The organism is Rhodocytophaga aerolata, assembly GCF_030503435.1.
GTDB lineage: Bacteria > Bacteroidota > Bacteroidia > Cytophagales > 172606-1 > Rhodocytophaga > Rhodocytophaga aerolata.
The window spans coordinates 1-57,671 of the sequence record NZ_JAUKPO010000035.1 but is presented as its reverse complement, the minus strand read 5'-3'; the positions used below and the strand labels follow the sequence as shown (position 1 = coordinate 57,671).

Genomic DNA, 57,671 nt, shown 5'->3' with positions numbered 1-57,671 from the left:
GTAATTGAAGGCAATTCTATTCTGGCTACTAACGATAATATTGCTGCTTTCAAAAATATGCTCCTTTTCCCTAATGTGGTAGAAAACATCCGGTTGACAAACGAGCTTGAGCAAACAATAAAAATGCTTGAAGAGAAAAAAGGACAGGTGGTAACACTGCCGGCAGATACCGTCCGGCAAAACAGCCTTTGTCCCAATCCAGCTAAGGTAGCTATTATCACCAATGAAAACACTGCAAGTGCAGCTGAGCTTTTTGTTCTGCAAGCTCGACAGAGCAAAAAAGTCACAATTTTTGGTGATAAGACTGCCGGAGCAGCAGATTATCTGGATATGACAGAAATGCCAATGCCATGCGGAAGCTTTGTCTTTGCTTATCCATTATCCAGGAACGACAGAATTCTAGTCAAGCCAGCACCTGCTGCTAGAATTTCCCCTGATATAAAAATCCCTGGTCAAACAAAAGATTGGATTGCCTTTGTACTTAAGAAGTTATAGGGATTTTCTATTTTATCCGCTTATAAAAGCAACCATAGCTATAAAAGAGAAAACAAAGATTGAGTAGGGGAGTAGACACGAAAAATTTAATATATTATCTGATAAACCTATAAAATAGCCGTTAAATTTAGTAGATAATTTCGCATCAATTATTAGCAACTTTTTTGAATTGATAAAATAACCGCTCCAACATCCTCACCTCTTCTGTAATGATTTGGGCTGTTGCTGTCATTCCGGATTTGTAAGGTATCTGCTTTCCATAGTTTGTTTGCAAGCCATTAGGTAAAGCTACTTTGGCCAGGAAATTTTTGTCTTTACCTGGAATCTGTGAAATGTCTTCTAATCTACCTTCCAATACTCCAAATTCCTCAAAGGGGTATCCATTCAACTTTATTAGTACTTTCTGTCCTTTTTTTACTTTTCCAAAATTATATTGCGGAATATGGATTTCCCCGAAGTAATTTTCATTACTGGCTGATATATAAAACAACTCTTCATTAATGGTAAGATTTTGTTTCTCTTCTTTCAGTGTAGAAAAGAACACATTTCCCTCCATAGGGGCAACCAGCACATATTTTAGCTTCCAGGCTTTAATAGCACTTTGTAGGGAATATATACTTTGAACAAAATTTTTCTGATGAAATGCTATCAATTTGTTTAATTCTATAATCTCTTTTGTTTTACTATTCTGATCCGTACGGTTTTGTATAACCATGGCCTGTGCTTGCTTTACAGGGATTTTCTTTGATAAAAGTTTGCTTTCTTCTTTGGTTAACTCCATTTTAGCTATTACTCCTTGTGCTGCCAAGTTCTTTTGTGCCTGATATTCTTGGAAGGCCAAATCAAAATCCTGCTGATAAAGCTGTGTCTGTTCTTGTAAAATCTTCTCAAGTTGCTTTAACTCATCCAGCTCTTTCTGCAATATATTTTTTTTATCTCTATAGAAGCCATTAGACAATGCAGCTAGCAATTCTACATAGGCTTGATCAAAAACCTGATAGGATTGTTGCAAATCACCCAGCTGATTGTAATTCTTACGCTCTCTCTTTTCAAGCATATCTATTCCGGAATTATCTATCAGTACAAGAATCGAATCTAAGTCTTTTGCAAGAGATAAGACTTGACCATGATCACAGGAGCTTTCTACATAACCCAATATATCATCTCTATTAACCCAGTCATTCTCCTTCACAAATAAGCGTACAAGCTTTCCTTCTGTCCGGGCATTGACAGATTTAGGAGCATTTAAAGTAGTAAGCCTTAATGGGACCTCTACGAGTTGTGGAAAGCGAATCATCCATCCCATCAAAAGAAAAACTACTAGGATGAAAAAGAATAGGGTAATTCCCCAGCGTACCAGCCAGTGAGGTACATGGCTTATAATTTCTTTTACTTCTTCACTTTTAAGCTCTACTGATATTGGGAGTTGGTCATTTTCAAATTGATTTGTCACTGACTGTAGATTTTTATAGAAAATGTTGTTCATTTGTTACAGAAAACAGTTTTTTACACTCCAAGTTCAAGTTGGTTCCTGACAAGCTTGTAGTAGGCTCCTTTTGTACCTATCAATTCGGCATGGGTTCCTACTTCTGCAATTTCTCCTTTATGCATTACAACTATCTGGTCCGCATACTGTACTGTGCTAAGCCGGTGTGCAACAACTACCACAGTCCGCCCATGAAAAAACTCTTGCAAATGTTCTATGATCAAACTTTCATTATTGGCATCTAAAGCATTAGTAGCCTCATCAAAGAATATGAAAGACGGATCTTTATAGACGGCTCTGGCAATCAGAATACGTTGTTTTTGTCCCTGACTTAAACCATTGCCCTCAGCGCCTATTTTAGTGTTAAAACCCATAGCCAATGATTCTATAAAACTTCCAATATTGGCTATCTTTACCGCATGAAGTAGCTTTTGAATGTCTGGGTATTCATCAGCCATGGTGATGTTGCGTGCAATGGTATCAGAGAATATAAACCCATCCTGCATTACTACTCCGCATTGGCCGCGCCATATCTGTTGACTTATGTTTTTCAAATTAATATTTCCCAGCCTGATCTCACCTCGGGTAGGTTCATAAAACTTGAGCAGGAGCTTCAACAAAGTGGTTTTTCCGCTTCCACTCATGCCTACAATAGCTGTTGTTTTACCTTCAGGAATGTATAATTCTATGTTTTTGAGTACAGGTTCGCTCCCTGTACCAGGGTACTGGAAGTCTATATTTTTTAAGAAAAAACTTCTGTTTTCCGGTAATGTATGAAAAGCGATTAGGCTTACAGATTCTTCATCTTTTTCCTGATGAATCTCATTCAACCGTTCCAGGCTGATACTAGCATCTTGCATGGTCTGCAAAAGCCCCGAAAGCTGCTCTATTGGACTATTCAGCTGTCCTGCTATATATTGCACCGCCAGCATAGCGCCTAAGGTTAACTGCCCTTCAATTACAGCTTTTGCCGCTATAAAAGTTATCAGAATGTTTTTCCCCTCATTTATGAAGAAAGCACCTGCCTGCTGGTATTGACTTAAGCTTAATGCCTTGATACTTAACTTAATTGACTTTGCTTGAAGGCTTTCCCATTCCCAGCGTTTCTGCACTTGGCTATTTGCCAGCTTTATCTCCTGCATACCTTGAATCAATTCAAACAGATTACTCTGGTTTTTAGCTTCTAAATCAAACCTTTTATGATCAAGGTTACGCCGCCTTTTCAGAAAAAGCATGATCCATAAGATATACAATATGCTTCCAGATAAAAAAATAGTAAAAATAGTAAGATGATAGATAGACAGTACTACACCAAAAATTACAATACTGAACAAAGAGAATGCAGTGTGAAGGGTTGTATAGGTAAGGAACTCTTCTATACGGTGCCGGTCATTGATCCGCTGTATGATATCACCAAAGAGTTTGGTGTCAAAAAATGATAGGGGCAGTTTCATCAACTTCACCAGAAAGTCAGAAAGGATAGAGAGATTGATACGAGCACCCATATGCAGTATAATCCAGCTACGAATAAATTCTACTGAGGTACGTCCGGCAAACAGCATAAGCTGTGCAAAAAGGATAAGGTAGATAAAATTCAGGTTCTGTGTATTTATACCTATATCCACAATAGACTGTGTCAGAAAAGGAAAGATTAGTTGTAGAATGCTTCCTATAAATACACCCAAAAATAGTTGTATAAGAAGCTTTTTATAGGAAAAGATATAGGGTACGAGTTGTTGTAATCCACTTACTGTTTGCTTTTCATCTTCTTGTAGATGGAACTGAGGCGTGGTTTCTAAAAACAAAGCAATTCCTTCTTGCTGTCCATTATTCTGGTTGATTAACCAGTTAGCTCGGAACTCTTCTGCTGAATATACCATTATACCTTTTTGGGGATCAGCCACATAGAATTTGTGCTTGGGTTTTGTAAAAGCGTGCTTCCTAGTTTTCTTTACTTTATAAACTACCACAAAATGATTTTGCTGCCAGTGAACAATGCAGGGTAGGGGAGCATCATTCAGTAAAGTTTGATATGATATTTTAGCTCCCATAGTTCGAAATCCAAGCTTCTCGGCTGCTTCACTCATCCCTAACAAGGAAACTCCCTCCCGGCCGATACCTGTTTTTTCTCTGATGAGCTGCAAACTATACGCTTTTCCATAATGCTTTGCAATCATCCGCAAACAGGTAGGCCCGCAATCTTTTGAATCTAGTTGCTGGTAAAATGGAAATGCTGACATTGATTAAATAGGTGATGGTACAGTTATTCTTAATTCTTGATCTATGATAATGAAAATACGGCTATAGCTATGCCATTACTATATTTTTCCTGGCCAGTTGTGAAGTATAATACCGGAACATAAAGTCATAAATTATTGCCTCATGCATCCTTTGTTTATTTCTAAGTATCCGGTTCAGAAACATATGTATATAACTTGCTAACAGATCATCCAGACTTACTGATAACTTTGTGTGTCTGTCTTTTTCAATGATTCTATCAACTGTATAGCGCCAGTTTTGAGTGCGACATTTTATAGGTTGCAGCAACTTGAGAAGATTCTCAGATATAAATTTTCCTTCTAAAACTGATTCTAAAGCTGTTTTTTCCTCCCGGTATTTTCTACCCAAAGATTGCCTGGCTTCTACCTCTAACAGATTAAATTCCTCTTTAAACTGTGTCTGTAACTTATCCATCAATGCCTTTCTCTGAACTGTATTCATCCCAAAATCATTTAAAAGCTCATCTACACCAATAATAGCTATTTGCCATCGTAGTTTATCGCCTTCATCTCCTGTGAGAGATTCTACCATATTGACTACAGCTACACTATCATGGAAAAACAATTCTTCACTATCATGTATGTTCTCATCACCATACCTTTCCAACTCCCGTTTGTAAGTATCTGTCTGGAATTTATAGATGAGATTCGCTTTATAAAACCTCTCTAAGTACTTGTTTAACAGGCTGATCACTTCAGTATAAAAAACACCCTCCCCATGGAAGCGTACACGCAAATGATGCTCAGGGTCTTCATATCTGATAAAGAACCATTTGTCAATAACACCCTTACTTAGTAATGCTTCAGACACGGGTTTAATGACTTCTGTTAATATTTTATCGGCTGTCTTTACGCCACAATAAATCTTTATATACAGCCATTGAGAGCCAATAGAAAATTGCCTTGTTGATGGAGGAATTGATAATCCAGTTGATTCTAAAGATTTTTCTGGTGAAGTCTTATAAGAAAAATGTAAGGGTACAATTAATTCATTGGTAAATCGTCCTTCCGGCCCCTGTACCCAGAGGTTATCAACTTCGAACAGGCATTCTTTCAGAAAGATATGTTCAACAGATTTTATTAGGTTTTGCAGCACATTCAGGCAAAGTTGATTTTCTAAATCCATCGGTAAAATATTATCGCCTTGGGCTATGGTTACCCACTGAGGTATACCTTTTTCTATCCGAAGCCTATGTGTTACATTCAATAGTTCTGTCTGTTTTGCTTGTGTAATAACCTGCAGATCCTCTTTTTGAAGTAGCCATTGAGCTTCAGTTAAAATAATCTTACCTAATTGCACACGAGGCAGGAATTGGGCTTTGCTTAAGGCGCCCCAGCTCCAGCTTACTACACTTTGTAAATTCTGGTACTGTAAATCACACAGAAAATGATAGGAGGGAAGGGATTGTAGTGAATAATTATGTGCAGTACTCAACCTGGGAACTACTTCTTTACCCAGTTTTTTTGACCGCAACACAATCCTGTTATTTCTGACAGAAACCAATAAATCTTCTAACAAGATGGTATGGTTTTCATCTACAGACGACCTGGTAACAATAGGAACCTCGTATTCACGTAATACAGGTCGCTGTGAAATGTTTCCAATCCGTGCTTGATTAATATGCACAATCTCAGCAAAAACAGCCCCCGGGTACATTTGTTCTTCCTTTCTTAAAGCTTCTTTTACATGGTCTGCTAGAGCTTTGTCCAGATGGCAAAAGCGACCCAGCAAACTTGCAGCGGAAGGCCCACCCGTATATTGATGAATGAGCCTGAATTTACCTGCATCTATATCTGCCGGAGATTGTGCCAGTATACTGATAACCGAATAAAGGGAGTGGGCAAGATGTATTTCCTTTTTGTAAAAAAAAGGTTCAAGTTCCTCTGTTTTAAGGTCAATAATGGGGTCTTGGTTTTTTAGAGCTGCACTGTATTTATCCAGCAAGAATTGCTGCCATTCCGACCACTCAAAAGATATATTATCTATTTTTTGAGAGTTAAAACTTATTCCTTCAAGTAGAGGATTGAAATCTGAAGGCACAGCATTAATCAGTGGATACCCGATTCCCATTTCGCTATCCAGTGCTTCAAGCAAAGCAACCTCCTGTTCCTCATAGCGCAGATAGAAGGCTTCCCGGAACTTGGTGAGGTTATCCTTTTCTTCTGTACTAGTCTGTATACTTGCTAACAGCAGCACGGCTTTTTGCAATTCATCCACTACCTGATTATGCAAAGCTTTGGATATAGCAGGCTTACACATATCTACCTGGAAGAGCTGCCCTATATCAAAAGGTATACCCAATGCCTTAACTTGTCGAGCAATTTGCTGATAGGCTCCGATAGCACTACCTGGAGGACAGTTATCAATTTCTTGCAGATTTCCTGTTATATTTTCTAAGATTTGGGCAAGATATTTACTTTCTGGCTTGCGCAAGCTTTCAATAATCACATTAGTATATGATTTTCCTGTCACTACTGGTTCTAATTCACTTAATAAGACCTGGCTGGAAATAAGCTCATTCACAAAATCAGTAGCAATTTCCAGATTGATTTCTGTATCTACTAATGATAAGGCCAATTCTGTAGGAGTAGCTCCTTTGATTGCACGCTCAATTACCTTGTGAACATACTCCGAATAGTCAATATTCACCAGGTGATGAGCACGCAGCTTCTGATGGAGGCGGTATTCTATATATCTCAATTGACTGCCCACCCGATATAAGGTATTGTTTGGATAATACCTTAGAGAATTGCTGATAGCAGAAGATCCATTGACTTGATAAGCTAAAGCACTTAAATAATCCATATCTAACCTGCTGTGACGCCTATAGCAGGTAGTTGCAGGCAGCTTTACATCTGTAGCTTTCCTCCATTCACCTATAGAAATGCCTGCAAATAATCCGAAAGGAGTACAGCGGTAACACATACGGAGCAAATATTTGGTAAGCGTCAGTTCCATTTTCTGCTTGTCCTTAACTGTCTGCATATCACCTTTTATCCATACTTGAAAGGCCTCATATAAATCTGGAGAGGCAATAAATAGAGCTTCTTGCAAGAGGACGTTTTCGAAAAGCAATTTTAATTTATTGGTAGAGAGATTATAACATTCCAAGAAGGGTAGGAGAGGAGTCCGGATCACAAAAAAGCCATGATCCTGCATTTTGTCTTTCATAGGGGATTTAATGAACTAAAATACTTGTTGGCACTTACCATTTACCAGTTGGCGTATGTGCATTTTTCAAAGATAATTCTTTGATTCAACTTTAGGTAGTTTAAATTTTTTTTCAATTCTTACCCACTCATTATTAACCGATTAATTTTATGAAAAGCAATTTTTTTTTCAACCTGCGTGCTAAAAACATAGCTTCCAACCTATCAAACTATGGTATCTGCTTGATGACTTCACTTGCAGCAATCCTAATTACTTCTCCGCTTTTTGCACAGGCCAGCAAAGGCGTTGCCGCATTAAATGATGCCCGCCAGTCGCTTAATCAATATTATGAAGCTGGGGTAAATGTAGCTTATGGGGCCGCTGCATTAATTGGTTTGATAGGTGGAGTAAAAGCTTATCAGAAATGGACAGCCGGAGATCCGGATACAGGAAAAGTAGCAGGTGCCTGGCTAGGAGGAGCCGTGTTTCTGGCAGGTGTAACCACTTTCATCCGCGTAGTCTTCATTCAGTAAAGTAATTGAATATAGTAACATGCCCAAGTTTGAGGTTAATAAAGGGGTAGGCAAACCTGTTGAATTTATGGGTTTACAGGCTCAATATATCGGCTATTTGTTTGGAGGAGCATTTGGTAATTTTATACTATTTGCCATTATCTACCTGTTAGGTACTCCTCCATTCATTTCCCTGTTGTATCTCATCGTATCATCCGGATTTTTGGCCTATTATATCTTTTCTACGGGAAAAAAACATGGAGCACATGGCCTTCGACTGCTAAGTGCCAAAAAAGCCCAACCTCGCTATATGGTATGTAGAAATCCTCTTCTATTCAAAAACCTTAAATCCGGAAATCAAAACCATCTATACTGAACAGCTTATATGTCTTTACTACCATCTGCTAACATCGAGAACAAACAGCCCATCTACAAAGTAGAGCTAGTCGATAATGCCTATCATTGCATTGTTTCCAAACAGGCAGATATTACGCTGGGCTTTGAAGTAGAATTGCCTGAAGTACTCACCCTATCTAAGGAAAACTATGACAGTATCCATACAGCTTTTGTAAAAGCTATTAGGTTGTTGCCTCAATACTGCGTTTTGCATAAACAAGACTGGTTCTTTGAAGATATTTACACACCTTCTTTCGGGCAATCAATGAGCATGCTTTCAAGGGCATTTGAACGCAATTTTAATGAACGTCCTTTTCTCAATCATAAGTGTTACATTTTTCTGACAAAAACCTCTTCGGACCGCAGCAGGCATAATAGCCTGCATTCTGCTTTAACCCGCCGCCATATTGTTCCTAAAGATATGCTCGATGCCAAAACAAGCTCCGACTTTTTTGACAGGGTAGGGCAGTTTGTTAAGATTCTTTCAGATTCTTCTTTCTTTAAATTCAGGCAACTCACTATAAATGAAATAGCAGGACAAGGTATAGAATCCGGATTGATAGAGAAGTACCTTACACTATCTTCAGATGGCTTAGCCTTGCAGGATATAGATTTTTCCAAAGGCCTGAAAATCGGAAATAAGTTTTGCAGCCTGTTTACGCTTGCCCGAACTGACGACCTTTCTTCTCAGGTGGAAACTGAAATCAAATACGAAAAGCTATCCACTGACCGTACCAGATTCAGCCTGGGTTTTGCTTCTCATATTGGGCTGAATCTGCCCTGTAATCATATGTACAACCAGTACATTTTTATTGATGATCATACCCGGACCTTAAAAATGCTGGAAGGTAAAAAGCAGAATCTCCGCTCACTTTCCAGGTATTCCAGGGAAAACATCGTAAATATGGAACTTACGGAAGAATATTTGAATGAAGCTCTTGTAGAAGGCAGGTTATCTGTACGGGCACACTATAATGTGTTAGTATGGAGTGAAGAAGGGGAGGAGCTTAAAAAGTTGCGCAACCTTACTAGTTCAGCCATCACGCAGATGGATTGCCGGCCAAGAGAGGCAACTATTGATACTGGCACCATATTTTGGAGCGGCATACCTGGCAATGCAGGTGATTTCCCGAGCGAGGAGACCTTCCATACTTTCTCGGAACAAGCCTGTTGCTTTTTAAACCTGGAGACTAACTACCGCGATTCTCCTTCACCTTTTGGCATCAAACTCATTGACCGCATCTCGGGCAAACCTGTCCATGTAGACTTATCTGACCTTCCTATAAAGGAGGGTATTATTACCAACCGTAATAAGTTTATTCTGGGGCCTTCTGGAAGCGGAAAATCCTTTTTCACTAATCACATGGTAAGGCAATATCATGAACAGGGCACCCATATTCTGTTGGTAGACGTTGGCCATAGTTACCGGGGACTATGCGATTTAGTAGGTGGCGTGTACTTTATGTATGATGAAAAAAAGCCCATCAGTTTCAACCCCTTTTTTGTAGACGGCAGTATTGATGTAGAGAAAAAAGAAAGCATCAAAACGCTTCTACTGGCATTATGGAAAAGGGAAGGGGAGAAGGTAACACAAGCCGAGTATTCCACTATCTCCGATGCAGTCAGTTTATATTATGAAAACATCTGGGCAGCTTCTGATACTTTTCCTTGTTTCAACAGCTTTTACGAATTCTTTGATGGTCCCTTCAGAGTATTGCTGGAAAGGGATGAACATTTCAAAGAAAGGCATTTTGACGTACACAATTTTCTCTATATCCTAAAAAGATATTATAAAGGAGGAGAATTTGATTATCTGCTCAATGCAACTGATAACCTGAACCTACTGCACCAATCCTTTATCGTTTTTGAACTGGATAATATTAAAGACCATCCTGTTCTGTTTCCTGTAGTGACACTGATTATCATGGAGACTTTTATCAGTAAAATGCGGAAGCTCAACGGCATTCGGAAGATGATCCTAATTGAAGAAGCCTGGAAAGCTATAGCAAAAGAAGGCACAGCTGAATTCATCAAGTACCTGTTTAAAACTGTCCGAAAATTTTTCGGTGAAGCCATTGTAGTTACTCAGGAAGTAGATGATATTATTGGAAATGCGGTAGTGAAAGATGCCATCATCAATAATTCCGACACCAAAATCCTTCTAGATCAGCGTAAGTTCATGAACCGGTTTGACGGAATACAGGCATTACTCGGGCTTACTGAAAAGGAAAAAGCACAAGTACTTTCTATCAATCAGGATTTGAAAGAAGGCAGAAAATACAAAGAAGTATTTATAAGCCTAGGTGGCCAGGCTTCCAAAGTATATGCTGTGGAAGTATCCGCAGAAGAGTACATTACTTATTCCACAGAGCAAAAGGAAAAAATTAAGCTATTTCAGAAAAAAGCAAAATATGGCAGTATAGAAACTGCTATTAAAGAAGCAGCTCAGGAAATCCGTGAAGGTGTTTTTTGACGCTTTATCCAAAAATTCAATTATCTATCACCCAACTTCCTCAAGTATGCAAAAAATATATTTTAAAATAATTTTCTGGTTACTAGTGTCAGCAGTAACGGCAGCATGTTCTGGTAAAGAGCCGCGACATGCTAATGCTGATAAAATCTATTCTGCCCATGCAGAAAAAGAATCAACTACATTGAGCAGTCCAGTTTCACCAAGAATGGATAGCCTGCTTGTTAGCCCTAAGTACTTATTGCAAAGGTTAGATAGCTTACAGAATGCAGGTGTTATAGGCGTAGATACATTGTATTCATCCATATTGTTCTACAGTGAATTTATTTCCTGCTGGTATAAAAGTGAACTAGAAATTGAGATGATAATGTGTCCTGATATTAGAAGAATATTTACGAATGCTAACCGCTTTCATACCTTTTACATAAATAATTATGTGGATTTATTAAAACGAATTGAGCATAACTCGAAACCAGACAAAAAGGCTTTATACCAGAAGAAGTTAGCGCAGGATATTTCTACCTTTATTGGTGATATAAATATTCAAACCCGGGTAATCACTCCGCAAACTATCCAGAAAAACAATGTTTTTTGCCCTGCTACTTTCAGTTCTGAAAGTGAAAAATTATTTACTGGTAGTGGAAATGAAAAAGAGATAATGAATGCAGCTTTAATTTATGGCGCTAATCCAATAGTGAAAGTGTATGATGATTTCAAAAAAGCAGAAACAACCTTGGTTAGAGACATGCATGGATTAAACCGTAAATATCTGGATGTGTTCTAATTAATCCGCTTTACTATTTTTAAATCTCCATCCCGCTCACCCACTGATTCATGGAAAAGTTTCGTAGCTCTTTTGCAAGGCGATTTTTGCTGCTGTATGGCATTCTTACAATTTTAACTTCAGGGTATCATCAGGTGAATGCTCAGTTTATTGTTGCTGATGTAATACAAGATATCAATACAGTTATTCAAACCGGCCATCAGATTATTATTGACATTCAGACAGTGGCCAATACCATTCAGCACAGCAAATTCTATCAATATCTGAAGGCTGTCTCTAATGGAGTAAAAACTTATAATAAAGTAAAAAGCATAATTGATAGTGAGAAGTGGATGGTAGAATCTGCCATCAATAACCTCAACTATCTAAAAAGCAGTAAGTACCTGAATCCTTCTCAAATCTCAGGCATGGTTAAAATGTATAAATATTTTATCGACCAGAGCGTGGAAAATGCAAAAGAGCTGACTAACATTTTAAGTCCTTCATTTTTCCAGATGTCTGATGCAGAAAGAATAGATTATATAGACAGGCTTGAAGCAAGGACGCTGAAAACCGGGGAACTGCTGAGCTATTACAACACCCGTAACCTGACCTTGGAAACAGGACAAATGAGGCAGGTAGAAGAATTAAACCGGCTGGCTGCTCATTACACGCCAATGATAAACAATATGCCGGGTGAAACTCCTGTTGCCGCTTCTCAAAAAATAGGTGGTTTTTATGGCTCTATAGTAGATGTACTGTATGCTATTTCTGCGTTGGTTGCTCTTATCGGCGCTGTGCGTGTATATAGCCAGTTTACGTCTGGCAGTTATCAGCTCTATCAGACGGCTGCTGGCTGGTTTGGCAGTGTATTGCTGGCTGTACTAATTACCACCTTTATCAAACTTATCTTTTTCAGTTAGCTACAGTTTTATGACACTTCTACAGGTAAGTTCCACCTATAACAATTTACAAAGCCTAATTGCTGGATTATATGAGGATATGATTCCACTTGCCTCTGGGCTTATATCGGTAGGGCAGGGGCTGGCAGGGATTGCAGGTGTAATCTTTGTTTTTTATAAACTATGGCCGGTAATGGCTGGCCGTGAACCCTTAGATGTGTATCCCTTATTACGGCCTTTTTCCATTTTTTTCCTGCTGATCTTTTTTATGGGTTTTGTGGACTTGATGAACGCTGTACTGCGCCCGGTAGTCAATGCTACAAACAATATAGTCAGCTATCAAAATCAGACAGTATTTGCACTTATCAAACGCAAACAGGAACTCATTAAGCAAAAGCAGATAACGCCACCTCATCAGTCTGACGCAGAGAAAGAAAGCCAGCTGGAAGCAATCTGGAATAAGGTAAGCGGTGCTGTAAACAATGCGCAGGAGTTCTTCTCCTCCCTACCAGAAACTCTGGAATCTTCTATCCGCAGGGTGATGGCCAATTTACTTGAAATCTTCTTCTATGCAGTAGGGATTGTTATTAATGCCATTCGCACCTTTTATCTCATTATTCTTATCATTATTGGCCCTTTGGTACTGGGCTTTTCTGTGTTTCCCGGTTTTGAAGGCACTTTTAATGGATGGATTGCCCGCTATGTACAGGTTTATATGTGGCTTCCAATATCCAACATTCTGGGAGCCATCATTGCAAAGTTCCAAACGTTGATGGTAGAAAAAGACATAGAGCGGCTATTATCCAATGGGGACTATGATGGAGCAGACTTAGGCTACCTGATCTTTCTGCTATTTGGTATTTGCAGTTACTTGACTGTGCCCACAGTATCGTCCTGGATTATTCATTCTACCGGAGCAGGAAGGGCATTAGGAAAACTGGAAAGAAGCATGACTTCAGGCGGGAAAGTGGCCAGTGCCGGTGCCGGTAACATTTCCGGAGGTATTGTAGGAAAAGTTAAATCAAAATTACAAACATAATATCAGTTACATCAATCACCTAAACCTTATGCCTTTACACTCACTTAAGAATATTGATACCGCTTTCCGTCAATCAAGATTTTTACTTTTTGGATTTCTTTCTTTTGCTAGCTGTCTTTCCATGTACAGTATCTATGCCTCCAGGCAAGCCATAAACAAACACCTCGAAACGATTTATGTGTTTGACCAAGGGAGCATCTTACAGGCAAAAGCACGAAATGTGGCAGAAAACCGGCCTGTAGAAGCCAGAGAACATATCAGGCGTTTTCATGAGTACTTCTTCACTCTATCGCCTGATGAAAAAGCCATTGGGGCTACTATGGAAAAAGCTTTGTTTTTATCAGATGAAAGCGTAAAAAAACAATATGATAATCTGAAAGAAAAAGGCTTTTATAATGAGATTATCGCCGGCAATATCTCTCAGAACATCCAGATTGACAGTGTATGGCTGGATGTGTCTGTATACCCTTATTATGCCAGATGTATGGGCAGGATAGAAATCATCCGGACATCTTCTGTTACCTTCCGGAATTTAATTGCTGAGTGTTATTTAAGGGATGTACTGCGATCTGATAACAACCCGCACGGTTTTCTGATAGAAAGATGGCGTGTTCTTAAGAATGACGACATAAAAACCATTTCCAGATAATAGCTGCTTCTCTAGAGCCTACTTTCTAATTTATCTGTAAACTTTAAATTCATGCATCATCCACTCTCTCCTTCTTTTTTGCGGCAGCGCAAAATGGCTTTGTTTCTGCCCCTTCTTTTCGTGCCTTTTTTATCCATCCTGTTCTTCCTATCCGGTGGTGGCAAGGGATTAGTTGCAGCGGATCATTCTCTCCAATTGTCTTCTGGACTCAATGCTAATGTACCCACGGCGGCCGAAGATTCCAGGGTTTCGCAGATTTATTCAAGTAAACTTAAAGCTTATGAGAATGTATCCGAAGATAGCCTGACAAGAAAAAAGCGCAACATTTTCTCTTTCCTTCAAAGCGACAAAATTTCAGATTTACTCGAAGACAAAAGTGAGAATATGGGATTTAATTATGATATACACCGTACCCATGAACAACAACTCCATGCTCCTGAACAAGCGGCCTATAAAGAAGCGCAAAAGGAAATAGAAAAAGTAAATACGATAGCATCTGCAAATGTGCTAAGCTCAGCAGGTTCCAGGCAAAGCTATAGGAGAAGTTACAGCAGCAAAGCAAGTGCAATAAGCAGCGAAGAGTACCTGCAACAAAAAATGGTAGATGACTATGAGAAAGCACAAAAGCAACAACAGGAGCTTTATGAGATTATGAAAGACTATTACAAAAACGGAAATATGGGAGCCGGCCATAATCCTTTCGCTGCAAATCAGGTTACTGCACACTCACCAGAATTTACTCAGACAAACACCGCTCAAAAATCAACAGAAACAGTGAAAAGAAAAGCATTAAAAGTTAAAATAGAAGACCCCATTCAACCCGTAGTATCCAGCTTGCAACAAAAGGACACCCATACTGAAATAAGTGAAACAAATAATTCTTTAAGTATCAACCCTGCAAATACGAGTGAATTTTTTACAGCAGGTAAAACCTCCAAAGCAGTAAATGAAGCCAATGTAATCATGGCTGCCATTCATGAAGAACAAAGCATACTTTCAGGTTCTACAGTAAAGATGCGCTTATTAAATAGCATCATGATTGGTGATATAGTTATTCCCAAAAATCATTTTATCTATGGCGTTTGCGCTATTTCTGACGAACGCCTGCAGATAAAGATAACCTCACTTAAGTACATGGAAATGGTTTTTACTATTCAATTAACTGTGTATGATGCTGATGGTTTAGAGGGAATCTATATGCCTGGGTCTATCTCCCGGACAGCTATAAAACAGGGGGTAGGGCAGGGGGTGGGTAATGTAAACCTTTTGGGCTTCAGTCCCACAGTTGGAGCACAGCTTACTCAGACAGCTATAGATGCAGGGAAAAGTATTCTGGCTAAAAAAGCTGCACTTATCCGGGTAACACTCAAAGCAAATTATCAGGTGTTTCTCAAGCCCTCCCAAAGCGAATAATTAATCTATTCTTCAATCAATTTAAATTTTCTGAGCGCATGACTACCTTAAGAATATTTACATTTTTTTCACTGCTTACTTTTCTCATAAATATATCCGCCCTTGGCCAAAAACAAATTCCACTGAATGAGACAAATTTTATAGGTAGCTACTCCATCACCATAAGTTTCCATAAAACCACTCACCTGATTTTTCCTTTTAATATTATCTATGTAGATCTGGGCAGTGGCAATATCCTGGCAGAAAAAGTAGGGAAGGTAGAAAATATTTTGAAAGTAAAGGCTGGATCTGCTAATTTTCCCCAGACCAATCTAACAGTGCTGACTAGTGAAGGGAAGTATTTCTCCTTCCTGGTTTCCTATGTTGAAAATCCACAGCAACTTTCTTACATATTCAATGATGAGTTATTTTCAAAAAAATCCATATCAGCAGAAGCTACTCATCTTGAAAAGCATTCGCCACTTAACACTTCTGATGCCAACTTTTCAATAGCAAATTTTGAAAACGTTAGATTTAGTGAAGCACAACTTGAAATGGATGCCAGAACAATTCTCCAAAACAGGAAATCTGGGAAACAGATAAGCAGCCATAATGGAGGTACAATGCTTACACTCCATAGTTTACATGTGAAGGAAAACATATTTTATTTACCTGTTGATATTACTAATAGTTCGAATATTAATTATGATATAGACTTTATCAGGCTCTATATCCGGGATAGGAAAATAGTAAAACGCACCTCTTATCAGGAGCAGGAAATCCAACCTTTGTATGTTTACAATACTGCTCAGCAAACTATCAACGGTAAATCTGCTATACAAAAAGTATTTGTCTTAGAAAAATTCACTATACCAGATGATAAAGTACTTGTCATCGAAATGTTTGAAAAGAAAGGAGGGAGGCAGATGTTTTGTAAAATAAAAAGCAAGTATATCAATAATGCCACATTATTTTACTAATCATTAAATATCATATAATCCGTAATAACCATATAATCCATATATGACGCATAAACTATCTTTACTATATATTATTATTAACTTTTTGGGGGACAGCACTATCTGAACATGAATATATAATGTATACAATGCAATCACCTTCTCAAAAAATAACGCCTCAATACGCAGTAAATGAGTGCCTTTCCGATTCCTATGTGAAGATAGCAGAGGAAAAATCAGATTTTAATTTTAGAATACATGAAATCTGGGAGAAAGTAAAATTGCTTGAGTATGCTGGCTACATAACAAGTGAAAGTGAAAAATTTAATATTGCCTACCGTTTTACAGCCATGCAATTGGAACGAGTCTATCAGGAGAATTGCGCATTAAAAGCCAGGCTTAGCAACATATAAACATTCATATTTGACAATGCACAGATAGTCTCAGTTGCGAGTAATGAAGGTAAACTACTTATGACAATATCCAAGTTTAGTTAGGAATATTGATAATTTACTTAATTTAACCGGTAAAAAGTAGTAAATTTGCGCTATGGCGGCAGCTGATCAAATAAAAAATCTAATCCAATCCTTTGGTGACGGAGATGAAAGCCGCTTTTTTTCTACGGCTATGCAGATTGCTGCATCAGAGGCAAGGCAAGGTCACACCACCTTGGCTCAGGAGTTAAAACAACTCATTGAAAAAGCTAGAAAAGAACGTTCTCTCTACCTGGTTAATCCGAACAAGACAGTCCCGCTGTCTGTACCAAAGCGAGAACTTCATGAGTTAATCGAGGTTTTTCAGCCGAAAATCAAAATGGCTGATATGGTACTAGCGCCTACGGTAAAGGAAGCACTCGATAAACTCATTGTCGAACAGCGCAAATGGGAAATTCTAAGAAAGCACAACTTATCTCCACGTAAAAAATTATTGCTTATTGGCCCTCCTGGGACAGGTAAAACAATGACCGCACAGGCGATTGCAGGAGAATTGGGCATAGCGGTTTATATCATTCGCCTGGATGGCTTAATGTCCAAATTCATGGGTGAATCCATTGCAAAGCTGAGGCTTATTTTTGATGCCATGCAGGATCACCGGGCTGTCTATCTATTCGATGAATTTGACTCCATCGGTTCACATAGAAACCAAGGCCAGGATGTCGGAGAGATTAAAAGAGTATTAAATAGCTTTTTGATTAATATTGAGAAAGACCAAAGCAATAGCATCATTATTGCTGCAACCAATTTGCCCGAATCCCTAGACAAAGCATTATTCAGACGGTTTGATGATGTAATTCAATATCCACTCCCGGATACTTCCCAAATCATCGAAGTCATTAAAAAAAGTACGCGTGGCTTTACATTTTTTAAGAATGTAAACTTTCAGAAAGTGGCTGAGCTTGCAAAAGGCTTAAGCAATTCCGAAATAACTAAAGCCTGTGAAGAAACCATTAAAGAAATGATTCTTAGCGGAAATGAAACATTGGATTTGTCCCAGCTGGAGAAGGCCTTAGAAAAACGGAAATTGTAAATGGCAGGCAGAAATCCTAAGAAACATATTCGCTTAGTCGGTTATTCACAAAATCAAGAATATAGATATCCAGGTAGTGGTGGCAATAGCTTCATCGAGAAGCAGCGGAATCGGAATATTCACGGCAATCGTATTCTCAAGCAATTAGAGCATATTCGGGATCAGTTTCATATTCCAGATGACGCCCCTTTACCGGAAAATATTGTAAAGGACGATGCCGTTTATGTAGAATTCGTGTCCGAATGGGGATTCAAATTAAAAATTGATAGCCTAGAGCAGGATAAGAGCGATCCATCTTTCCAGGTGTTGAATATCCGGGAAGAACAGAAAGAAGATGATCCATCTAAATTACAATACCATGTCACAGTAATGATGACTGAGGGAGCGGTCAGCAATTTCATTAAGAAAGCGGAGAAATACTTAGACCCTCAGAAAGATACAAGATCAGGTAAGCCAGCCAATGCACCACTGATTAATAATATTAGTGAAATTCGGATGGCTACCTTGAAATCTTTTTGGACAGACGCGCCAGAAATTCCTTTTCCTGCAGAAAATGAGGTTGTCTGGTGGGAAGTATGGTTTAGGAAAACTCCTGATGACGCTGCCAAAATTAATAGGGTACTGGAAAATTTACGGGCTGTCAGAGCAGATATAGGTTCCTCAGAGCTGCTTTTTGCAGAGCAACGTGTCAGGCTTGTTAAGGCAAGTGCCAAACAGCTTTCACAGTCCATTTTGCTTTTAGATAATCTCGCAGAACTACGGAAACCTCAAGAAACTGCAGAATTCATTGTGCATAAGGATGCCACGTACGTTGCACAGAAAGAATGGCTGGATGATTTAATAAAGAGAACAGAAGCAAAATTTAGCAAGAACAATGTAATAGTATGCTTGTTGGATAGCGGTGTAAATAATCAACATCCCCTTATTAAACCTTTTCTTCCTGATAACCGACTGTATTCGTATAAACCGGATGCTTGGGGAGTATATGATAGTTGCCCACGTGGCGGCCATGGTACAGGTGTAGCTGCATTAGCATTATATGGTGATCTGGTAGATGCGTTAGCCGATCTGGGTAAAATTCAGATTTTCCATACGCTCGAATCCTTCAAAATATTTCAGCATAACTCACCGAATGAGCCTGAATTTTATGGAGCGATTACTGAATACGCAGCCAGCCAGCCTATAGCACAATATCCAGATAATCCTAGAATATTTTGTATGACCGTTACCGATGAACAGTCAGCGTTTAAGGGAAGGCCTTCTACCTGGTCTGCTGCTGTTGACAAAATAGCGCACGGCTCTGCGCTTGATCCGGTAGAACCGCAGCTATTCATAGTAAGTGGTGGTAATGTCTTTATCTCTGCACATGAGGATTATCCGACAAAAAATTATTATGAATCTATCCATGATCCTGGGCAAGCGTATAATGCTTTAACGGTAGGTGCTTATACCCGAAAAGATAGAATTGAGGCTTCCACAGGATACCGGCATCTGGCAGAGAATGGCGCCATGGCGCCCTGTAATTCTACGTCCATAATGTGGGACCACCAATGGCCGCTCAAACCAGACATTGTAATGGAAGGAGGAAACCATTCCACCGATGGTAAGTATACGAGTGACCACTCTTGTCTGAAATTGCTGACAGCAGATAGTGAATATCCTAAAGATCTGTTTTTACCATTTGGCGACACTAGTGGAGCAACAGCCTTGGCATCAAAAATGGCTGCGGAAATCAAAACGCATTATCCCAATTATTGGCCGGAAACCGTCCGTGCATTGATTATTCATTCTGCGGAATGGACAAGTACAATGCTTGAAAATAAGCCTATTGAAGGCCTCTCTGAACAAGATCGAATTAATTTAATCAGGGCAGTTGGATATGGAGTCCCAATTCAGGAAAGGGCTTTAAACAGTGCTATAAATAATCTGACGCTGATTGCCGAGAGGGAAATCCAGCCTTATAAGATGGATGGAGCGACTCCAAAATACAATGAGTATCATCTCTTTGATTTACCTTGGCCAGAGGATATTTTGGAAGGCATCCTGTATGATCAGGATGTCAAATTAACGCTTACCTTGTCCTATTTTATCGAACCAAACCCAGGAAGCAGAAATCGGAAATACGCCAATAATTTTCAATACCATTCCCATGCGTTAGATTTTGCAGTCATCAAGCCTGGCGAAACACTTATCAACTTCAAAAGGCGGATTTCAGCAGATGCGGCGTTAAGTGATGAAGAGGCTGACGAAATAGATAGGAGAGGGGAATCCTGGAGAATAGGCCGGGTACGTTCAAGGGGTTCAGTAAAGAAAGACTTTATCACTATGTCTGGTGCTGACATGGCAAAAAGGAATACTATTGCTATTTATCCCAAAAGTGGATGGTATAAAACCCGTAAAAAGCTAGGGAAAGCGGAATCAAAGGTTCGTTATAGTTTAATAGTATCATTAGAAACACCGAATATTGATATAGACATCTATACACCAGTGCAGACTCAGATCGAAGCAGCTATTCCTATTCAGATTTAATCTAAAGGCAGAAATAGGGAGCATGACATTCATGCTTCCCTATTAAGGTTTCAGGCATTGATTATGCCTGCTTCCTTTGCATCAGCGGCATATGCACTTAACGGCTTCCTTGAAATACAAATCCCGATCCACCGGTAAGCCAAGACCGCCACGTATCTCTTCAATTTCAGAAATACATACAAAGCCCAATTCTGGAAACCCAATCCAACAAGGTCGCATAACCCAAAGGCGATGTCATAATCTTCATCTCCAGGGTCAATCTCTGTCAGGAGCCAGATAGCACCGGCATCTGGCGTAAAGAGTTTGACGACTGGGAAGAAGTCGATTTCCTTGGAGGTTCCCTGTACTGGCAGCTGCTTGCGGCCATTTTAAATAGTTGCTCACGTATAGCTTGAGTCAATATCCATTTCGGATAGGGGAAGAGTGTATGCATTATTTTTGTTCTGCTCCTTTTGAAACCCGAAATAGCATCTTGATAGGATTTTAGCCCCCTCAGTGCTTATGCTCAATATCATGCTCTGTAAGCGAGCTGCCGATGCTTTGCAACGCCAGGACTACTGTGTGCGTGACAATGAAAAGGCTTTTGGGGTGGCCAACTGGCCGAGCGTTTAGGGCTGAGTTATGAAGTCACTCAGGATGCGTTTTATGCACTGATCGACAATCAGCATCCTGTGACAGGCGAAAAGCTCAAGCCACGTAACCTGGCATAAATCAGCATAATGTATGATCTCACATATTTTTTGCCAAATCATATGCGATAGCCAACGTTTTCTTCACAAGCTAGTGCAGTAGCTTCAGGGAGGGGCGTTTGCTGTTTTGCTTGGATATTTTCCAGCTTGAATTGGTCAGACACTGTCTGACTAATCTGAGGGTAGGTTTGGTAGAACTGCCGGAAGAGTTTTAAATTCGTCTCCGAAATACTTTTAAGGCCCAAATTACGGGCAGAATGAGCGAGTACTTCCAGCACTTTTTCACCGTACTGAGCTCTATCAAAGCCATGCTGTTGATATTCAACAATATAATATCCAAACAGAACGTTTCGCAAATTCATAGCTGTATTCACTTGCTTGACCGCTAGTGAAGCAAAGTGCTCATGAACTTCTTTGATCTGTTTGATTAAGCCTTGAATACCTTTTTGCATAGTTTATTTATAAGTAATACTTTCAATATACATTGTCCTTTCGCCCTAATACACATTATTGACATATACTTTTAGTTTTAATAGTGGCGAACTGAGAAAGATAAGCAGTTGATTACATTGAGAATGTTAGTTATATCAAAAATTTATGTGATGGCCTATTCTTACTCGTGAAGCTCTGTAATTGCTCTCCATTACCGTCTTTGGTATATCTGTACACATTAAACCACCGCCATTTAGGAAATTGAGTATCTAAAAATGATGTAAACTTTAGCAGGTCATTTACATTGTAGCGGACAAAGTCTTTGCTATCTACTTTAGCAATCACTTTATATTTCTTCATTCCTTTTTCCATATGCATTTTGAAAGTTATAGGGTTAGCTTTATTTAGCTAAGTAAAACTGCAGGCCGATTACTTTTCTTCCTGTGCGTTTCTCTTTGAAAGTGAATTCAAACAGGGTACCCTTCAGCTCTTTTTGCGCCTGGCCAATCACAAAGCGTTTCAGATCATAGTAGCGTTCATATTCCTTCTCGTCAATGCGGAGCATGGTTCTCAGTGCATATAGAGATATGTAGATGATTTTATCTGCTTTCGCAGACTTAGAAAACCACTCATAAAAACACTGACTATAATAGCTTTTGAATTTAATTAAAGATTGTAGCTGCTCACCTGAAAAATGCTTTTTGACTCTTAGTAGATAAGGATGCAAAGCAGGATCAATATGTATCCGGATCTGTCCTTTACCGGTCAGGTATTTTGCCGAAGAAATTAAACCAGTTTGTAGCAGGCCATCTTTTTCAGCAATCCGGCATACATGCTGAATCATGCTCATGGTTGCTTTCTGCAATTCACCGAAGGCCGGTTCCCCTTTCAGGTTACTATCCGCAATAATTTCTCTGGCGTCTATGATCAAAGGTTCAAAAAGCGCCATACCATCCGGATGCATAATCGTTTCTGGCAGTAGTTCCAACACTTTAATAAATATACGCCGCTCATACAACGACATATTATATTGAGCCATGATTAGATCATGTAATTCCTCAATCTGCTCGGCTAAGATGTTCTGGGCCGGCACATGTGCCACTTTCTCTGCTATTTGTGTTGGACTATTGCGCTTATGAACCTCTAGCTCAAAAAGAGGTATCTGGATGTCCGGTAATGGGATCTTGTAGGATTTTATAGGTCTGCTCGTGATCTTATCCTTTGTTTCTTTCAACATACAATGGCTTTATGGTTGACACCAAATTACTCGTTTTCACTTCTATTAGGCAAATATTGAGTAATCTTTATTAGCTTTCGTTTATGCAAGCAAATCTTGGTTTCTTATCAAAAAGAGCATACTCATTCGTTCTCGTCCATAGGCTAAGTGGGCGAGTGTGAGTGAACCATCTCTCAGTAAGCTGTATATAAGTATTATAGTACCACCCGTTTGACCAAGTGGTACTTAAGTGCATCTTATTAGGAGGTGCCAACCTTAGAGTTGTTGCTCTCTTGCAATGTGAAGTACGGAAAAATTAATTTTTTGGTCAATAGTCGTTTGCTCTTTTGCACCATTCCTCGCAGGGGGTTTGGGGGATGCAATCCCCCAATATGCACTTATCCACATTTTTTTGTTACTAACGGTAGTAGTTATAGGTTTTTATATATTATATAGGTTTGTCCACCAAATCTATCTCAATATTCCACCAAAACTGTCGTGATTTTTCGTGGTTATTCCACTAAAACTATCTCACTTATCCACTAAAACTGTCGTGGATAAGTGTTTTATCCACATCACTTATCCAATAAAGACATGCTAAAATTTCTCCACCAAAACTGTCGCACATTTAGAAAAATAATCCACCAAAACTGTCTCTGCTATAGAGAAGGCTTTAGCTCAGCAAATAGTTATTGCAGTTGTGACAATTGATAAAAACGGCAGTTTGCAATCAGAAAATAAGTGTTAGTAAAGTAAATGAATACGTTTGTCCACCAAAACTGTCTCTAAAATTTATGAGCTTCCACCAAAACTGTCTCAACCTCCACCAAAACTGTCTCAACTTCCACCAAAACTGTCTCGATTTAGTTTATTATTTTTTCGCTTTCTAATCATATTTACAAAGCATATTATGGAGTTGATCAATATAAAATGGTTACTCATCCACCAAAACTGTCTCACATTTTGATTTTTCCACCAAAACTGTCACTCAATAAATAAACCCTACCAGCTAATGATAGGGTTTGGTGTTTTAAGTCAATAGTATCTATTTAATACTCGCCAACCTTTGGAATCTGTATTAATTTAGGAGGAACAGGGGGAGGGCTGTTATGAAGATAAAATCCTTTATTTTTCTCCTCCTGTATTTTTGCTGAATGATATTGGGTAAGCACTAATTGAAGCGTATGGCGGAAAACGCTTTTAAACTTATCTATTCGATCATACCCTTCTCCAAACTGTTCTTTAAGCCCTTGCCAATGTACAAACTCTTTTTTGTTATGTTCTACTCGGTGGAGCCGTTGGGCAAGCCAGGTATAAATATCAAGCGCAAGCGCATTGTTTGACAAAGCCGCCAGGTGACGTCTGTCTAAGGGAACGGCATGGTTCATTAACGAGTTAAAATAATCATCGGAAAGTGTAATACAGCTATCCCACATCACACGTTGATTAGGATTTTTGGGGAACCATAAATCAAAACCTTTAATGATTTTACTATCCACTTGAAAACTACGTTGCTCTTCAGAGGCAAAAGCAATAGAAATCATGGAGGAGGCTAGCCGGCCTAGTTGATTTTTAATAGCATCTATCTGGTATCCATTATGAGCCAGGCCCAAGGATTTAACAAAGGCTGTTAAACTATCTGATATTTCAATCTGTGGATTGCGTTGCTGAAGTGCCAGCGTATTAATATGCGTGAGAATAAGTCTGGCTTTAGGGCCATAAGGTAACCCTAAAATTGTATCAAATTTTTCAGTAGCCGGATTAAATACTTCCGTGGCCCGTATAGCAAAATAAGCTTTTCCTTGCTGACGAACCCAGTTCTTTTGCTCAATCCCCGGATCACGGTAAGGCAGATAAACCTGGCAGAGAACTGTGTGCTGAAATAGTAATTGGTTATGATCGTTAGGTAGGACTACGTTGTCATACGCCTGTTGGGCGATTCTTTGTACGTGGTTTGACATCCTCGAGATTAGGTTTAGCTAAGTAAACTTATAAAATTTATTTAATATACGAAATGCATCAATTGAATTTGCATATAAGGTAAGACAATATTGCCAGTTATTACGGGAATGAGTAAGACAAGTTGTTGGAGGAATTAGGTGATAGTATGTAAACATGATTAACTTTCAAATAATGAACTATAGAAAAAAATGATAACAAGTTCAACAAATTTTTCAACGTTTAAGTAATTAGTCTTACTTGTAAATGTTGAAATTTAATTTTACTTTTAATTGACCATACTTTGCAACCTTTAAAATTTTTCTGGTAATCAGCTTATGAATCCAAAGCAATCATTTCCTGTCAAGCAAAATAAAACTACAAATCCGGAAACTGGGATAAGTAAACCTACAGAAGCAATACTGACGATCAGTCAGGTATTGGGTTATTTTGAACACACACTTAAAAAGCCAAATAATTATCTGAGAATTGTTCGCAGGTATCTGGAATTTTGTGTAGAACAGCAGTATTTTATTGATCCTATAAGTATGGCGCTATATACATCTGGACAAAGGCCAAGTTTAGTTTCTCCGGTAAGAAGATTTATAAAATTTGCTGCAGGCCATCATATCAATAAGGTTAAAGCTGATACCAATGACAAAAAGAAACCGCCAGCAAATAGCCCGTATATATTAGCTTTCTTGCATGATTCTAAGACATTACGTGGCGAGCAGTCAAAAGAAAGTTATCTGAAAGCACTCAATACATTTTTTCACTATATAGATGATAATGAACTTTCATTTAATGGTAATGTAGTAAATGAGTTTATTATGGAACTCAAGAAAGACGATAAATCAGCATTTACCATAAATCTTTACCTTTCAGCTATTAAGCAGTTTACAAAATGGTTGCTATCTAACCGTGTCCGCTTAGGCCTTGACCTCAACCTGCATCAGATTGAAGCACTTAGGGATGTAGAAAATGTACGGGGCCTTAAAATAGAGAGGAAATTTTACAAAGATAGCCTTTCTGAAAATCAGCGGAAGCAGCTTTTAGACAACATTCAAGATCCCAGGGATCGGGCAATTATTGCTTTGCTTTCTATCACAGGGCTACGTACAGTAGAGATTACAAGGCTTCAAATTATGGATGTAAATTTAGAGAATGGATTACTTTATGTACTGGGAAAAGGCAAAGCAACAAAAGCGGTAGTAAAATTATTTGAGCTTACAAAAAAATCACTCTCTCAATATATAGAATCGGTAAAGCCGATAGATAAAGCACAAAAGGGAATATATCTTTTTGGAAAGCTAAAAACTTCTCAGGTTCAGTATATTGCACGAAAATACCTGATAAAAAACAATTTAAAAAAAAAGGGTGTTTCTCCTCACTCTCTCAGACATACTGCTGGTCAAGTATTATTAGCTAACGGAGCACAGCCTATGTATGTGCAAAGGCAATTGCGGCACCAGCAATTTGAGACTACACAGTTTTATATTCAGAAACAAATAGAAAAAGATTTCTTAGAAGGAATGCCTGATAAATAGTTTGCATGTCCACATATAGCTATCATCAAGGCTATAGACTTTACATTTCATTTCAATTTACTTGAATTTGATTCGAAATAGCATCAAAAACAATTTGTGGTGTGATTGTTTTATTTCGCTTATGTAAAACGGCAGCATCATGAAAAACCTTTGCCATCCGTATAACTTCTTCTATAGTAAATTTTTCCGGATGTTCCAGCCTTCTATAAAAAGTTGCCCTGTTTATCTCAATAAGAGTACTAAGGTCAGAGATAGATAATTTGGATTCATCAATCAAGGCTTGAAGCGTAAGTTTGGTTGTCATGAGCATCGCAATTTTTGAACTAGTCAGAGAATTCAATCCTGGGTTTTTGAATATCTCTCAATTAATATTATTCTTTCTGCCCTTAGCTTTTCGAGTAATAAATTATTTTCAAATACTTGCTGGTGTAATTTAGCTATTTTCTCCATTTCCTGTTTTGAGCAAGCAGCTTTTTCTTCTAATACCTGAAAAGCTTTTTTAATATTTTTTCTTAATTGGTAGAAACAGCATTGCCGTGCTTGCTCAATAGCTTCCGGCAATATGGTTATACTTTTACCATTTTCAAACTGATGATACGCTTTTCTAATTTGGTAATTCTTATTTGCAAATCTGCCAAGTAAATCCAGCGAATGATCAAGATCATAAACTTTATAAACCAAATACTTATTGTTAAAAGTATTTGGTAAGTCTACGTAAAATTTTACTTTTTCTGCTTTCTGATGTTTCATGTCAACTTAATTATGTAAATATAAAATGTAAACTGATCTGTCTGTAGTATTTCTGATGTTTGATCACATTAAGAATGTTTATGACATAAAAATTGAACTTTTCTAATATTAAATATAAATGATAGTAAAATAAAATTGTTATATTAATAAATTTTTAACAACGTTTAGATAATCTACAAAAAGTCTCCTAAATGAAGGGAGACTTTTTGTAGACCATGATAAATATTGCTTTCCTAGGAGGATGTTTAATATTCAGATTGTAACATACATACTTTATCTACTAAAAACAGCTTAATTGAGTGAAGTGGAAAATCCGAATATGCAATATCCTGCATGGCAAGTATAAGACCATTACCATCTTCACATGTAATTGTCCAAGTATTATTTGGCATTTTTTTAAGACTCCAGACTTGAAAATATGCGCTTATTAGCTTTTGATACAATTGATAAGATAGTATTATATCAAATATCCAGTAAGCAGCTCCCTTTTCGGCTAAATATTTACATCCATCTGTAAGATATATTTTTAATCCTCCTATCTGATGAGTATAATAATTATTAGTACCAGTAAATTTATTCAATTCTTTCATTAATTCTTGTTCCATATTATTTGTATAATAAGTATAATCAATATTTTATTATTAAAATGCTATAGTAATATTTTACTATTTTTATAATGTATATTTATAATTATTAAAGTATTATTTAATTTGATAAATAATATAAACCGTATTTTAAATTATTATTTTTCTTATGTTATAATAAAAAAGGGTTTATATCCAAAGCTAATATTAGTTTTTACCGTCAATTGTTTAATTAGCTAAATGGCTATCCACTTTTAGTAGGTCTTGGTTTATATACCTGTCAGGTATCAACAGGAGATATTCATTTATTAATTTATAGAGTTGGTGTCTTGCATAAGTAATTCCCCATTCTTGCAACCTGAGCATTTTTCTATCCATTCCCAGCCACACGGACAAGTTTGTTTTTCCTCATCCTGAATGGATAGTTGTATAATTGACTGCTGGTAAAATTTTTCAAGAATTTCGTACTGCTGCTCAACTAGTCGCAAATAAAATCCATACCTTAAACAATTATGTGGCTGTTGTATGTAGGTTTTATTGTGAATACTCGAAGATTTTCGAGAAAAGATGGTTGCTATTTCTAGTACTAGAGTAGATATTCCAGATAAAAGGTTGAAATTATCAATACGTGCAAGCACTTTGCTATAGATTCTTAAAGAAAGGTGCTCAAGATAAGGGGGATAATAAATCCTATCGAGCTGAATAAAATTGTATAAAGGCTTCGTATCTTTACTTTGCACTGGCTTGTTTACTTGTTTTAACATGTAGGTAAATGGTTATGTGGAAATAAAAAAGCACCTACTCTGCAAAGTAGGTGCTCTAAAAAAATTGAATTTCGTTAGTTAGTTTGATCTAAGGTTTTATTATTTGTTTGAGTAATTTATTTTCATTGCATACTTTTTCTAATTCGATTTCCATGAACCGGTAGGCTACAGAAAATTTATCCTCTTCATTTTGTACATATTCAATTTCCTTAAGAAGATTTACTTTATCCCATATAATTGCTATCCTTTTTTCAAAATCGTTATTAGTGGCATTTAAAAAAGCCTTATTAAATACTATTTCTTGTAAATTGTTCTGTGATAAATTGTTCATAAAGATTAATTTATAAGTTGAAATTATTATAGTGTGCCTTTGTCTATTTCCCCTACATTCAGTTACTAATTCGTATACCCTATCATTTCGGACTACACAAGTGTTTGTGCCGGACTTTCAATTTTTGGGGGCCATTATTGTTTTATTCTGCCAGATAGACTCTTGGCAGTCTGGTGATTTACAAGCAAATAGATATGCTTAAAACGCGGGATAAATCATCAATTTCAACCTATCAAAGAACGAAACGGCACAAGTGGCCAGGTGGGTTGGTGTTTATTAGCTTTTAATTATATAGTAAAGATAAACACTTTGTATCATATTTGCAACATTTTTTGTATTCTATTTGATACAAAAATAAGATCTTAATTAGTTGTTATGGTGAATAGCAAGGCTCATTTTTGTCATAAAAATTAAACCGGATGAACCTTAAGGAGAAATTTACTCTGCATACTTGCGATAAAAAGAGCAAGTATTTAGCTCAGGACAGAGAGCCAATTGCGGATTAAGGTTGCAGGTTTGCAGGAGCGGTAGGACGTGCTTTATTACCTAGGTTAAAAGAAGGTAATAAAGACGTAAGCCAAAATTTGAGCGATGCGTGTAAGAAGGGAGGTTTGGAGGGTTTGCCCTCCAATTAAAACACTTATGTAATAAATCTAACAGGTACTTTTAAATAGGCTTCCAATAGCTTTTCCAGATTACCTTTTACAAACGTTGTCCTTTAGTCTTTTTGTCACTATTCACTTGGGTATCCTCAATTAATCCTTTTGTTTGTTTGGTAGAATTGATATCAGATCTTATCAAAGTAGCAGTTTGCAACAGGGAAGTTGCAGGATTAAGAGAAGAAAATTGTATAGCTTTTTGTGAAAAATTCAATCTAACTATTGCTTCTGTTTTATTTCCATCTGTAGCTGTCATTCCGGAGAGTTTAATTTCTTTTCCTTCTTTGAGTATTTTTTGATGCTCATCAGATAGCCTAACACCATTAATTTCCCTAGGAAGACGGAAGCTGTCTGGTTTGATAAGTTGAAGTTTATTTTCAAATCTATCAAATTGCAAAAAAGATAGCCCCTCCCCTTTACTAATATTCCCTTTCAATGCCACCATTTCTTTATCTCCCAGTTTATTTTTTAACTCATTGCTAAGCTCAAAGCCTAGTATCCTGGTTGGAATCTTATTTATAAGAGTGTGAGGTTGATAATTGAGTTTAAGTGTAGCTGTACCATCAGGTTTTTTTTCCAAGAAAAATGTAGCACTATACTTCAAGATCTCCCCTTTTTGGTTAGTCCATTGAAGATTATCTACCGGTAATGTCTTTTCACCTTTGAGTAATTTTTCCAGCATCCCATTCTTGATAAGATGTTCTTGTGAGATGCCAAGTTTTTCAAATTGTTTTACAGGCACGTCCTGCAGAGTGAAAATTTTTTTTTCGACCTGGTTTTTAGGCGATTCATTGCTTTGATCATTTTCATGTGTTTCAGAGGGAATATGTTGTTTTTTTTCACCAATAATACTATTATTAGCCAATAAATTTTTGTAAGTAAATCCTTGACCATCTTCTTTTATACGGTTAATTCTTTCCCAGTCAGGCTTTAGATGTTTTGTTTGTAAATAGGATTGAAAGGGAGTTTCAATTTTAAGTGTAGAGTTATTTTCCTCGCCAGTCAAACTTTTACTTTCCCATTTTTCGCTTGATTGCACACTCTGTTCTGTCATCATATCATTTTTAGCTTTAGCATAATTGTGTAAAAAATTCGTAAGTATACTTCTGTTAGCGAGCACCTCTATGTCCTCCAAAAGCCCTTTCTGCTCCTTCCCTGCTGCGTCCAAATTTCCTCCTACTTCTGCTTTATTTTTCTTTTTTTTGGTTTTGTCATCTTCTTCACCGAAAGGAGTACTACTAATTTTTTCTTCTGAGGTGTAATCAACTTTTGTGTATACAGAACCTGTTTGCTTTACTTGATTAGAACTCTTCTTTTCTGCCTCATTTGTATTTTCATCCGGCAGATGTTGATATTGGCTTAGGTGTATATTTCCCATGGTTTTCCTACATTGAAATTTTAATCGCTATCAGACACTTTGTTTACACTTGATAAGGTGCCTTAGCTTATCGTCTTCCAAAATTCGTTTATGCTCCTCCATAATAATATATTTTATATCCTCTTTAACCTGGTAGTAATTTCTTTGGATAACTTCATCTGTCTTATCTTCCTTAGTGATACTATCAACGAAAGTAGTTTTATTAAAATCTGGAATGTCTAGGTAAGTGGCTGTTTCAGCACTAGTTTGTTTCTCATCTATTATTATATCAGCATGAAAAACTTTTAGTTTTATCTTCTGGTCCCGGTCATCTGCTACTGCGCCCACAAAAGTGCCTTGAGAAAGTTCCGCCATCACAGAGGGTGGTATACGGTAATCGAGCCCTGTTGAAATACTTACCGATGTACCCGATCTGTTTGAGGTGCTAATAGACTGTTTTTTCTGGTTAATTTTTCCAAATCTCTCCGATAGCTTTTTGGCTGTGTCTCCTACAACCTGCCCTACAAACACATTACCTATAATATTTTCAATAACTGTAGCCTCCCCTTTTCCATAGTCACGCTCTATTTGTGAAAAATCTTGAAAACCAAGCAGAGTAGCCACTTTATTGCTCCGGGCAGTGGCAATCAGTTGATCGAGGCCCTTAAAAAAGATAGTGGCCAGCTCATCTATGATCATGGCAGAAGGAAGTTTGCCTTTTCTATTTATCAGTTTAACAAGCCGGGCATTATAAAGTCCCAAGGCTGCTCCATAAATGCTTTGCCTTAAAGGGTTATTGCCGACACATACGATTTTTGGTTCATCGGGATTATTGATATCCAGGGTAAAATCATTGCCCGACATTACCCAATAAAGTTGCGGAGAAGCAAGCCGGGCAAGCCCAATACGGGCAGAAGCAATTTGTCCTTCTAATTGTTCGGATGCGCCACTTTCAAAAGCGGAGACAAAGGGCTTTACATAAACCTCTATTTCAGGATAAGCACCCAGAATTGGGAAAATCTCTTCATATTTAGCACTTAAGAATTCTATCACATGTGGGAAGGTGCAATATTTTCCGTTTTCATATAATTTCAAAAACCAGATGATAGAGGTAACAAAATTGATAGGAGATTCTATAAAAAAATCTCCTTGCTTTTGAATCCAGCTCCTGTTTAGGTTGAGCATAATAGTAGATGCACTCTCATAAGCATCTGAGATGTCACTCATCATTGAAGGAAGCAGGGGATTACAACGATGGCTTTTTTGGGGATTATCAAAATTGATGATATAAAACTGAGGTTTAATAGGGTACTTAGCATAGTTATTTATCAGGGCATTATATGCGATCTTGGATAAATCATCAAATTTATAATCATAGATGTACATCGAAAATCCTTTTGCAATGAGCTGTTTAATATAGGCATTAATAAATACAAAAGATTTCCCAGAGCCTGGTGTGCCAAGAACCATTCCTCCCCTAAAAGGATTGACCACATTGATCCAGCCTTTGCAAACTTTTTTTCTAAATGTGTACAGTGTGGGGATATTTACAGAATAATGGTTTTGCATAAGCCGTTCCTCTTGGGGAAAAGACTGGTTTTCTTCATTAAAAATATCGTTGAGAAGGTTTATTTTCAGTATTCTTGACAAATAGTTCCCTCCTTGTAAAATCAGCAGAAAGCCTAGTATTGAAAAAAACATATACATGGATGCTTTCAGGTAAATTACCAAAGGCTGGTTCAGCAATAAGTCAGCACCGAAATAAATAATTGGGCCAAAGAAAATATAAGGTAATGTTACTCGCCAAGTGATCTCCTCCGTCTGACTTGTGGTTACCCCTAAACAGGAAATAAGCAGCAAAATGAATGCAACACCTTTGGATAGATAACTAATTTGATATATCTCAATAAACCCAAAACTGAGAATGAATTTTGCAGCAAAGGGTGAGGTAAGATTAAATTGTTCAAAGAATCCATAACAGAAAATGTAAAAATTAAAAAAAAGTATTACTAAACTACTCCCTCTTGTAAAGTTCATGATCTTTACATATGCTCTGTTATCTTCCATAAAGACAATACTTCTTTAGCAATCCTATAAATGATTGTTACATTTTTAACATTTAATTCTAAGCCCTACGGCTTCGAAAATACATATAGATATTGGATAGAAGAGTCTTAGATTATAGATAATACATCAAACAAGAAATTCGGAATACGATAGATGACATTAGATATATCAGCTTCAAAAAATAGTATAGTATAAGCTAGGGGCTAAATAGATGCTCATGCTCCAGAAATATATAGAGTTAACCTATTTTTCACTACAATCTGGTAGGAGGAAATACAATTTAATTAAAATTTAGATTTAAAAATTACCTGCCTTTTTTGTAACTATACCATCAATTGAGCATTATGCCTTCCCAGCAAAAGCAGCCATATTGGCAGGAGTTACAAAAACTGGTTAAAAAAATCAAAGTTCACTTAGCTAAATTTGATGAGTTTTTGTAACTTTTTCAGAGGCATCAGATAAACGATAATACAACTTACCAAATCCGTCATAAAGGGTAAGAAAAGTTAGGGCTACAATAGTCTTCCTCAACAATTTATGAACCTACTTTTGTGTCCTATATTCCAAGGTTTTTTAGGGGTATTGATGTTGATATAGAGTAGGGCCAGAAATGTATCCGATAAAGTATTAAGACACTCTCTTCATACAAGATACCCAATACCAAAAGTATATCCGGCAACCAGTATGAACCTACAAATACTCTGGGTGATCACAGGAAACGAATATAACACTTTTCCTAAAAGCATCAATTTTACTTGCCTTGCTAAAACCCAAAAGATAGCTACAGAGAGGATCGTATGCCCAGAAGGGAAAGAAATTCCGCACCTCCGAAAGGTTTAAAAGCAAAGTCCCTTATTCCAGAAACGGGACAAGATCTACCTATAGCCTCTTTAGCTATAGTCTGCAATAACACAGAACAGGTAACCAACGCCACCATAATTTTTGTATCTCTGAGCCAGTCATTATTTAAATGACACCACTTGCCTTGAATGTCGGCATCATACAGCAGCTATTCTGCAACTGCTCTAAGAAATTTTCTGCTCTCTCCAGAGGATTTGCTATCGGATACTGATGGCTAAGCATGAATTTATACACAGGTTTGTCTATGAATATAGTGGCGCCAGAAACTGCTAACACACCTCCTTGTAGCACAAAATCTTTCGTATGCCAATCAAAGTGATTTATGTACGTACGAGCTATAGAGAGATTTTGCTACACTGTTTTAGTTATGATTGTAGGGTATGAATGGTAATGTGCTGCAGGATTACTGTCAGTTATTTACCAGTATATTAAATATTCTCATCAGCTGGTTAAAACTTTATGCTAGAAGATATTATCCAAACAACTTCAATTAACTAACCATTGAACAGCATACACATTGACTACTTAAACAAGTACATCAGCTCGGAGATATCTACAAAAAACCATGACAATAGAGTAAGTACATTAGTTAAAACAGCTTTTTAGAGTAATGATCAGTTAAAAAAAATATATAAAACCTTCACTGTCAGCAATCTTTTTCAATTAACTATTTTGCTTTTCGACTCGCATTCATATTGGATATGACTTCTGCGAACCGGAAATCCGGACCAATACGAACAATCTATCATGGGAAAAAGTATGAAAAAGCGAGTAGTTTTCCCCTTATGTGCCCCCTTACTGGCCTTTAGTACCCAAACATCTGGTATCCCCAAACAGGATTCACATTGTCTGGTCTTAGCTATAACAATCACCTGGAAGGGCTAGGGTTCAACGATTAGCACGCTTGTGTACAGCAAGCCTCCAGGATAATGGCCATTATTTTACTGTTGGTTGCTACAAAACAGGTGTTGGTGAATATTTTTTTCATTACAAGATGAGGCAGGCTAACCTTACATGGTAATCAACATGAACCACTTAAAACAGACAGTATCATGAACACAAACCAATGCACTAACGCAAAGCACCATTCCGGCAACCAGCCATCGTAGCACAGGAGCAAAAGCCTCTCCCGGGACAATGGTAACCACTTCACTTGATGTTATAGGACTTACAGAATAGCATTCATGCCGTTCTGGCTGCTTACAAAGTCAATTTTCAACTTAACAATTTATCTAAAATTATGAAACGTATTTGCAATCTATCAATCTTATGGCTGATGCTACTCATGCTCAGTGGAATTGTGACACAGGGTTTTGCCCAGAGCAAAACTGACGCGGTCATCATGCTGGATGGAGAAAGAAAAGAAGGAAAAGTAATTGGAATGGGAGCAAACTCAGTCAAATTCAAGTATACCGGGGAGGAGCTTGAGTACGAGCTGCCAAAAGAGAAAATCAGTAAAATTCAATTTGCCAGCGGCCGCGTTGAAGTGATCAATGAGGCCCCGCAAAGGGCCGCATCTGGGGCCTCCCCACCGTCCCGGTCTGCTTCAAACCCTGTGGACCGCAAAAATAAAATAGCCGTGTTGCCTTTTGGGTTTATTACCAATGAAGCTGGCTTGCAAACTGAGCAGATGAGCAAACAATTGCAATCTAGTTCTGCGGGCTCCTTTCGGAAGAATACTTCCAACATCATTGTGCAGGACCCGCTGACTACAAACAGGCTGCTGGCAAAAAACAATATTGATATGAATGATCCCGCCGCAGTCGACCCCCAGGAACTGGCCCTCGTGCTGGGGGTGGAGTATGTGGTATTTGGTAGCGTGGAGGTAACCAATAAGGGCACGATCAGTACCGGGAGCGCTTCAACAATATATAAGGACAAAGAAAAACAAACCCGGGACAAAAACAGCAAGGAAACAAAAGCCTCTGGTACGGCCACCTCGAGTAATAACACCATCACAAGCGCCAATTACGACACCAGGGTTTCCCTCAACATCTATACCGATCAGGGAAGTAACTACTACTCCAAGTCCAGAAATGCGATTGGTAACCAAATGGATTCCTATTCGGGTACGTTGGATTACCTTATCAAGCGTACCCCTTTCGGTACCAAGAGCCGGTAAGCAAACCAATGGGACAAGTTGATGCCGGCTACGAAGGTTTGTCAACCGGTTGATTAGCCAGTTCGTCCGGATACGTGCCCTTTTGGTCACTCGTCATTCTTATTCTATCACATTCATAGTGCAGTCGTCGTTTGTACGGCTGTATCAGCCTACTCTTTTTTTAAAAAACCAAAACAAATCAACTTTATGAAAATCACTAGAAATTTAGGTGTTGCATTAGGCATAATGCTTATGTCCACCTCCGCTTTTTCACAAGTTTCCTCCAATTTTGGCTCTAAGCTCGGCATCAATTACAGCCGGCTTTCCTTTTCCAGCGCGGACACAGAAATCAGTAACCAGTATGCCGTTGGTTACCAGGCCGGCGCATTTTGGCGCGTTAACTTCAAGCGGTTTTACGTGCAGCCCGAAGCCCTTTTCAGCGAGCGGAGAAGCAAAATTTCGTTTGATGCCGATCCCTCAAATCAGGCCGGCAGCCCGGTAAGCGGAAGGGTAAAACTACACTCCCTCGACTTCCCCTTACTGTTTGGGGCCAAGCTCATTGAGATCAAACGCATAAACCTGCGTATCGCAGCAGGTCCGATGTACACACGGCAATTGAACGATCAGGCGGCTGTCTTAGACAATCTTTCCCCCGATCCGCAATTTGAACGCAACCAGTTTGGGTATCAGGCCGGGCTGGGCATGGACCTGGGCAAATTTACGTTTGACGCCAGGTATGAAGGCGGGTTTGAGAAAATAACCTCCGAGTTGGGAGGCCGTCCCGGGTCATTCACGTTCAGCGTGGGTTTTAAGGTACAGTAATCCGCTTTTTTAGGATCGAACCTTTAGGGCTAAATGGCCGGACTGAAAGCCTTCGTGATAGAAATTCTTAACCAAGAACCAACAAACTCTATGAAAAATCTTAAATTAATTACTACAATTATTGCCTTCTTTTTGATTGTGCTTTCTAGTTGTGAGAAAGACCATGATAGTCCGGTTGATATGCCGGCTTATAATCCGTACCCGGAATTAGCTGAAGTCGATTCTGTTGCCTGCGAAGACCCTCCGCTATGGAACTGGATTTTTTTTCAGCAAATTTTAGGATTGGGTCCAAAGATAATTCCCATACTTCAGGATACGAATTTAATAATAACTGAGTTGCCTTTTTTGCATTCAGTGTATTTTGAAAACAGCGCTGCTAACCAATCTTTTGGTCCTAACGGTGAATATACCGATCAGATAAATAAGACCTTTACAGATTTAAAACGTTTTTGGGATATTGAGTTGGGCAACATCATTTTGGTCGCCTTTCGTGGTTCCATGCTGCAGGACCGGAATAAAGTTATTGCAACGTATAAAGCAGAAGGCTATAGTGATGAGAAGGCTAATGCCTATGCTGACTCGGTAGCTATTTTACTTCAAATGAATCCGGACTTCCTTAACGGAAATCATCCTGCTTTTACTTTTAATCAATTGGCCCCCCCAGATACAACCATTGCAGGTGTTGGCCAGATACCGGCTAAAATTGTTATTGGAGATGGTCTCTTTCAGGGTTTTGATGCGATTGGTTACGGAGACATTGCTCCGCAGGCGATTCTGGCCCATGAGTATGGGCATCATATTCAATATGATCTGGGTGTAGTAGTCAGGGGATGGCAAAGGGGTAAGGAATTCATCCCGAAAACTGCCCGCCGCATCGAGTTAATGGCCGATGCGTACGCCGCGTACTACTTGTCGCACCCCCGGGGAGCCGCCGCTATGCAGGAGGAGAACGTGCAACGATTCCTGGAGCTATTTTTTAATCTGGGTGATTGCAAGTTTAAGGAAAATTCACACCACGGTACGCCTGCCCAACGAAAGGCGGCCGCCGAATGGGGGTATAAGCTGGCTACCGATGCGCAGCAAAGAGGCCGTATTTTACCTGCCCGGGAACTTGCGCGGCTATTTGATGCAGAACTGGCAGATATTATTAAAAATGGATCTATTTGATAGTTCCAGGATGGTTATTAAAGCTAAAAATAATTCCCATCTACAGCAGCTTTTAGCCTTTGGCACTATTGCAGCTTAATTTTTGCCGAACTATTGCTGTTACCAAGTATGGTGTAAAGTCCCCTATTAGTCTCAAGTAAACGGGTAAGGCATAGTTGAACCTATGCCTTACCCGTTTTTTTATCCGTTAACATGGTGGGTGTGGGGTAAGCAGGCGGTTATGCACCTAGCTTGATTCTGCTTTACCATCCGGGCAAATGGCAAAAGTAGTATGTGAACAGAGGGTAATTTCAGGTACTTGCTCCCGCTGCTCCATTGACTCTATTCTCATTCCGGAAGCAGGAAGCAAAAGGAATTGGTATGGCCTGCGGAAAACATCTCCTTTTCAATTTATAGTGCCTTTTCAGGGAATATGACGATATACCAGTTCCGGTGATAGGTAACAGATGGATGTTACAATATGGAGGTGATTTGTTTTGTCCATTGTTCTATATTTTCCGCATTGGCTCTGTCAGCTTTGTCGAAGAAAAAATGTTGTTTAACTTCTAAACCGCAATAGGTGTAAATACCCTTGTCTGATGTGAGTGAAAGCGCTTTGTCCATTCCCCAATCAGCATACTCGGTATGTGATTTTCCGTGCGTATTGATGATAACCGCTCTTTTGCCTGCAAGCAATCCTTTTTGAATGCCCTGGTCGTAGCGGTAAGCGAAGCCGTAGCTGAACACCCGGTCAATGTATCCTTTCAGTATAGCGGGTAAACCTGTCCACCAGATCGGATAGATAAATGTAAGGCAATCTGCCCAGGCAATGTACTCCTGCTCCCTCTTTACCTCTTCCACCACCTGTCCTTTTCGCTGTCCTGCCATATCTTCTGATGAAAGAACCGGATTAAAATTGAGTTGGTACAAATCCCGGACTTCTACCTGGTGTCCGTTTTTAGTCAGGTGTTCTACAGCCACTCTTTTCAGATGCCCGTTCAAACTCTGTGCATTTGGATGAGCGTAAATAATTACATGTTTCATTTTCTGCTTTTTTAATTGGATAGGGCAAAAGTAGCCTGTCGCAACTGGCTAAAATTGGAAGAAAACGAAATCAGTTTACCGGATTACAAACGTCTTGCTGGAATTTCAGGTACTTTGTCGGGCTCAGGTTCAGGTAATAGGTAAAGTCGTTGATGAGTTGGCTCTGGTCGTAGTACCCACAAGCGTGGATGATAGTAAACCAATCTTCTTTGGAAGCCCTGGAAGCCATGTTTTCAAGGTATTCAATGGCTTTTAAAAACCGCTGGTAGCGGTTAATTTCTTTGGCTGAATACCCGAAGTGTTCTTTTTGTTTGAGTTGGATGTTCCGCTCTGTTTGCTTGTTGTGGCTGGCAATGGCTTTGATTGGGTTTAACGACTGCTGCTTAAAGTTTGCCAATTGCTGGGCAATGGTGTCGCGCTCTCGTAAATAAGGGGTGCAAAACGCAAGAATGTAGTTTACTTGCCCCTCTACATTATCCATTTTATTGAGTTCATGCCACAAGGCCGTAAAGCAGTTTTGGTTCATCCCTTCATCAGGATGTAACGGTAAATTTTGGGCAAGCGAAGTATGGCCGAAGAACCGGTAAAACGCATCGTCTTTGAAGTTAGCGACCAATATTTTTGATTGTGGCGGTAAGGAGTAATTAAATGCTTTTCTGATTGTGCCCACCACCAGGCATTTGTCAATTTCTATTTGTGTATGTTGTCTGGAAATGAGTAATACTTTTGTTCCGAAATTGAAAATCAAAATGGTTTGGTAAGAGGGTAATAGCGTTTTTGTTACAATTTCGTTGGATTGATTTTGGGCAAAATAGAAATGAGAAAATACGTTTTCATAGGCTGCTGGAATAGCTATTCTGAAATGGTTGTATGTTTCATCGTTGTGTGTCATTGTTTTTTTTAGCCTTGCTGCTAACGGCCAAGTATAAGCGTAGTGCGGGATTTGAAGTACTTTACTTTCAGTTTGCCGATATGTTTGTTGAAATTTAATTCTTTTAAAGATACTGATCTTTTCTCCTTTTGGAAGCATTTTAGCAGATTGATTGTTATAATCAACTAATGCTATCAATGGATGCACAGGTGCGGGAAGTCCCAATTCCCGCTATAGCTCTGATATGTTTTTAATATATTTTGTGTTCAACTTTCGTTGCATCTTGTCCTTTATGAATCTAATTGATTTTGTTTTGACGGACGAATAATAAAGTCACCAATTTCGACATCTGCGAGCTGACTGATAGCGTAAATTACTGCATTGGCAATAGCCTCAGGACTTATAGCTAATGTCACAACTGCTTTGCGAGCAGCTGTTTTCATATCTTCGGTTTGATTTAACTAACATTTTTCATTTCAGCTTTAGCAAAAGTAAAGAGCGAAAAATCACAACTTAATAATGAATTAAATTCCATTATTAAGTTGTCAAAGTTTCCATATCATAAAAGATGTATTATAATACATTACTTCTATGCGTTAATCCCCAGTTAATCATAGTATCTATGAGATTGGCCAAGCTTTTACCAGATTCTGTTAATTGATATGTAATTAATACCGGGGTTTGATCATATACTTCACGCACCACAATACTATTCATCTCTAGCTCCTTTAGTTCTTTAGAAAGCATGCGGGGCGTAATCTTTTCGATATTATCCAGTAAATCTTTAAAACGATTTTTACCACGTAATAGAGATGCAATGATGGGCAATTTCCACTTCCCGCTAATGACATTCATCGTGTCGGTTAGAGCCAATACATAGCTGTGTGGGCATCGCTGTTGCTGTTCTTCTTCCTTCCGTATTAATTCTTGAAAATCATTCATCAGTATGAGTTCATTTATTTTACTATACAAAAGTATACTAGTATCTATTAAGAACAAAGTATAAAAAGTATATTAATCTCATTAGCTTTGTCTCATTATCAAAAAAAAATAATTATGATTTTAGTTACAGGTGCAACAGGAAATTTTGGCTCGAAAGCCATCGCACATTTATTAAACAAAGGAGTAGCAGCTAACGATATTGCAGCATTGGTAAGAAGTGGGGAAAATCACAATTCTTTAGCAGAACAAGGAGTTCATATAAGAATGGGCGACTATGCGGATGTTGATTCTATGGTAAAAGCTTTTGAAGGAGTAGATCAACTATTATTGGTTTCCAGTAGTGACCGTGGAGCGATTGAAAACCGTACTAAGCACCACATCAACGCTATAATAGCAGCGAAAGAAGCTAATGTAAAGCATATCGCGTATACATCTTTTGTAAGGAAGGAGGGATATGAAAATTCTGCTATAGCAGATTTCCAAAATTCTCATATAGAATCAGAAAAGTTTCTTAAAGAAAGTGGTTTAAACTATACTATTCTTCAGAATAGTATCTATCAGGAAATGATCCTTGCTTTCGTGGGTGAAAAAGTAGCAGAAACAGGTACTATATTGTTCCCTGCTCAAGATGGTAAAGCGAGTTGGGTACTTCGTGAAGAACTTGCTGAAGCAGCAGTTAATATACTTACTACAAAAGGCCATGAAAACAAAACGTATCATTTGACCAACAATTTATCTGTTGGCTTTGAGCAAATAGCTACCTATATCTCTCAAGCTTTAAACAAAGAGGTAAACTATAGTTCTCCTGATATTGAAGAATTTAACGCCATCCTTGAAAAATCAGGTGTTCCACAAATGTACATAGGTATGTTTGGGATGTGGGGCACAGGTGTTGCAGAAGGTATGATAGATCTGGAAGATAACACACTGGAAATTTTACTAGGAAGAAAGCCAACGAGCGTAAACCAATTTATAGGAAAAGTTTACAGTTAATTTTTTTAACAGTTTCTCTTTGATAGGGTATTAACATTTTGAATTAATGTTAATACCCTATTTGTTTTTTATGCAAAACTAATAGATGCATCAAGGAATAAAGTTTTCAAATCAAGGATAAACGTATTTAAATTTAAGATTAGAGTTAATTTGTTTGATTGCTTACGCTTTGCGGCTAAGAAACCTGGGGCATTTCGGAGCGCTTTCCTGTCCGCCCGTGACAAAGGAAGCTAAGAAGAACAAACCTTTCGGAAACCACTACGCATCCCATGTTTTCTTAGGTGCTGTTAGCAGCCGGGCTTTTATCCGTCAGTTAAAAGACTGTTTAAATTCCGAAGGTGTTTGATTTGTTTTTTGTTTGAATAATTTGCTGAAAGATTGAGGATGCTCAAAACCCAACTCATAGGCAATCTCACTTATTGACAAATTGGTTGTGCTCAGGCATTCTTTGGCATAATCTATCATTTTGTTTTGAATGTGCTGCTGTGTGTTTTGCCGGGTATGTATCCGTAGCAAACTGCCTAAATAATTGGGTGAAATATTTAATTGATCTGCAATAGCTGTTACCGTTGGGATTCCGTTTTCCAATAACTTGCCACTTTCAAAATACCGGGAAAACACTTGTTCAAAACGTGTCAATATTTCATGATTGGATTTCTTTCGGGTAATAAACTGCCTTTCATAAAACCTCTCAGCATAAATCAGGAGCAACTCTACTTGAGTTAAGATGAGTTCCTGACTGAATTTATCAAGGTTTGACTGATACTCTTGTTCAATTTTAAGAAGAATATCAACAATCATTTTTTCTTCTTTTTCTTATAGAAAAAGTGCCTCATGTACAGCATATTGGAAGAAATCATACGATTTTATCTTTTTCAATAAAGGAGTTTTCCATAAAAAATCGGGATGGATCAGCAGTAACCAGCCTTTAGGCTCTACTTCAATGTCCTGTTTGATTTCTAATTTCAGAAATTGAAGTGGGGAAACAAAGGTCAGCACACCTGAATCAAAATCGTATGGCTGCTGGCCATAATTGAATCTGGCATTCACATTCCGCTTTAATCCAATGGAATAAAAGTTCTGAATCCACTTCAGTTCGCTGTCATTCGAAGGGTAATTCACCTTACTATAGTCGATCAGACTTACCAAAGGATGCTCCGGTTTGGGAAGATTACAAAACTCGTGAAACTCGGACAATGAATTAAAGCGGAATGTCTTTGTCTTTTCCATAATTGCTAAATTACTATATTATTCTTCCTTGTAGAGAATCATTCCTGCGTGGTAAAGTACGCCCTCTTTGAATTCACCATCTGCGGTAAAACCGGTATCATCTTTATAATATATATGATTCCCTGTAACTGTATAAGCGCCTTGATAGGCACTCTTGCGCTTGCCTCTCGCTTCATCGTAGCGGTTGTTGGGCAATAATTCGTGACGGATATTACCATCTTTGGTCACCCACATGCCAATGTATTCTTTTGTATCTTCGATAGTTGATTGCATAGTATTTGAGTTACTGGTAAACAGGTATTCTTGAAGTGTCTCTGACTTATGAACATTTCTCCCCTTTGGGTCTCTGATTCCTGTATAAACCTTGTGCCCTTGTAATGCTAAAGTTTGTGCAATATGAAGCCCCATTCCTAAGCTAACTCCTGTAATCAGTACTGTTAGTTCAGTTTTATTGTTCATTGTTTTAGTATTTAAGTGTTTGAAATATCTGTTGATTTGGCAAGCACCTCATATTGCGCCATCGATGTTTGAATAAGGCCGATCTTCAGCTTTGCATACTGATAGGCATCTTTCCCCATAAAAAAGTGAACAGGGGGCTGTTCTGCATTGCTTAATGCAATTAGCACATCTGCTGCTTTCTCCGGGTCATTCGGTTGATTTCCGTTGATTTCTTTCAGATGTGCCTGTTCCATCTCACGGGCAGCTTTATAGTCTGCTATGGGATTCAAAGCTGTTTGCACAGATCCTTTCGATAAGAAATTAGTTCTGAAATAACCCGGATATACCAGTGTGGTATGGATGTTAAATGCTTTCATCTCTTCGGCTAAAGCTTCTGTAAAACCGGCTACAGCAAATTTTGTAGCGCAGTAAATACCAAAGCCGGGAAAACTCCCAATGTAGCCGCCTATAGAGGAAATATTGAAGATATGCCCTGCATTTTGCTTACGGAAATGTGGTGCTATATTCCGAATAACATGTAGAGAGCCTAATACATTTACCTCAAAGCTGCTTAATACCTCTTTCTCAGAAAGCTCTTCCAAAGTTCCGATTAATGCATAACCTGCATTATTCACCAGTACATCAATTTTCCCGAAGTGATTAAAGGTTTTGGCAATAGCCAGCTTTACATTTTCATTGTCTGTTAAATTCATTTCCAGCGGTAGAAAATCATCCGTCAACTCCCCCAGCTCATTGGTTAATGATTGAACCGAGCGGGAAGTAGCCGCCACCCGGTAATTTTCGGCTAGGAGCTTTTTCACCAATGTAAGTCCCAATCCTTTGGAAGCTCCTGTTACAAACCATACTTTCTTTGTTTTCATCGTTCTTTATTTTTTGTGATTAAATAATGAAACAAAGATGGCCCGATAGGATATCTTTAAATTAACCAAATCAATGAAAGATGTAGTTAAATCGTGGATGTAGAGTTTCGCATGTGCTTATGGCTGCATCTAATAAAAGCAAAGGGTACTTACTGGTTGTATGGTTGCTGGTTTGTTTGCCTGTCAGAACCTTTTCTGGAAGTCAGCAAAAAAAGTGTCAATCTGCGACTTTAGAAATTGCCGGACTGTATGGTCTTCAGCTCAGCAATGATTTATTTAAAAGCGTGTAGAGGCCATCTTTTCACGACAGCTTCTACCCTATGTTGAAAGATCTGATTAATCAGAGCAGCTTGATTCCCAGGCTAAGCTGGATTGAGTTGGCCCGCTGGTTAAAATTGGAATTGATCCGGTTTAAGCCTGTTTCATAACGGGCATCAAACGTCAGGAAGCCTACATCGAAGCCTATGCCCGCCTGTACACCTATGTTGTATTTATTGAAACTATAGCTGTCCCTGGAAAGCAGGTTTAAATCATTTCTCCTCTCCTTTAGAATAAAGGATGCCACAGGCCCGGTAAATACACGAAAATTTGACAGAGATTCATTTCCTCCCACTATTTTATATCCCAGCAGCAGGGGTACATCCAGGGAAGTTAACCTTACTTGGCCAGATATATTCTGGGTAGAAGGATTTAAAGGGTCACTTTTAATCTCAAGGTTACTTCCCTTGGTATTAAAGTAGGCTTCCGGCTGCAGATAAAACTTTCCGAAACTACCCCTGAAGAATAGTCCGTATGACCAAGTTCTGGCGTAGGCATAATCTATGTCAGACCCTTTATTTGAGTCAGATAGTTTATTAAAATTATAGGCGACTTTGGGTCCGATGGTTACCGGTGATTGTGCCATCAAATGAAAAGAGAGTAAGAAAAAGGGTAACAAAAACATAAGTTTTTTCATAATTGTGAATTTTATAGTGGATATGATATAAATTGATTTTACTTTAGAATAGCCAGATAGAGCTGGCTTTAAGCCCGCCGCTGTTTACTTTACATAGGAATAGGCAGGATTTTACAGTTATGCCAAATGATAAAGCAATAAATTTTGGACAAAAGATGTATTTATCTTCTATACACTGGTGTGCGCTGGAGCAGGTAACGCAGAGAGTTTTTATAGGCATCCACCGTAGAGAACATAGATTCTTTGGATTGATGAAAGATATTTTCCCCCCGGATGTTGCACACAGACAACTCCACACTGGTTTTGATAGCGATAGTAGTAGTACTGTAGCTGCCGGACTGCCTTTTCTCCTTAATGTCAAAATGGCGGTTCTTTCCTGCCTCTACCTTTGTATGTTCTTTAGAACCTGCGTTGGAGAAGGTACTGCTGTTGCTCTTTTCCCGGGTTATGGTGCCTGTAATGATGTATTCCACACCCAGCATCCCAGCCAGTTCGGCACTGGTGTAGTTGCGGAAGTTATCATCTTCTACGCCATTATGCAGCAGCAGGGCATTGGTTTCATATGGGTCTTGTAGTTTAAGTTCCCTGGCTTCTTTACGCAGGTAGTTATAAGCTTCTTTTTGTAATTTGTATTTGGTGCCATCGGCGCGGCTTCCGGTGCCTTCCCCGTTATAAAATATGGGCATCACTGCCACCGTCTGTTCCCGGTAATCAGCCAGCTGAGCAGGTAATGTAACAAGTTCATTGAGCAACCGCGTACAGCCACCGGCAAATTCCTCTTTTTTATGGGTATTGCTTTTCTTAAACTTATCCTTTGCGTTTTCGACGGTGTGCATAAACCATACATCCGCGTCTCCGAAAGCGGTAATCTCTCTTGCTTTTCCTTGTCTTTTGAGCAGTAAAGTTTTATCTTTTTGTACTTTCGGTGCAGACGTAAAGGGCAAAAGAGGAAAACCCAGCAGAAAGAGCACGTATGAGGTAGTGAACATGGTTGTTTTCATGTCATGTAAGTTTTTAAATGGTATGGTATAGGGTAGTATTCCTTTAGGGTAGCCCGATGAAGTTAGCTTTAAGCGCGGCTACCAGTTTGCTCAGGAGGTAAGTCACAAATAAAGCGGGATAGAAATCATTGTGAGGGCTCAGATGGTCACCACCGCACATAAGCTCCGCAGGAGCAATCTGTTCTTTTCCGGCATTTGAACAGTGAGCTTGCTACCCAGGGCATCCGGAATGGTAAACCGGCAATGGCTGTGGAGCCTGGAGCAGCGCTTGCTGGTCGTCTGTAAGGTGCGCTGTGTTGGTGCTTTTGTTTAGGTTCATGGCAATGTATGTTTTTTAGTGGTACAGTTTATTTGTGATGCAAGGTTAGCCTGTATCACCCTGTAAGTAAAATATGATTCACCAACAGCCTTATTGTGGGAACCAACGATAAAATACCGGCAATTGCCCTTATAACTTACTGTAATCACCAGTAGCATTTTAGTCATTGCTGTTTTCCCGCCACTTGCGCACCTGCTTTTCAACTGCAGCCGTCTTTTCTTCAGACAGTCCCTTGTCACGGGCAACGTAAAGCGTCTGCGATGGAAAGGCAAAGCCAGTACCGCTGTCCTCTATTACATCCATCATGCGCAAGTATAAATCCTCCTGTACCTCTAGGAACTGATTAAAGTCAATGGCGTTCACATAGGCGAAAATCTCCAGGTTTAGGGAATCGGCACCGATTTCAGTAAAGCGTATGCGCGCCGGGTTAGGATCTACCTTCGGATGAGCGTACAGCACTTCGCGAAGCTCTACCAGGAGATATCGAAGCTGGTCGGGCGTAGTTTCAAAGCGCAGGCCAAACGTGGGGTGGAACCAGAAACGATCCCGGTGTGAATAGTTTTCAATCTGAAGAGATGAAAGCTCCCGGTTGGGAACTGTGACTAAGGTACGTGCTAACGTGCGTATACGGGTAGAAAGCATGCCAATCTGCTCCACTGTTCCCACAACCTCGCCTATTTTACAGAAATCTCCAACCCTAATGGGTTGATCAGCAATGAGGGTTACGCTTCCCAAAAAATTTTCCACCGTTTTCTGGGCCCCCAAAGCCAGTGCGATCCCACCGATACCTAATGCAGCTATACCGGTACTGACATCAAAGCCTAAGGAACCAAGTAAGATGATCAGTCCCAGTACCATCAGTGCTATTTTGACGCTGCGGCGGACAAATAACACTGCAATCACGCCTGCCATGTTTTTGCGGTAGGTCATACGCCTCTCACTAAACTGGGTCACTACATCGATAAGCCGCCAGACCAGCAGCAGCACTGCCGCTACTGCTACCACTACCGTGATGGGCGCGAAGCGCTGCCGCAAAAGGATGGAGATACCCGCCTGCTGACTGCTAACCACGAATACCGATACGGCGAGGTACATTCTCAGAGGTAAGGCAAAGGCCTTTACGATCCCCGCCGCGGGTTCCCTCCTGGCTTTGCGCCAGAAGAGAGCGACCAGGAAAAAGAGCAGGCGCGTGCATATCCACGCCAACAAATAGGCTGCAACTGCTAACAGCAGAACAGACAGCCAGTGGCCTACCGATACGCCGGACACCTTTTTTTCTTCAAGCGCCGCAGGGGTGACTTTGTTAACCAGGGGAATCACCGCCTCCTCTTCGGCAACTATAGGCACGCGTTGCACCGTTTGGGAGGAGAACTTCCAGACAGGTCCTCCATCCGGGCCTTTTGTCATCTCCAGCAAAAGTTCAAATGTTTGCCCCTGACCGTGGCGGTGCCTACCTGCTCCAGGTTTGGTGCCAGTCCGTCATTCATTTTACCTGCCGGTTCATCACTTATGAAGGTATACGCGTATAGGTTGCCGCTCTGGTCCAACAGACGCTGCATAGCCATTGCCAGTACTCCCCCATCAAGGGTGTCCTGTGAGAGTGGGTTGAGACTCAGGTATTGGGCAGCCTTGTTGTAATTGTTGTTAGCAACTGCCTGTATAAAACCTTCCACGGCTCCGCGGGGAGTACGTCTGCCAAGCGAGTCTTCTGGCCAGGAAGGTACTGCTGCGGGTGTGCTTTCTGTTGTGTCGCCCGGAAGCAGTTGGCCTTTTGCCGGAGTAGTAATAGTAAGGACTAATACAGTCCAAAAACAGAATAGCAGAAACTTTAACCCCAAGTTTTGCTGAAGTGATTTTATGTTAAATAGCATTAGTCATGAAAGAAAATATATCATTGTATATAAATAGAGCGGGCTTGTATCAGATGTATATGTTCATTTGCCATGCAAGGGTAGTCTGAATTTCTCTGTAAGTAAAATATTATTCGTCAACCACTGTTTTGTGGTAACCAACGACAAAATGATTGTAATCAACCTTATTGCTTCTAGTTGGCAAACAGAGTAGTCATTTGGTGTTGGAGGAACGTTTATAACCAGCAATATCAACCCAGCGGTAAGAAAAAAATCTACTACTGATAAACGGATAAATTGATTACCACAAGCCTTCTACAAAATAGCTAGCCAGGTTATTATTAAACTTAGTGACAGAATTAAGCGGCCATTAAGAAAGGCATAATATAGCCGATATGCTAAATCCTTACCCGGTAAATCTCCCTTTAATTAAAGTCAGTGATAAGATTAACTACGATCATTTCAGCTTTCGTTACTACAAAAAGGCTGTTGGAGAATTAAATTTTACCAATAAGGCGTTATACACTAAATTACATTGTACATATAATCTAGCAATAAGGCAGACACAGTTTTATAGCCTTATTAACGTAGCCTCTTGAGGATTACAGGATTTAAAGAAAACAAAGTACAGAGTCTTCCCGGGGGACACCAGCGCATTAACCATATAAGTTCTCATCAAATGTTAGCATCAATAGAAAAGGAATGGAAAAAAGTACTTCTGGTTTTGGGTATTTACACTGCCTGGTGGGTGGCTGTTACTTTAACGGCTCTTTCACTTCAGGGAGTAAGTTCGGTTATTGAGCCGTATGAGTCACCTGGTCACTTTTATGGCCAACAGGCACATACCATTATTAAAGGTGCAATCATTTATTATATCCTCATTTTCAGGCTATCTATCCCGTTGATCAGAACTGGGAACCGGAAGAAAATCCTGCTTCAATTCCTGCCCTTCCTCCTACTCATCACGCTATACGAGTATATATGGAATTTCAAAATAGGGAATGTACCACCGGCTATAAGAGACCATTTTTCTCCGGGCACTTTTATTATAGTTGACTTCGGAATGGGTTTATTAATGGCTGTCATATCTTATTTTATTGCCACCTGGATAGAATCAAACGATGCGCTTAAGCGTGAGGGTGAACTGGAAAAGCAGAAGTTAAATGCAGAGCTTTCGGCCATTAAATACCAGATCAACCCGCATTTCTTATTTAACTCGCTGAGTTTTATCTATACCAAAACCGTTAAAGGGAATCCGGAAGCTGCTCATGCCGTGCACCTGCTCTCAGAAATTATGAGTTATGCCCTGGAAGAGTGGGGAGAACTGGGCAAAGTGCCCTTAGCGCTTGAAATCAGCCAAATGAAAAAAGTGATTGAAATGAACCAGATCCGCTTTAACAATAAGCTCCATATTAATTATGATGAATACATTGAACAAAAAGAGGAGGTGCTAAACAACGCTTACGTACCTACACTGGTACTGATTACACTTGTCGAAAATGCTTTTAAACACGGAGACCTCACTGACGAAAAAAACAGGGTCAGCATCAAACTGGAAGTAACCCGGAGCAACATTTATTTCTCTGTCTGCAATAAAAAGAAAAGGGGTCTCAAAGAGCCTTCCAAGGGTATTGGATTGAGTAATGTGCAGCAGCGTTTGCAGTTAATGTATGGCGATAAGCAATCATTTATTATCCAGGAAAATGAGACCCACTATTTAACTAAAATACACATCAACCTGACCAACCATGATTAACTGTATCATACTGGACGATGAAGAGCATGCCATAGAACTGCTCAAGTTGCATATAGAACAAACACCCTTTTTAAAACTGGTGGGTGCCGCCACTGATCCTATCAAAGCACTGGAGCTATTGAACTCTAAAGAGATACACCTGCTTTTTTTGGATATTCAAATGCCGGGAATGACTGGACTGGAATTTATGCAGCTGCTCAACGGTAAGTGTAAAGTCATTCTGACCACTGCCTTCCGGGAATATGCCCTCCAGGGATTTGAACACAACGTGGTGGACTATCTGTTAAAGCCCATCGTTTTCTCCCGGTTCTATAAGGCTGCTCAGCGTGCACAAGAGGTGATTACGGCTCCCGCAAAAGAAACCGAAGATTATATACTGGTCAAGACTGAGTATAAGGGAAAGTTACTGAGGATCAAGATAAACGATATTATTTACATTGAAGGAATGGGAAAGTACGTACGCTTTCATATCCGGAATAGTGATCCGGTAATGGCCCTGCTGACTATTAGTGGTTTAGAGGAAAAGTTATCCCGGGATCGTTTTGTACGTATCCACAAATCCTTCATCATTGCCCTTCCCTTCCTGCAGATGATCAACGGAAATAGGGTGCATTTAGAATTCACAAATGAACATCTTCCCATTGGACAATCGTACCGGGATGCATTTATGAGCCAAATGCGCGAAAAAGTGATTACTAATAAACCCGCTAACCCAGGCGATGACTAATCTATTCCGCACTGTCTACGGCAGAAATATAACTAGTAAATTCCAGAACAGGTGTGCCTCTTTTTCTGGAATGAGAAATTGCTTTTTGTATAAGCCCATTCATCACTTTTTGGCTACCACTCATAGGCTGTTTATCAAGTCATACGTGGATTATTGCATAGTCCCTCCCCTCCCTCTAAGTATTCCACGGCCCCACCCCTCAACCAAGATGAAATTACAGCAAAGCCAAATAAGCATATGGGCAACCTTACTAGCTTACCATATGCTTACTTTAAATAACATCAGCTTCTCAACAAACCATTGTTTAGCGTTCAACCGAAATAGTGACAGAAGATAAGATGCTTTGTATTTGAGCAAGATCGTTTGTGGAAAGATCAATTCGGGTAGCAGCTATATTTTCTTCCAGACGGTTGGGTTTTGTAGTACCGGGAATGGGAGCTATCCAGGGCTTTTGATGCAACACCCAGGCCAGGGCAAGTTGTGCAGGCGTGATTCCCTTCTGTTGTGCGAATGTGGTCAATGAAGAAACAAGCTCCCCATTTGCATTCCGGTTTTCCACAGAGAAACGAGGAAGTCTGCTTCTGGTATCGTTATCCTTAAACTCTGTATCTGCATTGATCGTACCGGTAAGAAAGCCATGGCCTAAGGGGCCATTAGGCACAAAGCCGATACCTAATTCCTCTAGTGTGGGGAAAATGCTGTCTTCGAGGTCTCGCACCCAAAGGGAATATTCACTCTGCAGGGCTGAAAGGGGCTGCACGGCGTGGGCTTTGCGAATGGTGCTTGCATCGGCCGCTGATAAGCCAAAGTATTTCACCTTACCGGCTTCAATCAGCTCTTTTACCGAGCCTGCTACTTCTTCAATGGGTACAGCCGGATCTACCCGGTGCTGAAAATAGAGGTCAATGTAATCCGTTTTTAGCCGTTTCAGCGAACCTTCAACTGCCTTCCGGATATGTTCGGGCCTGCTGTTGAAACCCTTGTTTTCGTTGGTCTGCGGATCGAACTCGAACCCAAACTTGGTAGCAATTACTACTTTGTCTCGCAAGGGAGCTAACGCCTCCCCCACTAAAGTTTCATTAGTATAAGGACCATACATCTCTGCCGTATCAAAAAAGGTGATTCCTCTTTCTACGGCTTGATGTATGAGTTTAATCATATCACGCTTGTCAACTACGTTTCCGTAACCAAAACTCATCCCCATACAGCCTAATCCTATGGTCGATACTTCGGGTCCGCTATTGCCTAATTTTCGTTTTTTCATCTAGCTGGTTGTTTTACTACGTTATATTTCAGTTCACCAAATAATCGTCCTTTGGGACAAAATATGGAAATACAAAAATATAAAAGCCCTGTGCCAAAAAGGTATACCATTCGAACCAAAAAGTATACATTTCAAACTTACCGGCTACGGTAAGCTTTAGGGACCTTGCCAGTCATCTTCTTGAAAAATTTATTAAAATAGTTAGGATACTCGAACCCAAGTGCGTAAGCAATGTGGGCGGTAGGCCAATCGGTATGTTGCAGCATGGTAATTGCCTCGGCCGTTACCCGCCGCCCAATATGTGCCGTAGTAGATTGCCCGGTTACTTCCCTAACGGAGCGGTTCAGATAGTTGACATGAACGGACAAGCGGTCTGCATAATCCCCTACCGTTTTAAGCATTAAAGGTGAATAGTGGTTTTCTACCGGAAATTGCCGCTCAAGCAGTTCCAGAAAGGAGGTAGTTATTCGTAAAGAAGCACTGTTAAACTGTGAAACATGTTCAGCCGGTCCCATACGCAAGGCTTCATGAATGAGGAGTTGTATATAAGTACGCATCAGTTCATCTTTATAGAGATAGCTTGATGATTTCTCGGCTATCATCCTCTCAAATATGCCGGCGATAGTGGCTTGTTGCGCCTCGTTGAGCCGGAAAGCAGGGGTTCCACTCACGTTAAAAAAAGAAGACTTCAGCCAGCTTTCTGAACGTTCCAGTGGCTTAATAAAGCTTTCCGTAAAGCTACAGCCATAGCCAGTTTGCCGCTCGCCAAGCATTTCAACTGCATACGGTACATGCGGATTGACAAAAAACAAGTACACCCCGTCCATGTCTATCGTGCGGTTGGCATAGTTTACTCTTGCCTTGCCAATACTCAGTACGATTTTATAGAAGTGCCGGCGGCCAAAGGTGGTGAGGCCAGTACGTGGGTGGTCTAAGGGATAAACCTTAAACCCTTTTAGCTTTAAGTCTGTGTTAAACTTTGGATTCCCGATTTCTACGGTTGCTTTCATTGGGGCAAAAGTATACTAATCAAATGAATCACCTTCACATTCTAGGAGAAGACCTTTAGCAAATTATGGGTTCTGTTAAAAGTTTAGTACATTCTTTTCATTTTAAATCATTAATCGGTTAGTTAACAACCAATTACGCGCATAATTTATCCTAATTCCAATTCCAGGATCTTTTCGATATCAAATCGTACAGCATTTTTTAGCGCATCGTCTGAGAAATCAAATTCACCCTGTAGGTTGATATGCTGCCAGCTGACAGGCGATGAGCGAGCAATGATTTCTAAGATGGTCGAACGGTTTTGTGATTCTGTTTTCACTACCAGTTGCGTCAGATACAAGTAATTCCAGCAAATAATGGCATTCTGAATGAAGCGTTTACAAGCATCCGTGACTTGCTGTTCCTCCTTGGAGGCAAACTGAATTTCTCCATTGTTGGCATAAAAAACTGCCCGGGCGAAGCGATGCGCACTTTCGATCTTATCAAGCTGGTCATCAATGCGCTTTCGTAGACTGCTGTCATCCATATACTTGAGTAGAAACAATGTACGCAATACCTTTCCTAACTCCTTGAGGGCCTGGTAGACGGGATGCTTTTGGGAGTAAGAGTTTAACCTTCTCAGCAAAGAGGAAGCCGTAACATGCTTTAGTTTGATTGAAGCCACCATCTTAAGGATCGTATCCCATTGGGCTTCAATGATTCCGGTATTGATAGGCGAGCCGATCTTGATCACATATTCATTTAAGGAGTCAATCTCCATTCCTTCCATTGGATACAGATTCTGCTCGACAAACTCCTTGATGCGGGGCGCAAACTCAATCCCAAGTAAGTGCGTCAGGGCAAAGATAACTTCCGAGTATCCGTGCGTATCGGTTGAATGGATGTCAGACTGCACGACTTCATTATGCATCAACCCGTCGATAACGTGACCGGCTTCCCGTTCGGAGGCACTAAAAGTAGTGGAGAAAAACAGCCGGTGCCTCTCATCAATGTAACTGTAGAGCACAATCCCTTTCTCCTTGCCAAAGTATTTATAGGAGTAGTTGGCATGGATGGAATCCACCTGAATGTAAAATTTCTGTCCATCACTGGAAGAGTGCACCAGGTTGGGCGCTTTGCGGAACAGTTCCCCAATTTTAAGTCGACCCATCAAGGCCACTAGCGTATCGTTTGCTTTGCGCAGGTTTTCCAGCGAGAAGTACCAGTTAACTGTATTTTCCAAAGTATTCACTGAAAGATGCCGAGAGGTCTGCGCCATCCTGGTCACGCCCAGGTTGCAACCGTAGGCCATTAATCCGGCAAAGAATATGTTTTCCGAAGGTGGATTACGCCGGTGCTTAGGATTCCAATGCTCGAAGCAGGAAACAAAGTCACAGTGGCGGTTGACTGTATGCAGCACCTCGAAAAGTGGGATGTAGCGGTCCTGAGGAAAGAGCTCAATGTCGGTTAACTCGCCTGGAGAGACCGACAGGGTGGTAAATCGGGGCTTTCCGTCCTTTCGCTTTTGGGCAAAGGTATTGGTACCAGTATTAAGGCCCGAAAAGGTCTGTTTGAATGCCTCTGTTAACCGTTCCTTCAACTGTTGTAGAAAAAACTTGCAATCAACAAAAGGAGAAAGAAGAGCCTTTTCCAGTAGATATTCCTTCTCCTGCTGCCAGGTAGGGGAGGAAATTAAGTAGCTTTCAAAAGACCGATATTGAAAAGAAGCCGGAAGATTAATTTTGCCTGCCTTGATGTGTTTGGCTAAGTGTGTGGCTAGAAGTACTTTATATAAGGATACTTTGGCCGAAGCTCCTTCCAACGCTTTTTCTTCCTGCTTGCCCAGAAACCCGGCCGGCAGCGTCCCACCCAGGTTCCCATCCTTCTTTTTAAAGTTGGCAATGGCTTCCTCTAGGTTGTTGCCAGTAGGAATATCAAAGTTCAAGTACCGGATGATGTCGGAAATGCGGTTCTGCAGGGCTCTGGATCGCTCTTCCAGCACTTGGTAATAAGGTTGCTCTTTGCGGTACTTGCCGCGCAACTGTTGGGCTTTAGGCTTCAAGCTCTTAAAGTGCCGCACAGGCTCACTTGCTAACCAACTCACTAGTTCGGCCAGCTTCTCATCGGCTGTTTTAGCAAAGGAGAATGCCGTATCTTCCATTTGTTGAATGACTTCCGCATGGTCGATCACCCCATCCAGGATTTCCTCTAATAACCTGGCCGTCGCCTGATGTTGTTGAAATACACGTTCCTTTTCTTCCCTTTGGGCAGCATTTAAGGTCGTTTGCACGGCCTGTAATAGGGTTTCAATGAGCACATCCCCAAGTCTAAAATACTGGTAAACAATAAAACTAATCAGCATTAGATACTTTCGGTTAACCTGCCCGGACACTTGGAAGACCTGAGATCGCAGCACGAAGCGGGCATAGTAGTGCATCATCTCATCGCTCAGTTGCAGTTTAGCAATTATCGGCTGCAGCATTTGATAGAGTATGCCCAACTGTATAAAGTGCTCCACATTAGCCCGGATGGCGGTGGGCTTCATCAATTCCAGGTTCCGCTTAAGCAGCGTCAAGCGGTAGGGCTTATGGGGCGATCCTTCAAGGGCACCTTCCACTTCTAAAAGTTCGTCCAGTTTCCCACGTACACTGTCAGCTAAATGCAACTCGATCAAATGAACTAACTGCTCATCCACCCGCTTGAAGGCTTGGGTGACTAGCAGGGCCAGGGTTGCATAGGCCGGAACTTCCACCCGGTGGGTACGGATATAGTCGGCCGTAGATCTAAACACTGCTACCGGATTCATCTGCCGCTTAGCAAAAGCAATAGCCTGTTCCAGCATCAATGGCTGCTCAGCCCGAAACGGTTTCACACCGAAGCCTTCCAGAATAAGTTTCCGGTGTCGACTCATTGTCGCCGGTGCATAGCGTTCAAGGAGGGCTTGGCCAACAGGCCAGCGTCTTTTCAGATAATCCAGATCAGATGGATAAAAAGTATCTCTTTCAAAGAAGCGACCACTTGCACGGAAGTAACCTACCTGTAGGATAAAGCCGAGCAGATTATGATCCAAATATAACCCTTTGGCAAGTTGCTCAGCCCAGGAAGGCAGGGTAAAAAAGAATTTACGTTGTTGGTAAGAAAAGCGGGGTGGCCGTTCAAATTCGAGTCGGCCGGCGGTGTCCAGGATGGGAAGTGTACGTGACATAAAAGGTATACTATCTATTATGGTGTCTTCCAGATGAGAATACTTAAACAAATGATCCGCTTCCCCTAAAAAAGGTCGATCTACCCGGAAAGGGCTGTTTACAAAAAGGAAGGTTTATTTAAATAAATGGTTGTGCCCTTCAAGGCTAACAAAAATATTGTTTATCTTGACATGTAAAAAATGTAAGTGTAAATAACTAAGCCTCGATCAGTATCCTACACAAATGACTAAGATTGGCTATGCCCGCGTCTCGACATTGGAGCAGAATCTGGATATGCAACTCGATGCCTTGAAAGGGGAAGGTTGTAAGCAGGTCTTTACCGACAAGGTGTCGGGTGTAAAATCCTCCAAGCCTAACTTCACTAAGTTAATGGAATACCTACGGCCCGGTGATACGATTGTCGTCTGGAAACTCGACCGCTTAGGTCGAAGCACGGTTCAACTCATTGAACTCATCGAAGACTTAAAAAAGAAAGGCGTTAACCTTAAGTCCTTGAGTGAGTCAATTGATACCACCAGCGCGACCGGCAACTTGTTCTTTCAGTTTATGTGCATCCTGGCTGAACACGAACGAAACATCATTCGCGAGCGGACATCGGCCGGCCTGCAAGCGGCCCGCGCACGGGGGCGAAGGGGAGGACGACCCAAGGGGCTCAATGAGCGCTACCAACTCATTGCCCCAGAAGTACGGGAAGTCTATGAGAAAAACACCCGCAGTACAGAAGAGATTCGTAAGATGTTCAGCATCAAAAGCCAGCCGACCTTATACAAAATTCTTGAGTTTGCCGGGGCAGATGTAAAGGGATTTGCTAAAAAGAGAAAAGGATTGACTAAATAAATTTCCCCGCCGCAAGCAGCGGGGTATTTTGATAGAATTTGATCATTTATCGCCACAAGTGGCGGGGAATTTACCCTAAGCGATTAAACCCTAACCATTAGGGTTTTATTGGGTTTATAGATTAATTTTTTGTATAACTTTCTGTAAGTCAAATACTTGTTTGCACAAAATGGAAAGAATGTACTAAACTTTTAACAGAACCCTATTAAGTATAAAACTTTACAGATTGCTCTATCGGCTGATAAACCAAGTATTAAAATACTCATTGAGCCTATCGTGTATGCCCTGCCACTCCTATTTTTACAAGATTCTATTCTTCTAGAAGAATTTCACTATAATCAAAAGGCCTATGAGCAAGCCATGAGTCATATACAAGGCTTAAGTGTAGAGCAAAATCCAACCAAAGTGTATGAATTTAATTGCACCTTCCCGGGAGGCATAGAAGCTTTTCATCAGTATTTGACCAGCCAAATTCTTCTAGATCCGGATTTGCAAAAAGATGTGTATATATTAGTCGATTGATACGCCAGTGTATTAATTCAAAAGTAGGCCAGAGG

53 protein-coding genes and 1 pseudogene (1 of these 54 running past the window's edge) are annotated in these 57,671 nt (G+C 39.8%); 23 read left to right on the top strand and 31 right to left on the bottom strand.

The window, feature by feature from the left end; all coding sequences use genetic code 11:
- A protein-coding gene (locus Q0590_RS31020; RefSeq protein WP_302041544.1) for a S41 family peptidase crosses the window boundary here: on the top strand, positions 1 to 495 show its final stretch. The gene continues 936 nt to the left of window position 1, outside the view; 495 of the gene's 1,431 nt are visible here — the last part of the coding sequence; the start codon falls outside the window, past its left edge; the stop codon is at positions 493 to 495.
- 145 nt (positions 496 to 640) lie between these two features.
- Here Q0590_RS31020 and Q0590_RS31015 read toward each other — a convergent pair whose 3' ends face one another.
- The 3 genes from Q0590_RS31015 to Q0590_RS31005 form a co-directional block, all read right to left on the bottom strand.
- Complete coding sequence (locus tag Q0590_RS31015; RefSeq protein ID WP_302041543.1) at positions 641 to 1,981, bottom strand: HlyD family secretion protein; 1,341 nt, start codon at positions 1,979 to 1,981, stop codon at positions 641 to 643.
- Between the two features lie 20 nt (positions 1,982 to 2,001).
- A complete protein-coding gene (locus Q0590_RS31010) occupies positions 2,002 to 4,221 on the bottom strand; it encodes a peptidase domain-containing ABC transporter (RefSeq protein WP_302041542.1) in 2,220 nt (739 codons plus the stop codon).
- A 67-nt stretch (positions 4,222 to 4,288) separates the two neighbouring features.
- On the bottom strand, positions 4,289 to 7,432 hold the full coding sequence (locus Q0590_RS31005; protein WP_302041541.1) for a lantibiotic dehydratase: 3,144 nt from the start codon (positions 7,430 to 7,432) through the stop codon (positions 4,289 to 4,291).
- 149 nt (positions 7,433 to 7,581) lie between these two features.
- On the opposite strand from Q0590_RS31005, the gene Q0590_RS31000 reads away from it, so the two are divergent.
- The 12 genes from Q0590_RS31000 (at position 7,582) to Q0590_RS30945 (ending at position 20,549) form a co-directional block, all read left to right on the top strand.
- A complete protein-coding gene (locus Q0590_RS31000) occupies positions 7,582 to 7,944 on the top strand; it encodes a DUF4134 domain-containing protein (RefSeq protein WP_302041540.1) in 363 nt (120 codons plus the stop codon).
- A 19-nt stretch (positions 7,945 to 7,963) separates the two neighbouring features.
- Positions 7,964 to 8,299, top strand: a complete 336-nt coding sequence (locus tag Q0590_RS30995; protein WP_302041539.1) for a DUF4133 domain-containing protein — start codon at positions 7,964 to 7,966, stop codon at positions 8,297 to 8,299.
- Between the two features lie 9 nt (positions 8,300 to 8,308).
- Complete coding sequence (locus Q0590_RS30990; RefSeq protein WP_302041538.1) at positions 8,309 to 10,792, top strand: TraG family conjugative transposon ATPase; 2,484 nt, start codon at positions 8,309 to 8,311, stop codon at positions 10,790 to 10,792.
- 46 nt (positions 10,793 to 10,838) lie between these two features.
- Positions 10,839 to 11,573 (top strand): hypothetical protein, encoded by a 735-nt coding sequence (locus Q0590_RS30985; protein ID WP_302041537.1) that lies wholly within the window; start codon positions 10,839 to 10,841, stop codon positions 11,571 to 11,573.
- Between the two features lie 50 nt (positions 11,574 to 11,623).
- Positions 11,624 to 12,475 (top strand): DUF4134 family protein, encoded by an 852-nt coding sequence (locus Q0590_RS30980; protein ID WP_302041536.1) that lies wholly within the window; start codon positions 11,624 to 11,626, stop codon positions 12,473 to 12,475.
- 10 nt (positions 12,476 to 12,485) lie between these two features.
- Complete coding sequence (locus Q0590_RS30975) at positions 12,486 to 13,493, top strand: TraJ family protein (protein WP_302041535.1); 1,008 nt, start codon at positions 12,486 to 12,488, stop codon at positions 13,491 to 13,493.
- Positions 13,494 to 13,521: 28 nt separating this feature from the next.
- Positions 13,522 to 14,142 (top strand): conjugative transposon protein TraK, encoded by a 621-nt coding sequence (gene traK, locus Q0590_RS30970; RefSeq protein ID WP_302041534.1) that lies wholly within the window; start codon positions 13,522 to 13,524, stop codon positions 14,140 to 14,142.
- 51 nt (positions 14,143 to 14,193) lie between these two features.
- The gene (traM, locus tag Q0590_RS30965; RefSeq protein ID WP_302041533.1) at positions 14,194 to 15,555 is read left to right on the top strand and encodes a conjugative transposon protein TraM; all 1,362 of its coding nucleotides are present in this window, start codon (positions 14,194 to 14,196) and stop codon (positions 15,553 to 15,555) included.
- A gap of 38 nt (positions 15,556 to 15,593) precedes the next feature.
- The gene (gene traN / locus Q0590_RS30960; protein WP_302041532.1) at positions 15,594 to 16,514 is read left to right on the top strand and encodes a conjugative transposon protein TraN; all 921 of its coding nucleotides are present in this window, start codon (positions 15,594 to 15,596) and stop codon (positions 16,512 to 16,514) included.
- A gap of 128 nt (positions 16,515 to 16,642) precedes the next feature.
- Positions 16,643 to 16,906: a hypothetical protein gene (locus Q0590_RS30955; protein WP_302041531.1), complete on the top strand. Its 264-nt coding sequence runs from the start codon at positions 16,643 to 16,645 to the stop codon at positions 16,904 to 16,906.
- A 136-nt stretch (positions 16,907 to 17,042) separates the two neighbouring features.
- Complete coding sequence (locus tag Q0590_RS30950; protein ID WP_302041530.1) at positions 17,043 to 18,020, top strand: AAA family ATPase; 978 nt, start codon at positions 17,043 to 17,045, stop codon at positions 18,018 to 18,020.
- On the top strand, positions 18,021 to 20,549 hold the full coding sequence (locus tag Q0590_RS30945) for a S8 family peptidase (RefSeq protein ID WP_302041529.1): 2,529 nt from the start codon (positions 18,021 to 18,023) through the stop codon (positions 20,547 to 20,549). It abuts the gene before it with no gap.
- Between the two features lie 81 nt (positions 20,550 to 20,630).
- On the opposite strand, the gene Q0590_RS37795 is transcribed toward Q0590_RS30945, so the two are convergent.
- On the bottom strand, positions 20,631 to 20,768 hold the full coding sequence (locus Q0590_RS37795; protein ID WP_436714352.1) for a DUF2958 domain-containing protein: 138 nt from the start codon (positions 20,766 to 20,768) through the stop codon (positions 20,631 to 20,633).
- A gap of 371 nt (positions 20,769 to 21,139) precedes the next feature.
- On the opposite strand from Q0590_RS37795, the pseudogene Q0590_RS37675 reads away from it, so the two are divergent.
- Positions 21,140 to 21,259: pseudogene (locus Q0590_RS37675) on the top strand (hypothetical protein); the annotation flags it as partial.
- Positions 21,260 to 21,297: 38 nt separating this feature from the next.
- On the opposite strand, the gene Q0590_RS30940 reads toward Q0590_RS37675, so the two are convergent.
- From Q0590_RS30940 to Q0590_RS30925, 4 genes are all read right to left on the bottom strand, one after another.
- Complete coding sequence (locus Q0590_RS30940; protein WP_302041528.1) at positions 21,298 to 21,690, bottom strand: DUF1016 N-terminal domain-containing protein; 393 nt, start codon at positions 21,688 to 21,690, stop codon at positions 21,298 to 21,300.
- Between the two features lie 130 nt (positions 21,691 to 21,820).
- On the bottom strand, positions 21,821 to 22,042 hold the full coding sequence (locus tag Q0590_RS30935) for a hypothetical protein (RefSeq protein WP_302041527.1): 222 nt from the start codon (positions 22,040 to 22,042) through the stop codon (positions 21,821 to 21,823).
- A gap of 28 nt (positions 22,043 to 22,070) precedes the next feature.
- Positions 22,071 to 22,907 carry a replication initiation protein gene (locus Q0590_RS30930; RefSeq protein WP_302041526.1) on the bottom strand — a complete coding sequence of 279 codons (837 nt, stop codon included), beginning with the start codon at positions 22,905 to 22,907 and terminating at the stop codon, positions 22,071 to 22,073.
- Between the two features lie 1,028 nt (positions 22,908 to 23,935).
- Positions 23,936 to 24,847, bottom strand: a complete 912-nt coding sequence (locus tag Q0590_RS30925; RefSeq protein ID WP_302041525.1) for a replication protein RepA — start codon at positions 24,845 to 24,847, stop codon at positions 23,936 to 23,938.
- 315 nt (positions 24,848 to 25,162) lie between these two features.
- On the opposite strand from Q0590_RS30925, the gene Q0590_RS30920 reads away from it, so the two are divergent.
- Positions 25,163 to 26,371, top strand: a complete 1,209-nt coding sequence (locus Q0590_RS30920; protein ID WP_302041524.1) for a tyrosine-type recombinase/integrase — start codon at positions 25,163 to 25,165, stop codon at positions 26,369 to 26,371.
- A gap of 52 nt (positions 26,372 to 26,423) precedes the next feature.
- Here the strand turns inward: Q0590_RS30920 and Q0590_RS30915 are convergent, their stop codons facing one another.
- The 7 genes from Q0590_RS30915 to mobC all read right to left on the bottom strand — a co-directional run bounded on the left by Q0590_RS30915 (position 26,424) and on the right by mobC (position 32,883).
- A complete protein-coding gene (locus Q0590_RS30915) occupies positions 26,424 to 26,675 on the bottom strand; it encodes a hypothetical protein (protein WP_302041523.1) in 252 nt (83 codons plus the stop codon).
- 32 nt (positions 26,676 to 26,707) lie between these two features.
- Positions 26,708 to 27,121, bottom strand: coding sequence for a hypothetical protein (locus tag Q0590_RS30910; RefSeq protein ID WP_302041522.1), 414 nt, complete (start codon positions 27,119 to 27,121; stop codon positions 26,708 to 26,710).
- Positions 27,122 to 27,366: 245 nt separating this feature from the next.
- Positions 27,367 to 27,726 carry a DUF6876 family protein gene (locus Q0590_RS30905; protein WP_302041521.1) on the bottom strand — a complete coding sequence of 120 codons (360 nt, stop codon included), beginning with the start codon at positions 27,724 to 27,726 and terminating at the stop codon, positions 27,367 to 27,369.
- A 287-nt stretch (positions 27,727 to 28,013) separates the two neighbouring features.
- Positions 28,014 to 28,469: a hypothetical protein gene (locus Q0590_RS30900; protein ID WP_302041520.1), complete on the bottom strand. Its 456-nt coding sequence runs from the start codon at positions 28,467 to 28,469 to the stop codon at positions 28,014 to 28,016.
- 88 nt (positions 28,470 to 28,557) lie between these two features.
- Positions 28,558 to 28,800 carry a hypothetical protein gene (locus tag Q0590_RS30895; RefSeq protein ID WP_302041519.1) on the bottom strand — a complete coding sequence of 81 codons (243 nt, stop codon included), beginning with the start codon at positions 28,798 to 28,800 and terminating at the stop codon, positions 28,558 to 28,560.
- A gap of 702 nt (positions 28,801 to 29,502) precedes the next feature.
- A complete protein-coding gene (locus tag Q0590_RS30890; RefSeq protein ID WP_302041518.1) occupies positions 29,503 to 30,837 on the bottom strand; it encodes a DUF3945 domain-containing protein in 1,335 nt (444 codons plus the stop codon).
- Positions 30,838 to 30,867: 30 nt separating this feature from the next.
- Positions 30,868 to 32,883: a conjugal transfer protein MobC gene (gene mobC / locus Q0590_RS30885; protein ID WP_378410524.1), complete on the bottom strand. Its 2,016-nt coding sequence runs from the start codon at positions 32,881 to 32,883 to the stop codon at positions 30,868 to 30,870.
- A gap of 2,203 nt (positions 32,884 to 35,086) precedes the next feature.
- Between mobC and Q0590_RS30880 the strand changes: the two genes are divergently transcribed.
- From Q0590_RS30880 to Q0590_RS30870, 3 genes are all read left to right on the top strand, one after another.
- Positions 35,087 to 35,866 (top strand): hypothetical protein, encoded by a 780-nt coding sequence (locus tag Q0590_RS30880; protein ID WP_302041517.1) that lies wholly within the window; start codon positions 35,087 to 35,089, stop codon positions 35,864 to 35,866.
- 186 nt (positions 35,867 to 36,052) lie between these two features.
- Complete coding sequence (locus Q0590_RS30875; RefSeq protein WP_366970554.1) at positions 36,053 to 36,667, top strand: porin family protein; 615 nt, start codon at positions 36,053 to 36,055, stop codon at positions 36,665 to 36,667.
- Between the two features lie 90 nt (positions 36,668 to 36,757).
- Positions 36,758 to 37,834, top strand: a complete 1,077-nt coding sequence (locus tag Q0590_RS30870; protein WP_302041516.1) for a neutral zinc metallopeptidase — start codon at positions 36,758 to 36,760, stop codon at positions 37,832 to 37,834.
- 453 nt (positions 37,835 to 38,287) lie between these two features.
- Here Q0590_RS30870 and Q0590_RS30865 read toward each other — a convergent pair whose 3' ends face one another.
- The 4 genes from Q0590_RS30865 to Q0590_RS30850 all read right to left on the bottom strand — a co-directional run bounded on the left by Q0590_RS30865 (position 38,288) and on the right by Q0590_RS30850 (position 40,670).
- Complete coding sequence (locus tag Q0590_RS30865) at positions 38,288 to 38,857, bottom strand: NAD(P)H-dependent oxidoreductase (protein ID WP_302041515.1); 570 nt, start codon at positions 38,855 to 38,857, stop codon at positions 38,288 to 38,290.
- Positions 38,858 to 38,927: 70 nt separating this feature from the next.
- A complete protein-coding gene (locus Q0590_RS30860; RefSeq protein WP_302041514.1) occupies positions 38,928 to 39,749 on the bottom strand; it encodes a helix-turn-helix domain-containing protein in 822 nt (273 codons plus the stop codon).
- 269 nt (positions 39,750 to 40,018) lie between these two features.
- Entirely contained in the window at positions 40,019 to 40,171 is a 153-nt protein-coding gene (locus Q0590_RS30855) for a hypothetical protein (protein WP_302041513.1), read from the bottom strand.
- A gap of 130 nt (positions 40,172 to 40,301) precedes the next feature.
- Positions 40,302 to 40,670 (bottom strand): winged helix-turn-helix transcriptional regulator, encoded by a 369-nt coding sequence (locus tag Q0590_RS30850; RefSeq protein ID WP_302041512.1) that lies wholly within the window; start codon positions 40,668 to 40,670, stop codon positions 40,302 to 40,304.
- 87 nt (positions 40,671 to 40,757) lie between these two features.
- Between Q0590_RS30850 and Q0590_RS30845 the strand changes: the two genes are divergently transcribed.
- Positions 40,758 to 41,663 (top strand): SDR family oxidoreductase, encoded by a 906-nt coding sequence (locus Q0590_RS30845; RefSeq protein ID WP_302041511.1) that lies wholly within the window; start codon positions 40,758 to 40,760, stop codon positions 41,661 to 41,663.
- 309 nt (positions 41,664 to 41,972) lie between these two features.
- Here Q0590_RS30845 and Q0590_RS37670 read toward each other — a convergent pair whose 3' ends face one another.
- The 8 genes from Q0590_RS37670 to Q0590_RS30810 all read right to left on the bottom strand — a co-directional run bounded on the left by Q0590_RS37670 (position 41,973) and on the right by Q0590_RS30810 (position 48,358).
- Positions 41,973 to 42,464, bottom strand: coding sequence for a helix-turn-helix domain-containing protein (locus Q0590_RS37670; RefSeq protein WP_366970552.1), 492 nt, complete (start codon positions 42,462 to 42,464; stop codon positions 41,973 to 41,975).
- 15 nt (positions 42,465 to 42,479) lie between these two features.
- On the bottom strand, positions 42,480 to 42,893 hold the full coding sequence (locus Q0590_RS37665) for a hypothetical protein (protein WP_366970551.1): 414 nt from the start codon (positions 42,891 to 42,893) through the stop codon (positions 42,480 to 42,482).
- 18 nt (positions 42,894 to 42,911) lie between these two features.
- A complete protein-coding gene (locus Q0590_RS30835; RefSeq protein WP_302041510.1) occupies positions 42,912 to 43,352 on the bottom strand; it encodes an Atu4866 domain-containing protein in 441 nt (146 codons plus the stop codon).
- Positions 43,353 to 43,363: 11 nt separating this feature from the next.
- Entirely contained in the window at positions 43,364 to 44,212 is an 849-nt protein-coding gene (locus Q0590_RS30830; RefSeq protein ID WP_302041509.1) for an SDR family oxidoreductase, read from the bottom strand.
- A gap of 340 nt (positions 44,213 to 44,552) precedes the next feature.
- Entirely contained in the window at positions 44,553 to 45,167 is a 615-nt protein-coding gene (locus Q0590_RS30825; protein WP_302041508.1) for a porin family protein, read from the bottom strand.
- A 161-nt stretch (positions 45,168 to 45,328) separates the two neighbouring features.
- Positions 45,329 to 46,168, bottom strand: coding sequence for a hypothetical protein (locus tag Q0590_RS30820; RefSeq protein ID WP_302041507.1), 840 nt, complete (start codon positions 46,166 to 46,168; stop codon positions 45,329 to 45,331).
- Positions 46,169 to 46,646: 478 nt separating this feature from the next.
- A complete protein-coding gene (locus tag Q0590_RS30815) occupies positions 46,647 to 47,894 on the bottom strand; it encodes a mechanosensitive ion channel family protein (protein ID WP_302041557.1) in 1,248 nt (415 codons plus the stop codon).
- Positions 47,891 to 48,358, bottom strand: a complete 468-nt coding sequence (locus Q0590_RS30810; protein WP_302041506.1) for a hypothetical protein — start codon at positions 48,356 to 48,358, stop codon at positions 47,891 to 47,893. Before Q0590_RS30810 ends, Q0590_RS30815 begins: the two co-directional genes overlap by 4 nt.
- Before the next feature lie 658 nt (positions 48,359 to 49,016).
- On the opposite strand from Q0590_RS30810, the gene Q0590_RS30805 reads away from it, so the two are divergent.
- Positions 49,017 to 50,093 carry a sensor histidine kinase gene (locus Q0590_RS30805; protein ID WP_302041505.1) on the top strand — a complete coding sequence of 359 codons (1,077 nt, stop codon included), beginning with the start codon at positions 49,017 to 49,019 and terminating at the stop codon, positions 50,091 to 50,093.
- Positions 50,086 to 50,820 (top strand): LytR/AlgR family response regulator transcription factor, encoded by a 735-nt coding sequence (locus tag Q0590_RS30800; RefSeq protein ID WP_302041504.1) that lies wholly within the window; start codon positions 50,086 to 50,088, stop codon positions 50,818 to 50,820. The genes Q0590_RS30805 and Q0590_RS30800 overlap by 8 nt, the downstream gene beginning before the upstream one ends.
- A gap of 1 nt (position 50,821) precedes the next feature.
- Here the strand turns inward: Q0590_RS30800 and Q0590_RS30795 are convergent, their stop codons facing one another.
- The 4 genes from Q0590_RS30795 to Q0590_RS30780 form a co-directional block, all read right to left on the bottom strand.
- Positions 50,822 to 50,944, bottom strand: a complete 123-nt coding sequence (locus Q0590_RS30795; RefSeq protein ID WP_302041503.1) for a hypothetical protein — start codon at positions 50,942 to 50,944, stop codon at positions 50,822 to 50,824.
- A 180-nt stretch (positions 50,945 to 51,124) separates the two neighbouring features.
- Positions 51,125 to 52,084: an aldo/keto reductase gene (locus Q0590_RS30790; RefSeq protein ID WP_302041502.1), complete on the bottom strand. Its 960-nt coding sequence runs from the start codon at positions 52,082 to 52,084 to the stop codon at positions 51,125 to 51,127.
- Between the two features lie 137 nt (positions 52,085 to 52,221).
- Positions 52,222 to 53,094 carry a helix-turn-helix domain-containing protein gene (locus Q0590_RS30785; RefSeq protein ID WP_302041501.1) on the bottom strand — a complete coding sequence of 291 codons (873 nt, stop codon included), beginning with the start codon at positions 53,092 to 53,094 and terminating at the stop codon, positions 52,222 to 52,224.
- Between the two features lie 146 nt (positions 53,095 to 53,240).
- A complete protein-coding gene (locus Q0590_RS30780) occupies positions 53,241 to 56,276 on the bottom strand; it encodes a Tn3 family transposase (protein ID WP_302041500.1) in 3,036 nt (1,011 codons plus the stop codon).
- 223 nt (positions 56,277 to 56,499) lie between these two features.
- Here Q0590_RS30780 and Q0590_RS30775 point away from each other — a divergent pair, with 223 nt between their 5' ends.
- Together Q0590_RS30775 and Q0590_RS30770 are read left to right on the top strand one after the other, a co-directional pair.
- On the top strand, positions 56,500 to 57,114 hold the full coding sequence (locus Q0590_RS30775; protein WP_302041499.1) for a recombinase family protein: 615 nt from the start codon (positions 56,500 to 56,502) through the stop codon (positions 57,112 to 57,114).
- 360 nt (positions 57,115 to 57,474) lie between these two features.
- Positions 57,475 to 57,636, top strand: a complete 162-nt coding sequence (locus Q0590_RS30770) for a hypothetical protein (protein ID WP_302041498.1) — start codon at positions 57,475 to 57,477, stop codon at positions 57,634 to 57,636.
- Positions 57,637 to 57,671: the final 35 nt, after the last annotated feature.

Excerpts from the sequence above, each read along its gene's own strand:
- Q0590_RS31015 (WP_302041543.1), bottom strand. The coding sequence starts at position 1,981 with ATGAACAACATTTTCTATAAAAATCTACAGTCAGTGACAAATCAATTT.
- Q0590_RS31010 (WP_302041542.1), bottom strand. The coding sequence starts at position 4,221 with ATGTCAGCATTTCCATTTTACCAGCAACTAGATTCAAAAGATTGCGGG.
- Q0590_RS31005 (WP_302041541.1), bottom strand. The coding sequence starts at position 7,432 with ATGAAAGACAAAATGCAGGATCATGGCTTTTTTGTGATCCGGACTCCT.
- Q0590_RS31000 (WP_302041540.1), top strand. The coding sequence starts at position 7,582 with ATGAAAAGCAATTTTTTTTTCAACCTGCGTGCTAAAAACATAGCTTCC.
- Q0590_RS30995 (WP_302041539.1), top strand. The coding sequence starts at position 7,964 with ATGCCCAAGTTTGAGGTTAATAAAGGGGTAGGCAAACCTGTTGAATTT.
- Q0590_RS30990 (WP_302041538.1), top strand. The coding sequence starts at position 8,309 with ATGTCTTTACTACCATCTGCTAACATCGAGAACAAACAGCCCATCTAC.
- Q0590_RS30985 (WP_302041537.1), top strand. The coding sequence starts at position 10,839 with ATGCAAAAAATATATTTTAAAATAATTTTCTGGTTACTAGTGTCAGCA.
- Q0590_RS30980 (WP_302041536.1), top strand. The coding sequence starts at position 11,624 with ATGGAAAAGTTTCGTAGCTCTTTTGCAAGGCGATTTTTGCTGCTGTAT.
- Q0590_RS30975 (WP_302041535.1), top strand. The coding sequence starts at position 12,486 with ATGACACTTCTACAGGTAAGTTCCACCTATAACAATTTACAAAGCCTA.
- traK (WP_302041534.1), top strand. The coding sequence starts at position 13,522 with ATGCCTTTACACTCACTTAAGAATATTGATACCGCTTTCCGTCAATCA.
- traM (WP_302041533.1), top strand. The coding sequence starts at position 14,194 with ATGCATCATCCACTCTCTCCTTCTTTTTTGCGGCAGCGCAAAATGGCT.
- traN (WP_302041532.1), top strand. The coding sequence starts at position 15,594 with ATGACTACCTTAAGAATATTTACATTTTTTTCACTGCTTACTTTTCTC.
- Q0590_RS30955 (WP_302041531.1), top strand. The coding sequence starts at position 16,643 with ATGCAATCACCTTCTCAAAAAATAACGCCTCAATACGCAGTAAATGAG.
- Q0590_RS30950 (WP_302041530.1), top strand. The coding sequence starts at position 17,043 with ATGGCGGCAGCTGATCAAATAAAAAATCTAATCCAATCCTTTGGTGAC.
- Q0590_RS30945 (WP_302041529.1), top strand. The coding sequence starts at position 18,021 with ATGGCAGGCAGAAATCCTAAGAAACATATTCGCTTAGTCGGTTATTCA.
- Q0590_RS37795 (WP_436714352.1), bottom strand. The coding sequence starts at position 20,768 with ATGCGACCTTGTTGGATTGGGTTTCCAGAATTGGGCTTTGTATGTATT.
- Q0590_RS30940 (WP_302041528.1), bottom strand. The coding sequence starts at position 21,690 with ATGCAAAAAGGTATTCAAGGCTTAATCAAACAGATCAAAGAAGTTCAT.
- Q0590_RS30935 (WP_302041527.1), bottom strand. The coding sequence starts at position 22,042 with ATGGAAAAAGGAATGAAGAAATATAAAGTGATTGCTAAAGTAGATAGC.
- Q0590_RS30930 (WP_302041526.1), bottom strand. The coding sequence starts at position 22,907 with ATGTTGAAAGAAACAAAGGATAAGATCACGAGCAGACCTATAAAATCC.
- Q0590_RS30925 (WP_302041525.1), bottom strand. The coding sequence starts at position 24,847 with ATGTCAAACCACGTACAAAGAATCGCCCAACAGGCGTATGACAACGTA.
- Q0590_RS30920 (WP_302041524.1), top strand. The coding sequence starts at position 25,163 with ATGAATCCAAAGCAATCATTTCCTGTCAAGCAAAATAAAACTACAAAT.
- Q0590_RS30915 (WP_302041523.1), bottom strand. The coding sequence starts at position 26,675 with ATGACAACCAAACTTACGCTTCAAGCCTTGATTGATGAATCCAAATTA.
- Q0590_RS30910 (WP_302041522.1), bottom strand. The coding sequence starts at position 27,121 with ATGAAACATCAGAAAGCAGAAAAAGTAAAATTTTACGTAGACTTACCA.
- Q0590_RS30905 (WP_302041521.1), bottom strand. The coding sequence starts at position 27,726 with ATGGAACAAGAATTAATGAAAGAATTGAATAAATTTACTGGTACTAAT.
- Q0590_RS30900 (WP_302041520.1), bottom strand. The coding sequence starts at position 28,469 with ATGTTAAAACAAGTAAACAAGCCAGTGCAAAGTAAAGATACGAAGCCT.
- Q0590_RS30895 (WP_302041519.1), bottom strand. The coding sequence starts at position 28,800 with ATGAACAATTTATCACAGAACAATTTACAAGAAATAGTATTTAATAAG.
- Q0590_RS30890 (WP_302041518.1), bottom strand. The coding sequence starts at position 30,837 with ATGGGAAATATACACCTAAGCCAATATCAACATCTGCCGGATGAAAAT.
- mobC (WP_378410524.1), bottom strand. The coding sequence starts at position 32,883 with ATGGAAGATAACAGAGCATATGTAAAGATCATGAACTTTACAAGAGGG.
- Q0590_RS30880 (WP_302041517.1), top strand. The coding sequence starts at position 35,087 with ATGCTGGATGGAGAAAGAAAAGAAGGAAAAGTAATTGGAATGGGAGCA.
- Q0590_RS30875 (WP_366970554.1), top strand. The coding sequence starts at position 36,053 with ATGAAAATCACTAGAAATTTAGGTGTTGCATTAGGCATAATGCTTATG.
- Q0590_RS30870 (WP_302041516.1), top strand. The coding sequence starts at position 36,758 with ATGAAAAATCTTAAATTAATTACTACAATTATTGCCTTCTTTTTGATT.
- Q0590_RS30865 (WP_302041515.1), bottom strand. The coding sequence starts at position 38,857 with ATGAAACATGTAATTATTTACGCTCATCCAAATGCACAGAGTTTGAAC.
- Q0590_RS30860 (WP_302041514.1), bottom strand. The coding sequence starts at position 39,749 with ATGACACACAACGATGAAACATACAACCATTTCAGAATAGCTATTCCA.
- Q0590_RS30855 (WP_302041513.1), bottom strand. The coding sequence starts at position 40,171 with ATGAAAACAGCTGCTCGCAAAGCAGTTGTGACATTAGCTATAAGTCCT.
- Q0590_RS30850 (WP_302041512.1), bottom strand. The coding sequence starts at position 40,670 with ATGAATGATTTTCAAGAATTAATACGGAAGGAAGAAGAACAGCAACAG.
- Q0590_RS37670 (WP_366970552.1), bottom strand. The coding sequence starts at position 42,464 with ATGATTGTTGATATTCTTCTTAAAATTGAACAAGAGTATCAGTCAAAC.
- Q0590_RS37665 (WP_366970551.1), bottom strand. The coding sequence starts at position 42,893 with ATGGAAAAGACAAAGACATTCCGCTTTAATTCATTGTCCGAGTTTCAC.
- Q0590_RS30835 (WP_302041510.1), bottom strand. The coding sequence starts at position 43,352 with ATGAACAATAAAACTGAACTAACAGTACTGATTACAGGAGTTAGCTTA.
- Q0590_RS30830 (WP_302041509.1), bottom strand. The coding sequence starts at position 44,212 with ATGAAAACAAAGAAAGTATGGTTTGTAACAGGAGCTTCCAAAGGATTG.
- Q0590_RS30825 (WP_302041508.1), bottom strand. The coding sequence starts at position 45,167 with ATGAAAAAACTTATGTTTTTGTTACCCTTTTTCTTACTCTCTTTTCAT.
- Q0590_RS30820 (WP_302041507.1), bottom strand. The coding sequence starts at position 46,168 with ATGAAAACAACCATGTTCACTACCTCATACGTGCTCTTTCTGCTGGGT.
- Q0590_RS30815 (WP_302041557.1), bottom strand. The coding sequence starts at position 47,894 with ATGACAAAAGGCCCGGATGGAGGACCTGTCTGGAAGTTCTCCTCCCAA.
- Q0590_RS30810 (WP_302041506.1), bottom strand. The coding sequence starts at position 48,358 with ATGCTATTTAACATAAAATCACTTCAGCAAAACTTGGGGTTAAAGTTT.
- Q0590_RS30805 (WP_302041505.1), top strand. The coding sequence starts at position 49,017 with ATGTTAGCATCAATAGAAAAGGAATGGAAAAAAGTACTTCTGGTTTTG.
- Q0590_RS30800 (WP_302041504.1), top strand. The coding sequence starts at position 50,086 with ATGATTAACTGTATCATACTGGACGATGAAGAGCATGCCATAGAACTG.
- Q0590_RS30795 (WP_302041503.1), bottom strand. The coding sequence starts at position 50,944 with ATGAGTGGTAGCCAAAAAGTGATGAATGGGCTTATACAAAAAGCAATT.
- Q0590_RS30790 (WP_302041502.1), bottom strand. The coding sequence starts at position 52,084 with ATGAAAAAACGAAAATTAGGCAATAGCGGACCCGAAGTATCGACCATA.
- Q0590_RS30785 (WP_302041501.1), bottom strand. The coding sequence starts at position 53,094 with ATGAAAGCAACCGTAGAAATCGGGAATCCAAAGTTTAACACAGACTTA.
- Q0590_RS30780 (WP_302041500.1), bottom strand. The coding sequence starts at position 56,276 with ATGTCACGTACACTTCCCATCCTGGACACCGCCGGCCGACTCGAATTT.
- Q0590_RS30775 (WP_302041499.1), top strand. The coding sequence starts at position 56,500 with ATGACTAAGATTGGCTATGCCCGCGTCTCGACATTGGAGCAGAATCTG.
- Q0590_RS30770 (WP_302041498.1), top strand. The coding sequence starts at position 57,475 with ATGAGTCATATACAAGGCTTAAGTGTAGAGCAAAATCCAACCAAAGTG.